The sequence below is a fragment of the Streptomyces sp. NPDC043176 genome (assembly GCF_056436715.1).
Genome location: NZ_JBWKCA010000025.1, coordinates 57,672 through 102,187, shown reverse-complemented (window position 1 = coordinate 102,187; position 44,516 = coordinate 57,672). Strand labels below are relative to the sequence as shown.

Below are 44,516 nucleotides of genomic sequence, written 5' to 3'. Positions count from 1 at the left end.
AGGGGGGACCCTGTGGGAGAGTAGGACACCGCCGAACAATCATTGTGGGAAAGCCCCGCACCTTCTGGTGCGGGGCTTTTCTGCGTTCCGGACCCAATCCCTTCGGGAGGGATCCGGGGTGGGGCGTTCAGAGGCGGCCAGCCGCTTTCAGGGCGAGGTAGGCGTCGGCCAGGGCGGGGGCGAGGCTCTCGGGCGTGGCATCGACGACCGTCACGCCGTGGCGGCGCAGGTGGTCGGCGGTGCGGGAGCGCTGGGAGTGGGTCTGGGTGGCCGCGGCGGCCTCGTAGACGCCGTCGAGAGAGCCGCGGGTCGCCGCCATGCGGGCGATGTGGGGATCGGCGACGGAGGCCACCAGGACCGTGTGGCGCTGGGTGAGCTGAGGCAGGACCGGCAGCAGGCCCTCCTCGATGGGAGCCGCGTCGAGGCTGGTCAGCAGGACGACGAGGGAGCGGCGTGGGGCGCGCGCGAGAGCGGTCGCGGCGAGGCCGCGGGCGTCCGTCTCGACCAACTCGGGTTCGAGTGGGGCGAGGGCGTTGACGACGGCCGGGAGGACGTCGCCGGCGGAGCGGCCCTGGACCTGGGCGCGGAGGCGGCGGTCGTAGGCGAGGAGGTCCACGCGGTCACCCGCGCGGGAGGCGAGCGCGGTGAGGAGCAGGGCCGCGTCCATGGAGGCGTCGAGGCGGGGGATGTCGCCGACGCGGCCGGCGGAGGTGCGGCCGGTGTCGAGGACGATCAGGACGTGGCGGTCGCGTTCGGGACGCCAGGTGCGGACGGCGACCGTCGACTGGCGGGCCGTTGCCCTCCAGTCGATCGAGCGGGTGTCGTCGCCGGGGACGTACTCGCGGAGACTGTCGAACTCCGTGCCCTCGCCGCGGATCAGGACGCTGGTGCGGCCGTCGAGTTCGCGGAGCCTGGCCAGGCGCGACGGCAGGTGCTTGCGGCTGGTGAAGGGGGGCAGGACGCGGACGGTCCAGGGGACCTCGTGGTTGCCCTGGCGGGCGGCGAGGCCGAGGGGGCCGTACGAGCGGATGGTGATCCGCGCGGCCTGGCGGTCGCCGCGGCGCGTGGGTTGGAGGCGCGTGGTGAGGCGGCGGCGCTCGCCGGCGGGGACCTTCAGTTTCCGGCGGGACGCGGTGTGCTCGGTGCCCGGGAGCCAGCTGCTGGGCGGCCAGGCGTCGCGGAGCTGGGCACGGAGAGGCCGGCCGGACGGGTTGGTGACGGCGAGGTGGACCTCCGCCGCGTCACCGAGTCGAACGGATGTATCACCACTTCGGGTGAATTGCAGCTTTCGTACTGGCGCGGCCAGGGCGTAGTCGCACAGAATTGCTAGTGAGAGAGGCGCGTTCACCGCGAGCATCCCCGTCCAGCTGGGGGCGAGGATGCCGACGGGGAGCGATCCGAGGGCCGCGAGCAGCGCGGTTCGTCCGGTGAGGGCCATGGGGCGCCGTTCTCAGCGGGGGACGGGGACGTGGGCGAGGATCGAGTTGATGACGGAGTCGGGGGTGACCCCCTCCATCTCGGCCTCGGGCCGCAGGTGGAGGCGATGACGCAGGGTGGGGAGAGCGAGGGCCTTCACGTCGTCCGGGGTGACGTAGTCCCGGCCGGTGAGCCAGGCCCAGGCGCGGGCGGTGGAGAGCAGGGCGGTGGCGCCTCGGGGGGAGACCCCGAGCGTGAGCGAGGGGGATTCGCGCGTGGCACGACAGATATCGACGACATAGCCGGCGATCTCGGCGGAGACCGAGACCTTGGCGACGGCGGCACGGGCCGCTTCGAGCTCGGCGGGGCCGGCGACGGGGCGGACGCCCGCGGCCTTCAGGTCGCGGGGGTCGAAGCCCTCGGCGTGACGGGTGAGGACCTGGATCTCGTCCGCGCGTGAGGGCAGAGGCACCGTCAGCTTGAGGAGGAACCGGTCCAGTTGGGCCTCGGGGAGGGGGTAGGTGCCCTCGTACTCGACGGGGTTCTGGGTCGCTGCGACCAGGAACGGTTCGGGGAGGAGGCGGGGGGTGCCGTCGACGGTGACCTGGCGTTCCTCCATCGCCTCCAGGAGGGAGGACTGGGTCTTCGGGGGCGTGCGGTTGATCTCGTCGGCGAGCAGCAGGTTGGTGAAGACCGGGCCGGGCTGGAAGGAGAACTCCGAGGTCCGGGTGTCGTAGACCAGGGAGCCGGTGACATCGCTGGGCATCAGGTCGGGAGTGAACTGGACGCGCTTGGTGTCGAGTTCGAGTGCACTGGCGAGTGAGCGGACCAGCAGGGTCTTGGCGACACCGGGGACTCCTTCGAGGAGGACGTGTCCCCTGCAGAGCAGGGCGACGACGAGACCGGTGACGGCGGGGTCCTGGCCGACCACGGCCTTCGCGATCTCGGTGCGCAGGGCCTCCAGTGAGGCGCGGGCGCTGTCCGAGGTCGTCACGGTCTCGGGGGTCGGGGCGCTCATGAGGTGCGTACCTCTCTTTCGAGGGCGTCGAGTTGGTCCGCCAGGCGGATGAGGGTGGCGTCGTCGGCGGGAGCCGGGCCGAAGAGGAGGTCCCGGGGGTCCGTGGTGGTGCCGGGGAGACGGGAGGAGAGTGCGGGGAGGAGGCGCTCGGGGGAGTGGGCGTCCTGGGCGGCGACGCCGAGCAGGGGTGCGAGGCGGGTGCGGGTCGCGGTGCGCAGGACGGAGGCGGCGCGGTCCCGGGCGTCGGCCTTGCGGTAGAGGCGGGCGCGGCCCTCGGTGGCCTCGGAGGCGCGGAGGGCGACCGGGAGTCGTTCGGTGACCAGGGGGCCGAGGCGGCGGCCGCGCCAGAGGGCGGCGAGCAGGGCCGCGACTGCGAGCTGGAGGGTGCCCCACAGCCAGCCGGAGGGGATCAGCGAGAGGAAGTTGTCCGTGGTGTCGCCGGCGGAGTCGTCGGTGGGGGCCGAGGCGTCGGCGAGAGAGGGGAGGTACCAGACGAGATGGGGTCGGGAGCCGAGGAGTTGCAGGGCGAGCGAGGCGTTGCCCTGCTGGTCGAGGCGGTCGTTGGAGAGGATGTCGGGCGAGCCGAGGAGGACGGTGTCGGTGGTGCCGGGGCCGGGGAGGCGGACCAGGGTCGGCAGGCCGCCGGAGGGGTAGCAGGCGTCGGCGGTGGTGCCGGGGTCGGTGAGGTAGCGCTCGCCGCCGAGGTCGACGCTTCCGGCGCGGTCGGCGGCGGGAAGGGTGCAGGAGGGGACGAGGTTCCGCACGGGGGTGCTGGACGCGCTGGTGACCTCGGGGGCCAGGGTGTCGAGCGAGGCGGTGCCGGCGCCGACGAGGACGGTGCGGCCGGTGGAGCGGGCCATCGTCGATCGGAGGGTGGCCTGCTGGGTCTCCGTCAGCAGGTCGGGGCTGGTGACCAGGAGGGTCGAGTCGGGACCGGTCGCGGAGGTGGCCTCGTCGAGGGTGGTGGCGAGGGTGATCGCCACGTCGCGGTCCTTGAGGAGTTCGGCGAGGGCCCGGCTGCCGGAGGGGTCGGCGGATCGGGGGTCGAGGGCGCCGTGGGCGTCGGTGGAGCGCACCGTCGCGAGGGCGACGCCGCCGATCAGGACGAGGGCGACGACGAGGGCCGCGCCCCGGACACGGGTCCAGACGCGGCGGGCGGAGGGGGCGGTCGACGTCGAGGCGGTCGCGGGGCGGCTCATGCGGGAGTCCCCGCCGAGGCGGTGTCGAGGGTGGGGCGGGTCCGCTCCAGGGCGGTGTCCAGCTGCTCGACACGGCGGTACGCGGCCTCGTCGGCCGTGCGGCCGCCGTATGTGACGTCGTCGAAGGCGCGGGCAGCGAGGCGCAGGTCGTCCGCGTGGGACGGCAGGGAGCGGCCGGCTTCGGCGGCGGCCTCGTCGGCGGTGCGGCCGGGGCGGGGATCGAGCAGGGTGCGCTCCTCGAGGGAGCGGACGATAGCCCGCATCCGTTCCTTGACGGCTTCGTTCCAGCGGCCGGCGGAGGCGTGGCGGGCGGCGGCGGAACGGTGGTCCCGGGCGGTGCGGGGGCCGTCGGCGAAGAGGGAGTCACCGGTGGTGCCGGGGGCCCGGTGCGGGGTGCCCAGGCGCCACCAGAGGGCGGCGACGAGGGCGCTCACGACCACGACGATGACGACAAGGCCGATGACGCCGCCCGGGGTGGCCTCCGAGGCGGCGCCGAACAGTTCGTCGAGCCACTCCCAGAAGCGGTCCAGGCCGCGCTGGAGGAGGCTCGGATCGTTCTGGTGGTACATCGGGTCGGACAGCTCCCGCTCCGCCGCCTCGCGGGCGGGGACGCGGGAGATGTCCACCGGTACGTCGCCGTCGGCGAGCAGCTGTGTGGGTGCTGCAGCGGTCGTTCCCCCCGTGACCGTCACCGCATCAGCCCCCGACGGCCCGGTCGCCGGGGGTGGTGGCGTAGCCGGGGAGCCCCGCGGCCCTGGCCAGGTCGAGGTCCAGGGCTTCACGGCGGATGCGCTGGTCGACGTAGAGCAGGACGATCACGCCGGCGGAGATCGGGTAGGTCACCGCGCTGATGATCACGCCGCCGATGCCGGTGACGATCAGGAACGGCCAGCCGAAGTCGGTGGTGGAGCCGGAGAGGAGGCCGCTGAAGCCGTCGCCGTCGATCGCGATGCCGACGATGGTGAACGGGATCGCGATGATCATCGCGAAGAGGAAGACCAGCAGCTGGGTGAGGAGCATGATCCCGAAGATCCGCCACCACGAGCCCTGCACCAGCTTGGCCGAGCGCTTCAGGGACCGGATCACACCCTGGCGCTCGAGCATCAGGGCGGGGGACGCGAGGCTGAAGCGGATCACCAGCCAGACGGCTGCCGCCAGGGCGCCGAGGCCACCGAGGGCGGCGAGGGCCACGCCGGGAGCGCCGCCGATCAGGAGCCCCGGGAGGAGGCCGACGAAGACGACGGCCGCGCCCAGCACGGCCAGGAACAGGGTCAGTCCGAGCAGCTGGAGCAGGCGGGGCCGGGCCTCCTGCCAGGCGGAGCCCAGGGAGACCGGGCGGCCGATGACGGCACGGCTGATGACGACGGTCAGCAGGGCCGCGCTGACCGTGGAGGCCATGAGCGTGACCAGCAGGGAGGGGGCCAGGCCGATCAGGGAGGACTGGAACGAGTCGAGGGCCTGCTGGATCTCCTCGGCGGGCGTGGCGTCCGGGCTGAGCTTCGGCGGCGCCGGGACGAGATACCGCTGGGCCAGGATGTCGACGGTCTGGGAGATCACCGCGACCGTGACCGTGATGGTCAGCACCGTGCGCCAGTAGGCGCGGAGGGTCTTCGCCGCGCCGTCGAGGATCTCGCCCATGCCGAGCGGGCGCAGCGGGATGACGCCGGGCTTCGCGGCCGGGGGCCTGCCCCAGTTCACGGGGGAGGGCGGAGCCCCCCGGTTCCCGCCCGGGCCGGGAGGCGGCGTCTGTCCGGTGGGCGGGGACCACTGGCCGGCGGGCGGCTGGTCCTTCGACCACTGGGGGGCGGAGCCGTTCGCGTCGGCCGGGGCGGTGGGGCGGGGAACGCCGGAGCCGTCCTGGTCGTCGGAGGGGGCGGATCCGGGCGAGGTCCAGCCCGGAGTGTCGTTCACGGTCGTCCACCTCGGAGGAATGGTCGCGGTGCCGGATCGGCGAAACCGGCTCGGTCACGGCGGCCGACACCTGACGCGGCGGCGGGCCGGGTGCCATCGTGCCACGCGGGGCCCGCGCGTGGGCCGGGGCCGCCGACTCGTTCGTACCTTCATCCGGACCTTCATTGTGGGAGCGGTAGGCGGCACACTGTGCGGATGCCCGATCAGGCCGCACGATCCGTGCGGTAGCGGGCCGAGCGGGGTGTGGTCGTCGAGATCGCGACCCGAGCTGGGGGAGGCACTGTGGGGCAGGTCACGACAGGTAACGATTGGCTAATGGGATGATGTCGATATGAAGGGACGCGTTCTTGTCGTCGACGACGACACCGCACTGGCCGAGATGCTCGGCATCGTGCTGCGGGGTGAAGGGTTCGAGCCGTCGTTCGTCGCGGACGGTGACAAGGCGCTTGCCGCATTCCGGGAGGCCAAGCCTGACCTGGTGCTGCTCGACCTGATGTTGCCCGGACGGGACGGCATCGAGGTGTGCCGGCTCATCAGGGCCGAGTCGGGTGTGCCGATCGTGATGCTCACGGCCAAGAGCGACACGGTGGACGTGGTGGTGGGCCTGGAGTCCGGGGCCGACGACTACATCGTGAAGCCGTTCAAGCCGAAGGAGCTCGTCGCCCGTATCCGGGCGCGGCTGCGGAGGTCCGAGGAGCCGGCGCCGGAGCAGCTGACCATCGGTGACCTGGTCATCGACGTGGCCGGGCACTCCGTGAAGCGGGACGGGCAGTCCATCGCGCTGACCCCGCTCGAGTTCGACCTGCTCGTCGCGCTGGCGCGCAAGCCGTGGCAGGTCTTCACCCGTGAGGTCCTGCTGGAGCAGGTCTGGGGATACCGGCACGCGGCCGACACCCGGCTGGTGAACGTGCACGTCCAGCGGCTGCGCTCGAAGGTCGAGAAGGACCCGGAGCGGCCGGAGATCGTGGTGACCGTCCGGGGCGTCGGTTACAAGGCGGGACCGAGCTGACATGACTGCAGGCAGTACTGCTCCGAAGCCCGGGGACCCGGGAGTCCGTACGGGGCGGACTGCCGGACCGGGGCGGGGGGGCTCGCGTTCCGGCCGTCTGCCACGCGGCGGACGGCTCCTCCAGGACGGGGCGCCGGGAGGAACCGTCTTCCGGCTCTTCGTCCGCTGGGTGCGCCGGCCCCTGCTGCCCGCCGTACGCCTGTGGCGGCGGAACCTCCAGCTGCGGGTCGTGGCGGGCACCCTGCTGATGTCGCTCGGCGTGGTGCTGCTGCTCGGCATCGTCGTGATCGGACAGGTCCGCAACGGCCTGTTCGACGCCAAGGAGAAGGCCGCGCAGAGCCAGGCCGCCGGCGGCTTCTCCGCCGCGCAGGACCGGGCCGCGACGACCCCCTCGGGCCCCGGCCAGCAGGAGGGTGTACGGGCGGGCGCGTCCGTGAACTGGCGCTCCACGCTCGTCGAGCAGCTCGCCAGTGGCGGTCAGAGCGCCTTCAACGTGGTCGCGCTCTCCCTCGACACCGGCGAGGCCGCCAGCCGCGGTGTCCGCGCCTCCGGCGAGGTCGACCCGACCACGAGCATTCCCGCGGAACTGCGGCACTCGGTGGCCCAGGGCACCGACACCTTCCAGCAGTCCACCCGGATCCACTACACCAACGGCAAGGCGTCCGAGCGCGGGCTCGTCATCGGCAAGCGGCTGAACGACTCCGAGGGCAAGCCGTACGAGCTGTACTACCTCTTCCCGCTCACACAGGAGGAGGACTCCCTCACCCTGGTCAAGGGCACGCTCGCGACCGCCGGCCTGTTCGTCGTCGTCCTGCTCGGCGCCATCGCCTGGCTCATGGTGCGCCAGGTCGTCACGCCCGTCCGGATGGCCGCGGGGATCGCCGAGCGGCTCTCCGCCGGCCGCCTCCAGGAGCGGATGAAGGTCACCGGCGAGGACGACATCGCGCGCCTCGGCGAGGCCTTCAACAAGATGGCCCAGAGCCTCCAGCTGAAGATCCAGCAGCTGGAGGAGCTGTCGCGGATGCAGCGGCGCTTCGTGTCGGACGTGTCGCACGAGCTGCGCACCCCGCTGACCACGGTCCGGATGGCCGCCGACGTCATTCACGAGGCCCGGGTCGACTTCGACCCGGTGACCGCGCGTTCCGCTGAGCTCCTCGGCGATCAGCTCGACCGCTTCGAGTCGCTGCTCTCCGACCTCCTGGAGATCAGCCGCTTCGACGCGGGAGCGGCGGCCCTGGAGGCCGAGCCGATAGACCTGCGCCAGGTCGTCCGCCGGGTCATCGGCGGCGCGGAACCCCTCGCCGAGCGCAAGGGCACCCGGATCGTGGTCGTCGGCGACCAGCAGCCCGTGGTGGCCGAGGCGGACGCGCGCCGGGTCGAGCGGGTGCTGCGCAACCTCGTCGTCAACGCCGTCGAGCACGGCGAGGGCCGGGACGTGGTGGTGAAGCTGGCCGCCGCGGGCGGAGCCGTCGCCGTCGCCGTCCGCGACTACGGCGTCGGACTCAAGCCGGGCGAGGCGACCCGGGTCTTCAACCGCTTCTGGCGGGCCGACCCGGCCCGCGCGCGCACCACCGGCGGTACGGGCCTGGGCCTGTCGATCGCCGTCGAGGACGCCCGGCTGCACGGCGGCTGGCTCCAGGCCTGGGGCGAGGCGGGCGGCGGTTCGCAGTTCCGGCTCACCCTGCCGCGTACCGCGGACGAGCCGCTGCGGGGCTCCCCGATCCCGCTGGAGCCCGAGGACTCGCGGCGCAACCGCGAGCAGGCGGCCGCGGGGCACGCCCAGGAAGCCGCGCGCCGGGTGGCGGTGCCCGCGCAGCCCGCCGGGGAGCGGCCCTCGCTCCCCGTGCCGCCGAGGCTGCCCGCGCCGTCGCGGGCGACCGTCGACCCGACGGCCCTGCCCGGCAGCGGCGCCCGGGTCGTGGCGCGCGCGGCGACGGAGACCGACGGCGGCGAGACGAGTACGGCGGGGGCCGGTGGGAACGGGAACGCGGAGCGGGAGGACGGGACACGTGGGCGCTGACTCCCGAGCGGAGCACGCGGGGCGGGGCAGGGCGACACGCGGAGCGGTGCTGGCCGCGTGCGGCGGTCTCCTGATGACCGCCTGCGCGACGATGCCCGACAGCGGTGACGTCCAGGCGGTCAAGGGGGCCAACCCCGGCGACTCGCAGGTGCGGGTCTACGCCGTCGCACCGCGCGACAACGCGGAGCCGGACGAGATCGTCGACGGCTTCCTGGAGGCGATGACGAGTGACGACCCAGGGTTCGCCACCGCCCGCAAGTACCTGACGAACGACGCCGCGCGGAGCTGGAAGCCGGAGCAGAGCATCACCGTGCTCACCACCGCGCCCGACCGCGAGCAGGCCGACCGCAACGCCGACCCCGAGAACCAGGGCCGTGCCTACCCGCTCTCCGGCCGCAGGATCGCGACCGTGGACGCCCGGCACGCCTACCAGCCGGTCAGTCCGGCCGAGTACGTGCAGTCGATCCACGTCGTGCAGCAGCCGACGGCGAACGGCAAGGGCAAGGAGTGGCGCATCGACAGCCTCCCGCCCGGCCTGGTGCTCGGCGAGGCCGACTTCCTGCGCAACTACCGTTCGGTCAACAAGTACTACTTCGCGTCCGGGGAGGACTGGGTCGTCGCCGACCCCGTCTACATCCGGCAGCGGCAGGACCCCGTCACCCGGATGGATCCGGTGACGCAGACGGTCAAGGCGCTCCTCGAAGGCCCGACGAACTGGCTGAAGCCCGCCGTCGACTCGTCGTTCCTCTCCGGTACGGAGCTGAAGGAGGGCGTCACCACGCTGACCCCGGACGACCAGTCCACGCTGCGGGTGCCGCTCAACGCCAAGGCGGACCGGGTGGGCGGCGACGCGTGCCGGCGGATGGCCGCGCAACTGCTGTTCACCCTCGGGGACCTGACGTCCGTGCGGGTCGAGCAGGTGGAGCTCCTCGGGTCCGGCGGCCAGTCGCTGTGCCGGCTGGGCAAGGGGCAGGCCGCAGAGTTCGCCGCGGTCCGCAACGCGGACCGGGAGGAGAACCCGTACTTCGTCGACGGGCACGGCAAGCTGATGATGCTGATGCTCGGCGCCAAGGAGGCCGCCGCGCCGGCCGAGGTGCCGGGGCCGCTCGGCAAGGCCGGCCTGCAGCTCGGCTCCGTCGCCGTCGACCGGGGCGAGACCCGGGCCGCCGGGGTCGGCGCGGGCGGCCGCGAGCTGTTCGTCTCCTCGATCACCACGGAGCAGGAGACGCCGGCCGCGATCCTCCGGAGCAAGGCCGCCAAGCCCGAGGACCGGCTGTCCGCGCCCAGCTGGGACGGCCGGGGCGATCTGTGGGTCGCCGACCGGGATCCCGCGGCGCCCCACCTGTGGATGGTGCCGGACGGCACCGGCGAGCCCGTCGAGGTCCGCACGCCCTGGCTGGACGCCGACGCCCGGATCGAGTCCCTGCGGGTCTCGGCGGACGGCGTCCGGATCGCGCTGGTGGTCACCCGGGGCGACCGCACGACCCTGCAGATCGGCCGGGTCCAGCGGCAGAACTCGGGCGACGAGCCCGTCGTCTCCGTCCTGGACCTCCAGCCCGCCACGCCCCGGATGGAGTCGGTCACGGCCGTCTCCTGGGCCGGTCCGAGCCGGCTCGTCGTGGTCGGCCGGGAAGCGGGCGGCGTCCAGCAGATCCGGTACCTCCAGACCGACGGCTCGACCTCGACGACCTCGGTGCTGCCCGGACTGGACGGGGCCATTTCCGTCGCCGCGCCGCACAACGACAAGTCGTCCGTCGTCGCCGACTCCGGCAACGACGGCATCGTCCGGCTCGCGCCCGGGACCAACTGGCAGCCGGTGCTCAAGAAGGGCACCTCACCGGTCTATCCGGGCTGATCGACGAGACCCCCCAGGGGCCTGTCCGGAAAGTCACGCCCGGCCCTCCGGGCAGACGGCGCTGTTTTCCGGACAGGCCCCGGGCCCTGTCCGGCTCCGGCGGGCTCGTGAGGTACCGGGCAGCCGCCCGTGGCAGCCGGTCCAAGGGGCGGCTCCCGCAGGGGTGGCCGGGGTGCGCCGAGAGCCGGCCGGCCGTGGCGGCCGGGTCCGGGGGCGGGTTTTCCACAGGGGTGGCCGGGGCGGGCCGAGAGGCGCACAGTGGAGCCATGCGGGGGTGGTGGCGGGAGATCGCCGGGCTGGTGCTGCCGGTCGCCTGTGGAGGCTGCGGCAGCCCCGGGACAGAGCTGTGCTCGTCGTGCGCCGGCGCGCTGAGGGGTACGGGGCCGAGCCGGGTGCGGCCGTCGCCCGAGCCGGCCGGACTGCCCGAGGTCCATGCCGCCGCGCCGTACGCGGACGCCGTACGGGAACTGCTGCTCGCCCACAAGGAGCGGGGGGCGCTCACGCTGGCCCGTCCCCTGGGCACGGCCCTGGCCGCCGCCGTGGAGGCCGCTGCCGGGGTGCCAGAGGGCCTCGGAGCGTCGCCGCTGCTCCTCGTACCGGTGCCGTCCTCCCGGCGTTCCGTACGGGCACGTGGGCACGATCCGACGCGGCGCGTCGCGCTCGCGGCGGCCGCCGCGCTGCGGCGGACGGGACGGGCGGCACGGGTCGTTCCGGTGCTGCGCCAGCGGCGGCACGTGGCCGACCAGGCGGGGCTCGGAGCGGCGGCACGGCTCGCGAACCTGGCCGGGGCGCTGGAGGTCGTGCCGGGCGGCGCGCGGCTCCTGACGGCGGGACGGGTGGTCCTCGTGGACGACCTGATGACCACCGGGGCGTCGCTCGCGGAAGGGGCGCGCGCCCTCTCCGCCGTACACCTTCCGTTCACCGTTCACGGAATACCGCACGGTTTACCGGCCGGTTCACCGCAGGACGGATTCGAACAGCGGGTGGCGGCTGTAATCGCATCCTCTCCCGCTTCGTTCGGAATAAACCGGAACTCGCCGGGAACTTGGATCGTTGCAGGTGGTGAGTGGTGAAAGCATCCGATCGGAGGTATGTCGCGGTAGCGGGTGCCGACACCCGTCCGAAGGAGCTATGTTCGGTTGTGAGGAATGGCGAACGCCATCGCCTCACCGAATACATGGTTGCGCCTACAGGACAGGAGTTCAGGGCGAATTAACCTCTGTCGATGGGGTGGGGATCTTGTCGACTGGGGAGGAGGAGGTGAAAGTCGCCAAGTCCGAACTCCGGCTAATCCAGCCGGAGTGTGGTGCAAAGGGAGATGCCCGGCGGCCAGGGAGCCGGTCCGGGCGATCCGGGAACGGAGTTCTGCGTGGACATCGTCGTCAAGGGCCGCAAGACCGAGGTGCCTGAGCGGTTCCGCAAGCACGTGGCCGAGAAGCTGAAGCTGGAGAAGATCCAGAAGCTCGACGGCAAGGTGATCAGCCTCGACGTCGAGGTGTCCAAGGAGCACAACCCGCGGCAGGCCGACAGGTCCGACCGCGTGGAGATCACCCTCCACTCCCGAGGCCCGGTGATCCGGGCGGAAGCTGCGGCAGGCGACCCGTACGCAGCGCTCGACCTCGCGAGCGACAAGCTCGAGGCACGACTGCGCAAGCAGCACGACAAGCGGTACACCCGTCGCGGCAACGGCAGGCTGTCGGCAGCGGAGGTCGGGGACGTGGTGCCCGGCGCCGCCAAGCTCAACGGTGACGGCCAACTGGCCGTCGACGAGCCCGACAAGGTGCCCACCACGATGATGGGCTCGATCGAAGTCCAGGGCGAGGGGCCCCTCGTGGTCCGCGAGAAGACCCACCGGGCCGCCCCGATGACGCTCGACCAGGCGCTCTACGAAATGGAGCTGGTCGGCCACGACTTCTACCTCTTCGTCGACTCCGACAACAAGCAGCCGAGCGTCGTCTACCGGCGACACGCGTACGACTACGGCGTCATCCACCTGGAGAGCGACCCGCTCGCCGAGGGCGGCGGCGCCGGTGGTGCACTCGGCGGCTGACCGGCCGCCGACCCCGCACCACCCCCACACCTCAGATGTCCCACCCGGTGCCCCTGGAGCGCATGGTGCCTCCCAGGGGCACCCCCTTGTGCCCGTGGAGCACCCCGCGGCCGCCGGGGCATGAAATCATGTCGTGCACGCCAACCGGTGCTCTCCGAGCAGCGGTTGGAGGACCGGAAACGAATTCAGGCCACGGCCTTCAGGGGGAGGAACGATGGCGGACAGCTTCGGGCCGGTGCTCAGCGGGCGTGAGCGCGGTGTTGGGGTCTCGGAGGGATCGGATTCGGACAGCGGTGCATTCCGCAAGGAGCCGATCCGGGTCCTTGTCGTGGACGACCATGCCCTCTTCCGCCGCGGACTCGAGATCGTCCTCGCGCAGGAGGAGGACATCCAGGTCGTCGGAGAGGCCGGCGACGGCGCGGAAGCCGTCGACAAGGCCGCCGACCTGCTGCCCGACATCGTCCTGATGGACGTACGGATGCCCCGCCGCGGCGGCATCGAGGCCTGCACTTCCATCAAGGAGGTGGCCCCCAGCGCGAAGATCATCATGCTGACGATCAGCGACGAGGAGGCCGACCTCTACGACGCCATCAAGGCGGGAGCCACCGGCTACCTCCTCAAGGAGATCTCCACCGACGAGGTCGCCACGGCGATCCGCGCCGTCGCGGACGGGCAGTCGCAGATCAGCCCGTCGATGGCGTCGAAGCTCCTCACCGAGTTCAAGTCGATGATCCAGCGCACCGACGAGCGCCGGCTGGTGCCCGCGCCCCGGCTCACCGACCGCGAGCTCGAGGTCCTCAAGCTCGTCGCGACCGGGATGAACAACCGGGACATCGCCAAGGAGCTGTTCATCTCCGAGAACACGGTGAAGAACCACGTCCGGAACATCCTGGAGAAGCTGCAGCTGCACTCGCGGATGGAGGCCGTGGTGTACGCGATGCGGGAGAAGATCCTGGAGATCCGCTAGGGGTGTCCGGCGGATCAGGCGGCTCGGCCGTGATCCGCCGGAGAGGATTCAGGAGGTGCCTCGCCGATCACGCCGGGCGCGTGGGCCCCTGACAGGGGCTGACCGGCAAGACGCCCCTAGCCGAGGGCGGTGACCAGTTCGGGCGCCAGTTCCGGGTGGTTGAGGCGCTCCACGGACACGGAGTCGCAGCCGACCCACTCGGCGGCCTCGCGCAGCGCGCGGGCGACGGCGGGCACGGCCTTCGGGCCGTCGAGGGTGATCTGGCGGGCGACGAGCGTGCGGCCCTCCCGGGCGGGGTCGACGCGGCCGACGAGACGGCCACCGGCCAGGACCGGCATCGCGAAGTAGCCGTGCACGCGCTTCGGCTTCGGCACGTACGCCTCCAGGCGGTGCGTGAAGCCGAAGATCCGCTCCGTGCGGGGCCGCTCCCAGATCAGCGAGTCGAAGGGCGACAACAGCGTCGTACGGTGGCGGCCGCGGGGCTCCGTCGCCAGGGCCGCCGGATCGGCCCAGGCGGGCTTCCCCCAGCCGGCCACCGTCACCGGCACCAGACCCGAGGCCTCCACGACCGCGTCGAACTGCTCGGCCTTGATCCGGTGGTAGTCGGCGATGTCGGCGCGGGTGCCCACGCCCAGCGCCTCGCCCGCCTGCCGCACCAGGCGCCGCACGCACTCGGTGTCGTCCAGGTCGTCGTGCAGCAGCCGGGCCGGGATCGCCCGCTCCGCCAGGTCGTACACCCGCTTCCAGCTCCGCCGCTCCGTGACGACGACCTCGCCGTACATCAGCGCCCGCTCCACGGCGATCTTGGCGTCGGACCAGTCCCACCACTCGCCCTTGTTCTTCGCGCCGCCCAGCTCCGTCGCCGTCAGCGGGCCCTGGTCGCGCAGCTGGGCGATCACCTTGTCGTACGCCCCGGGGGACAGCTCGTGGCCCCAGTGCGGGCGGTCGCGGTAGGCGCGCCTGCGGAAGGCGAAGTGCGGCCACTCCTCGACCGGCAGCACGCAGGCGGCGTGCGACCAGTACTCGAAGGCGTGCGCCCCGGTCCAGTACGCGTCCTCGACCGTCGTACGGCCGACGGCGCCCAGGCGCGCGTACGGAATGAGCTCGTGGGAGCGGGCCAGCACCGAGATGGTGTCGAGCTGCACCTGTCCGAGCGCCCGGAGGACCCCGCGCACCCCGGCCCTGCGGTCGGGCGCGCCCAGGAATCCCTGGGCGCGCAGCGCGATCCGGCGGGCGTCGTCGGCGGACAGTTCGGCAGCGGGGGGCGGCGCAGTCGTCATGGACCGCACCCTAGGCCCCGGCACTGACAACCGGCCCTGATCCGCGGGCCCCCCGCAGGCCCCGCCTGGCTCGCTGCGTCCGCCGGACACCCCCCCCCGCAAAGCCCCGTCAGGATCGAGGCGCCCGTCGGGCGTTCCCCGCAGGGCCCCGTCCGGATCGCGGTGCCGGCCGGGCGTTCCCCGCAAGGCCCGTCCGGCTCGCGGTGCCTGTCGGGCGTTCCCTAGGCGGCACCGGTCGGCAGGTCGCGGGCCGGGAGGTAGGGGAGGGGGCTGGGGAAGCCGAAGTCGGAGGGCAGCAGGGCGGCGATCCAGGCGTCCCTGAGGGTGCCCTTGTTGGCCAGGGCGGCGCGCTGCGCGCCCTCCATGACGAAGCCGACCCGTTCGGCGACCGCGCGCGAGCCGACGTTGCCGACCTCGGCGCGCCAGACCAGGCGGGTGCAGCCGAGGCCGGTGAAGGCCCAGTGGGCGAGGGCCCGGACGGTCTCCGTCATGTAGCCGGCGCCGCGATGCTCCTTGGCCAGCCAGTAGCCGACCTCCCAGACGCCCTGGCCGCGACTGCTCAGCGAGGTCGCGGCGAGCAGCGGGCCGCCGGCCACCGGTTCGACGGCGAACGCGTACTCCGTGTCGTCGCGCCAGCCGTCCGGCGCCAGCCGCCGGACGAAGAGCTCGGCGTCCTCGCGCTTGTACGGGGAGGGGACGACGGTCCAGCGCTGGATGTCGGGGTCCTGGCAGACGGCGTACACCGCTTCGGCGTCCTCGGGGACGAAGGCGCGCAGCCGGAGGCGGTCCGTGGTGAGGGTGATGGGATCCATGCCGGGATTGTGGTGACCGCGCAGACCGGAAGCGAACACTTTTCGGGTGGGGCGGCACCTTCCGCCCACCTCGGGCGTTCTCTTTCCGGGCGCACGTACGGCTCCGGCACTGCGGGCCTCCCTCTGCGCGGGCGGTCTCGCTTACGATGGCCGTTACGGTGGGGACCACCTGCCGTGCCCGCGCTCGCGTCCTTCACAAGACCCAGTGCCAGGCCCGACCGGCAAGGAGACCAGCCTCAGTGTCCGTCTTCAACAAGCTCATGCGTGCAGGCGAAGGCAAGATCCTGCGCAAACTGCACCGCATCGCGGACCAGGTCAACTCCATCGAAGAGGACTTCGTCAACCTCTCCGACGCCGACCTGCGGGCGCTCACCGAGGAGTACAAGCAGCGGTACGCCGACGGCGAGAGCCTCGACGACCTGATGCCCGAGGCGTTCGCGACGGTGCGCGAGGCCGCCAAGCGCGTCCTCGGCCAGCGCCACTACGACGTCCAGCTGATGGGCGGCGCCGCGCTCCACCTCGGCTACGTCGCCGAGATGAAGACCGGTGAGGGCAAGACCCTCGTCGGCACCCTCCCGGCGTACCTCAACGCGCTGTCCGGCAAGGGCGTGCACCTGATCACGGTCAACGACTACCTGGCCGAGCGCGACTCCGAGCTGATGGGCCGGGTGCACAAGTTCCTCGGCCTGAGCGTCGGCTGCATCCTCGCCAACATGACGCCGGCCCAGCGCCGCGAGCAGTACAACTGCGACATCACGTACGGCACGAACAACGAGTTCGGCTTCGACTACCTCCGCGACAACATGGCGTGGTCCAAGGACGAGCTCGTCCAGCGCGGCCACAACTTCGCCTGTGTCGACGAGGTCGACTCCATCCTCGTCGACGAGGCCCGTACGCCGCTGATCATCTCCGGTCCGGCCGACCAGGCGACCAAGTGGTACGGCGACTTCGCGAAGCTCGTCACCCGCCTCTCCAAGGGCGAGCCCGGCAACCCGCTCAAGGGCATCGAGGAGACCGGCGACTACGAGGTCGACGAGAAGAAGCGCACCGTCGCCATCCACGAGGCCGGTGTCGCCAAGGTCGAGGACTGGCTCGGCATCGACAACCTCTACGAGTCGGTGAACACCCCGCTCGTCGGTTACCTGAACAACGCCATCAAGGCGAAGGAACTGTTCAAGAAGGACAAGGACTACGTCGTCATGGACGGCGAAGTCATGATCGTCGACGAGCACACCGGCCGTATCCTCGCCGGTCGCCGCTACAACGAGGGCATGCACCAGGCGATCGAGGCGAAGGAGGGGGTGGCGATCAAGGACGAGAACCAGACCCTCGCCACCATCACCCTGCAGAACTTCTTCCGCCTGTACTCGAAGCTCTCCGGCATGACCGGTACGGCCATGACCGAGGCCGCCGAGTTCCACCAGATCTACAAGCTGGGCGTCGTCCCGATCCCCACGAACAGGCCGATGGTCCGCAAGGACCAGTCCGACCTGATCTACCGGACCGAGGTCGCCAAGTTCGCCGCCGTCGTCGACGACATCGCGGAGAAGCACGAGAAGGGTCAGCCGATCCTCGTCGGCACGACCTCCGTCGAGAAGTCCGAGTACCTCTCGCAGCAGCTCTCCAAGCGCGGCGTCCAGCACGAGGTCCTCAACGCCAAGCACCACGAGCGCGAGGCCAGCATCGTCGCCCAGGCCGGCCGCCGCGGCGCCGTCACGGTCGCCACGAACATGGCCGGCCGCGGTACGGACATCAAGCTCGGCGGCAACCCGGACGACCTCGCCGAGGCCGAGCTGCGCCAGGCGGGCCTGGACCCGGTCGAGCACGTCGAGGAGTGGGCCGCCGCCCTCCCCGCCGCCCTGGAGCGCGCCGAGAAGGCCGTGAAGGCGGAGTTCGAGGAGGTCAAGGAGCTCGGCGGTCTGTACGTCCTCGGCACCGAGCGCCACGAGTCCCGCCGTATCGACAACCAGCTGCGCGGTCGTTCCGGCCGTCAGGGCGACCCCGGCGAGTCCCGCTTCTACCTCTCCCTCGGCGACGACCTGATGCGGCTGTTCAAGGCGCAGATGGTCGAGCGCGTGATGGCCATGGCCAACGTGCCGGACGACGTGCCGATCGAGAACAAGATGGTCACCCGCGCCATCGCCTCCGCCCAGTCGCAGGTCGAGACCCAGAACTTCGAGACGCGCAAGAACGTCCTGAAGTACGACGAGGTCCTCAACCGGCAGCGCGAGGTCATCTACGGCGAGCGGCGCCGCGTCCTGGAGGGCGAGGACCTGCACGAGCAGATCCAGCACTTCATGGACGACACGATCGACGACTACATCCGCCAGGAGACCGCCGAGGGCTTCGCGGAGGAGTGGGACCTCGACCGCCTGTGGAACGCCTTCAAGCAGCTCTACCCGGTGAAGGTCACCGTGGAGGAGCTGGAGGACGCGGCCGGGGACCGGGCGGGCATCACCGCCGAGTTCATCGCCGAGTCGATCAAGAACGACATCCACGAGCAGTACGAGACGCGCGAGAAGCAGCTCGGCTCGGAGATCATGCGTGAGCTGGAGCGGCGCGTGGTCCTGTCCGTCCTGGACCGCAAGTGGCGCGAGCACCTCTACGAGATGGACTACCTCCAGGAGGGCATCGGCCTGCGTGCCATGGCGCAGAAGGACCCGCTGGTCGAGTACCAGCGCGAGGGCTTCGACATGTTCACCGCCATGATGGAGGGCATCAAGGAGGAGTCCGTCGGCTACCTGTTCAACCTGGAGGTCCAGGTCGAGCAGCAGGTCGAGGAGGTCCCGGTGCAGGCGAGCGCACCGTCGCTCGCCAAGGAGGACGCCGTCCCGGCGCCCGCCGGCCGTCCGGAGATCCGTGCCAAGGGGCTCGACGCCCCGCAGCGGCCGGACCGGCTGCACTTCTCCGCGCCGACGGTGGACGGCGACGGCGGCGTCATCGAGGGCGACTTCGCCTCGGACGACGACGGCGGCGACGGGATGACCCGGGCCGAGCGGCGCAAGGCGCAGAAGAACGCGGGCGGCGGTCGTCGCCGCAAGAAGTGAGGCACCACCGCCGAGGGCTCTGACACGGGCCCGCTGACGCGGTGAGCACGAGTGACAGGGGTCGGTCGCCCGCCGGGGGCCGGCCCCTTCGCCATGCCCGCGGGCCGGTGGGCGGGTCGTGGGCCGGTGGCGTCGGCTCCGCTGTCGTGCCGGTGGGCGGGTCGTGGGCCGGTGGCGTCGGCTTTGCCGTCGTGCCCGTGGGTGGGCGGGGTCATGGCCCGGTGGGTGTCGGTTCGTGTCCGCGGGCGGGCGGTTCATGGGCGGTGGCCGGCTCCTTCGAGGCCGTCGAGTTCCACGGCGGCGCAGCGCCAGCGCTGGTCGGTGCCGCGTTCCAGGCGGAAGGCCATCGCGCGGACGCGGGGGCCGGTGGCGATCGTCGCGAAGGCCTCCACGGCGGTGCCGCCGGGGCGGACCTGGACCGAGCAGCGGCGCAGCACGGGGCGGGGGCCGAGCGACCGCAGGGGCGTCCGCGGGGCGAGCAGGACGAGCTGCTCGTACGCCTCGCCGACGGTGTGGCCGAGCATCCAGTGGACCGGCCGCTCCCCGCTGAGCACGGCGAGGAGGCGCTCGGCGAAGACGGTGTGGGGCGGGAGCGCGCGGGGCGCGGTGCGGGGCGGGCCGCCCTGGGACGGCGTACGGGGGCGGGTGGCGGCACGACCGCGCGGGTGCGCTCCCGCGGAGCCGTGCGGGCGGGTGCCGGCCGGGCCGCCGGGGGCCGTGCGGGGACGTGGGGTGGGGGAGGGCGTGGTGGTGAGCGTGGCGGTCATGGCGGGCCCCTGTCATTGCGTAACCGAGTGGTACCAGTCAGTAACTTTCGTTGGGGATCTTGTACGGGGGGACCCCGAGGCCCCGCAAGGAGGCCGCCGCGGCGGGGCGGGCCGGAAAACGGATCACCTATCAGGGTGACGCGGCGGGAAACCGGTTCTCCGGCCGCCAGGGGGAGGCCCTCCGCGCCGGGCGGGCGGCGTGTCCGGCCGCCCGCCCCGAAGGGGGACTCCGCACGTATCCTGAGGGCCTCTCCGACTACGAAAGCGGCCAGCCATGCGCGTCTACGTCCCCCTGACCCTCCCCGGTCTCGCACAGGCGCACAAGGCGGGCGAGCTCGGCCCCGGCCCGCTGACCGCCTACGCCGTCACCCCCGCGCTGCGCGAGTGGTACGTCTCCGACGACATCGAGGAGCTGGAGTACGCGGCGCTCAACCGGGCCGCGGCCGCCTCCCTGCGCCTCCTCGCGGGCCGGCCCGATGCGCCCCGGCGCCGTGTCGTCGTCGCCGTCGACGTGGCCGACAAGGACGCGGCCACCGACCCCGACGGCGGGCTCGAAGCGGCCTCCATCGGCGAGGTCCGGATCGCCGGGCCCGTCCCGTTCGCCAAGGCGGCCGCGGTGCACGCCGACGCGGACGACGCCGAGGCGGACGTCACGGCCGCGGCGGACGCGCTCGGGGCGGCGGACCAGGGCGACGACGACGCCCAGTTCGTCGTGGACGGCGCCGAGGACCACGAGCTGCTGTGGTTCGGCGTGCAGGAGATCCCCGGGCTGCTGGGCTGACGGCTTCCGTCCACGCGCCCCTCCCGGGAGGTCCCCGGGCTGCTTGTGCGCGGCTCCCCTTTGAGCCGGCGGCTTCCGTCCACGCGCCAGGAGATCCACGTTCCTCGCGCTCGGATCCCTTTGAGCCGACGGCTTCCGTCCCCGCTTCCTCCGCCCGCGGGGGCAGTCTTCGCCGTCCGAGGCGCCGGGTACCGTCTTTCCATGGGGAAGCACGGAAAGCACCTGGTCTGGGACTGGAACGGCACACTGCTGGACGACATCAGCGCGGTGATCGGAGCGACGAACGCGGCCTTCGCCGAGCTCGGTCTGGCGTCGATCACCCTGGAGCGGTACCGCGAGCTGTACACGGTTCCGGTACCGAAGTTCTACGAGCGCCTGATGGGGCGGCTGCCGACCGACGAGGAGTGGACCGTCATGGACGGGACCTTCCACCGGCACTACTGGCAGCGCGCCGAGGGCTGCGGGCTGACCACCGGCGCGGCGGAGCTGCTCGCCGCGCGGCAGGCGTCCGGATCCACGCAGTCGCTGCTGTCGCTGGCGCCGCACGCCGATCTGATACCGCTGGTGCGGCGGCACGGGATCGCCGAGCGGTTCGTCCGGATGGACGGGCGGGTCGACGCGTCGACGGACGGGAAGTCCGGGCACATGGTGCGGCACCTGGCCGCGCTGGGCGTTCCGGCCGAGCGCGTGGTCGTCATCGGTGACGCGGCGGACGACGCGGTGGCGGCGGGGCACGTCGGGGCGAAGGCCGTGCTGTACACCGGCGGGTCGCACAGCCGGGCGTCGTTGTCGCGGGTGGGAGCGCCGGTGGTGGACTCCCTGGAGGAAGCGGTGGCGGTCGCGGAGTCGCTGGTCTAGGACGGGGTGCCCGGCGGCCTGCGGTCTGTGGCTTGCGGCCCGTGGGTCGGTGGGCGCGCGCCACTCTGCGGGCCCTGTCGGGCGTACGCCCTGCGGGCCTGCGACCTTTGACCTTTGCATCGGTGGGTGGCAGGGCGGGAGGGCCGGTGCGGCCCGGAGGGTGGTTGCGCCCATCCGTTCCGCCCTTGCGGAACGTGTGCCCACCACCACCCGGCGGGCGGGTCCCCGCAACCGCCCGGCGGACGTGTGCCCACCACCCGCCGGGCGGGTCCCCGCAACCGCCCGGCGGACGTATGCCTACGACCACCCGGCGGGCGTATGCCCACGACCGCCCGGGGGTGGGTCGGCTCAGGCCTTGGTGTGGAGGACCTTGAGGAACTCGCGCATCCAGGTGGGGTGGTCGGGCCAGGCGCGGGAGGAGACGAGGAGGCCGTCGACGACGGCGGCGGAGTCCTGGAAGGTGGCGCCGGCGGCCTGCATGTCGAGTTCGAGGGCCGGGTAGGCGGTGACGCGGCGCCCTTCGAGGCTGCCGACGGCGGCTGTGAGGAGCGGGCCGTGGCAGATCTGGGCGACGGGCTTGTCGGCGTCGAAGAAGGCCTTGAGGATCTTGCGGAGCTCGGGGTCGTTGCGCAGGTACTCCGGAGCGCGGCCGCCCGGGATCACCACCGCCGCGTAGGCGCCGGGGTCGACCTCGGAGAACGCCAGGTCGGCGGGCCAGGTGTAGCCGGGCTTCTCGGTGTAGGTGTCGAAACCGGGCTCGAAGTCGTGGACGACGAACCTCAGCGTCTTGCGGGCCGGGGCGGCGATGTCGACCTCGTAGCCCTCTTCGAGAAGCCGCTGGTAGGGGTACATCACCTCCAGCGACTCCGCCGCGTCACCGGTCACGATCAGGATCTTCGCCATGGCTCTCCCGGATCACAGATGGTCGGTCTGTCGTGCTCTGTCCATGCTCGCGTACACGCTGCCCGCGACGGGCCGGTTTGCCAAGAGGACACGTGTCGCTGTCCATAACGTCAAACTTCGCCCGCTCTTTTGTACGCATACGGCTCATGACGGTTCGGGGTGCGGGAGCGATAGGCTTTTGCCGTGATCAGCGCGATACGCCGTGGGGGCAGCGAAGCCCCCGGCTGCCGCCCGGCCCGCGACAGCGGCCGGGTCGACCGTGCGTTCGCCGATCCTTCCCGTCCGGACGCGCCACGCTCCGTGGCCGATAACGATCCGGGCATCTCTCATCCGGGCATACCGTCGTCTTCGACCGGAATCACCGCGTCGTGGCGTTGTGCCCTTTCTTCCACCGACGTCACGCAACGGCGCGCGACAGGAGTCAGAGGACATGCAGACCAAGCTGGACGAAGCAAAGGCCGAGCTGCTCGAGAGGGCCGCCCGGGTAGCTGAGCACAGCCCGGTCGGGGGGCGACTTCCGACGGGCCCGGCGGGTGCCGGGAAGCACCCCGACCGGGACACCGTGCTCGACTACCTCCAGCGCTACTACCTGCACACGGCGCCCGAGGACCTCGGCGACCGCGACCCGGTCGACGTGTTCGGTGCCGCGCTCTCTCACTACCGGCTCGCGGAGAACCGCCCGCAGGGCACCGCGAACGTGCGCGTCCACACCCCGACGGTGGAGGAGAACGGCTGGACGAGCAGCCACTCCGTCGTCGAGGTCGTCACCGACGACATGCCCTTCCTCGTCGACTCGGTGACCAACGAGCTGTCCCGCCAGGGCCGCGGCATCCACGTCGTGATCCACCCGCAGGTCCTCGTCCGCCGTGACGTCGCCGGCAAGCTCATCGAGGTCCTGTCGGTCCAGATCGACGGCGAGCTGCCGCACGACGCGCTCACCGAGTCCTGGATCCACGTCGAGATCGACCGCGAGACCGACCGCGCCGACCTCAAGCAGATCACCGCCGACCTGCTGCGCGTCCTGTCCGACGTCCGCGAGACGGTCGAGGACTGGGACAAGATGCGCGACGCCGCGCTGCGCATCGCCGAGGGGCTCCCCGCCGAGCCGACCGCCTCCGACCTGCGGCCGACCGAGGTGGAGGAGGCCCGCGAGCTGCTGCGCTGGCTCGCCGACGACCACTTCACCTTCCTCGGCTACCGCGAGTACGAGCTCGTCAACGGCGACGCCCTGACCGCCGTGCCCGGCACCGGCCTCGGCATCCTGCGCTCCGACCCGCAGCACCTCGGCGACGACGAGGGCCACCACGCCCACCCCGTCTCGCCCTCCTTCAGCCGGCTGCCCGCCGACGCCCGCGCCAAGGCGCGCGAGCACAAGCTGCTGATCCTGACGAAGGCCAACAGCCGGGCGACCGTGCACCGCCCCTCGTACCTCGACTACATCGGCGTGAAGAAGTTCGACGCCGACGGCAACGTGATCGGCGAGCGCCGCTTCCTCGGCCTGTTCTCGTCCGCCGCGTACACCGAGTCCGTCCGCCGGGTCCCGGTCGTCAAGCGCAAGGTCCAGGAGGTCCTCGCGGGCGCCGGCTTCTCGCCGAACAGCCACGACGGCCGCGACCTGCTCCAGATCCTGGAGACCTACCCGCGCGACGAGCTGTTCCAGACCCCGGTCGACCAGCTCCAGGCCATCGTCACCAGCGTCCTGTACCTCCAGGAACGGCGCCGGCTGCGGCTCTACCTGCGCCAGGACGAGTACGGCCGCTACTACTCGGCCCTCGTCTACCTGCCGCGCGACCGCTACACGACCCGTGTCCGGCTGCGGATCATCGACCTCCTGAAGGAGGAGCTCGACGGCACCAGCGTCGACTTCACCGCCTGGAACACCGAGTCGATCCTCTCCCGTCTCCACTTCGTCGTCCGCGTGAAGCCCGGCACCGAACTCGCCAAGCTGACCGACGCCGACGTCGACCGGATCGAGGCCCGGCTCGTCGAGGCTGCCCGCTCCTGGTCCGACGGCTTCGGCGAGGCCCTCAACGCCGAGTTCGGCGAGGAGCGCGCCGCCGAGCTGCTCCGCCGCTACGGCAGCGCCTTCTCCGAGGGCTACAAGGCCGACCACTCGCCGCGCGCGGCCGTCGCCGACCTGGTCCGCATGGAGGCCCTCGCCGCCAGCGGCAAGGACTTCGCGCTCTCCCTCTACGAGCCGGTCGCCGCCGGCCCCGGCGAGCGCCGCTTCAAGATCTACAAGACCGGCGACCAGATCTCCCTCTCCGCCGTCCTCCCGGTCCTCAACCGGCTCGGCGTCGAGGTCACCGACGAGCGTCCGTACGAGCTCCGCTGCGCCGACCGCACCCACGCCTGGATCTACGACTTCGGCCTGCGGATGCCCGCCCCGACCGGGAACGGCGGCGACTACGTCGGCGACGACGCCCGCGAGCGCTTCCAGGAGGCCTTCTCCGCCACCTGGACCGGCCAGGCCGAGAACGACAACTTCAACTCCCTCGTCCTCTCCGCCGGGCTCACCTGGCGCGAGGCGATGGTGCTGCGCGCCTACGCCAAGTACCTGCGCCAGGCCGGTGCGACGTTCAGCCAGGACTACATGGAGGACACCCTCCGCAACAACGTCCACACCACCCGGCTGCTCGTCTCCCTCTTCGAGGCCCGGATGGCCCCGGAGCGCCAGCGCGCCGGCACCGAGCTGATCGACGCTCTCATGGAGGAGCTGGACGCCGCCCTCGACCAGGTCGCGAGCCTGGACGAGGACCGGATCCTGCGGTCCTTCCTGACCGTCATCAAGGCCACGCTGCGGACGAACTTCTTCCAGCTGACGGCGGACGGTACGCCGCACTCGTACGTGTCGATGAAGTTCGACCCGCAGGCCATCCCGGACCTTCCGGCGCCCCGCCCGGCCTTCGAGATCTGGGTGTACTCCCCGCGCGTCGAGGGCGTCCACCTGCGCTTCGGCAAGGTCGCCCGAGGCGGCCTGCGCTGGTCCGACCGCCGTGAGGACTTCCGTACGGAGATCCTCGGCCTGGTCAAGGCGCAGATGGTGAAGAACACCGTCATCGTGCCGGTCGGCGCCAAGGGCGGCTTCGTCGCCAAGCAGCTCCCGGACCCGTCCGTGGACCGCGACGCCTGGCTGGCCGAGGGCATCGCCTCGTACAAGACCTTCATCTCGGCGCTGCTCGACATCACCGACAACCTGGTCGCGGGCGAGGTCGTGCCGCCGGCCGACGTGGTCCGCCACGACGAGGACGACACGTACCTGGTCGTCGCCGCCGACAAGGGCACCGCGACCTTCTCCGACATCGCCAACGGGGTGGCCGAGGACTACGGCTTCTGGCTCGGCGACGCCTTCGCCTCCGGCGGCTCGGCCGGCTACGACCACAAGGGCATGGGCATCACCGCCCGCGGCGCCTGGGAGTCCGTCAAGCGGCACTTCCGCGAACTGGGCCACGACACCCAGACCGAGGACTTCACGGTCGTCGGCGTCGGCGACATGTCCGGCGACGTCTTCGGCAACGGCATGCTGCTCAGCGAGCACATCAGGCTCGTCGCCGCGTTCGACCACCGGCACATCTTCGTCGACCCGAACCCGGACGCGGCCGTGTCGTACGCCGAGCGCCGCCGCCTCTTCGACCTGCCCCGCTCGTCCTGGGCCGACTACGACCCGTCGCTGCTCTCCGCCGGCGGTGGCGTCCACCCCCGCAGCGCCAAGTCGATCCCGATCAACGCGCAGGTCAGGGCCGCCCTCGGCATCGAGGACGGGATCACCAAGATGACCCCGGCCGAGCTGATGAAGGCCATCCTCCACGCGCCCGTCGACCTGCTGTGGAACGGCGGCATCGGCACGTACGTCAAGTCGTCGGCCGAGTCCAACGCCGACGTCGGCGACAAGGCCAACGACGCCATCCGCGTCGACGGCCAGGACGTCCGCGCCAAGGTCATCGGCGAGGGCGGCAACCTCGGCGCGACCCAGCTGGGCCGCATCGAGTTCGCCCGCACCGGCGGCCCCGAGGGCGCCGGCGGCAAGGTCAACACCGACGCCATCGACAACAGCGCCGGCGTCGACACCTCCGACCACGAGGTCAACATCAAGATCCTGCTCAACGGGCTGGTCGCCGAGGGCGACATGACCGTCAAGCAGCGCAACAAGATCCTCGCGGAGATGACCGACGAGGTCGGCGCGCTCGTCCTGCGCAACAACTACGCGCAGAACACCGCCCTCGCCAACGCGGTCGCCCAGTCGCCCTCGCTGCTCCACGCCCACCAGCGGTTCATGCGCCGCCTGGGCCGCGACGGCAGCCTCGACCGGTCCCTGGAGTTCCTGCCCAACGACCGGCAGATCCGCGAGCTGCTCAACAACGGCCGGGGCATGAGCCAGCCGGAGCTCGCCGTCCTCCTCGCGTACACCAAGATCACGGTGGCTGACGAGCTGATCGGCACGGAGCTCCCGGACGACCCGTACCTGCGCGGGCTGCTCCACGCGTACTTCCCGACGCTGCTGCGCGAGAAGTTCCCCGAGGCCGTCGACAACCACGCCCTGCGCCGCGAGATCATCACGACCGTCCTGGTCAACGACACCGTCAACACCGGCGGCTCGACCTTCCTGCACCGCCTCCGGGAGGAGACCGGCGCGTCGATCGAGGAGATCGTGCGGGCGCAGACCGCCGCCCGTGCCGTCTTCCGGCTCGGCCAGGTCTGGGACGCCGTCGAGGCCCTCGACAACCAGGTGCCGGCCGGCATCCAGACCCAGATGCGGCTGCACTCCCGCCGCCTCGTCGAGCGCGGCACGCGCTGGCTGCTCAACAACCGGCCGCAGCCGCTCCAGATCGGCGAGACCATCGACTTCTTCGGCGAGCGCGTCGAGGAGGTCTGGCAGCAGCTGCCGCAGCTGCTGCGCGGCGCGGACCTGGAGTGGTACCAGTCGATCTTCGACGAGCTGACCGGGTTCGGCGTGCCGGAGGAGCTCGCGCTGCGGGTCGCCGGCTTCTCCTCCGCCTTCCCGATCCTCGACGTCGTCGCGATCGCGGACCGGATGGGCAAGGAGCCGCTGGCGGTCGCCGAGGTCTACTACGACCTGGCCGACCGGCTGCGGATCACCGACCTGATGGACCGGATCATCGAGCTGCCGCGCAGCGACCGCTGGCAGTCGATGGCCCGCGCCTCGATCCGCGAGGACCTCTTCGCGGCGCACTCGGCGCTCACCGCCGACGTCCTGACCGTGGGCAACGGCAGCACGAGCCCCGAGGAGCGGTTCAAGGCCTGGGAGGAGAAGAACGCGGCGATCCTGGGCCGCGCCCGGACGACGCTGGAGGAGATCCAGGGTTCGGACACCTTCGACCTGGCGAACCTGTCGGTCGCCATGCGGACGATGCGCACCCTGCTCCGTTCGCACAGCTAGTCGCCCGGCGGCCCGATCGCGTGGCCGCCCGACAGGGAAGGGCCCCGCCGGTTCTCCGGCGGGGCCCTTCCTCGCGCGCCCATGTCGTCAGGAGGCCCGCTCGGCCGGCGGGGCGACCGTCGAGGTCCACAGGCGGCGGGCGGCGAGGAGGGCGGCGGCGAGGAGGAGGGCGTTGCGGAGGACCATGACGGTGAGGCCGGTGGGGGTGCCGGCGACGACGTCGAGGTAGAGGACGGGGTAGGCGAGGGAGCTCAGCGCGGCGGCCGGGAGGAGGAGCAGGGCGACCGGGCGCATCACCGTCCGGCGGGAGGTCAGGCAGACGGCGGCGAGCCCGATCAGCCAGATCATGTACTGGGGGCTGATCACGCGGCTGGTGACGGTGAAGAGCAGGACGGCGGCGAAGGCCGCGTCGAGGGGGGTGGCCGGGGTCCAGCGCCGGGCTTGGACGCGCCAGAGGAGCAGCCAGCCGAAGGCGGCGACGGTGAGCAGCAGGGCGAGGTGGCCGAGGCTGGAGACGTACGGGCCGACGTACTCGAAGGCGCCGTAGCGGAACTCGACCCCGCCGGACCAGGCGCCGGAGGCCTGGGCCAGCGCGAGGGCGGTGCCGCCGAGGGACTCGATCTGGATGCCCCGGTCGCCCTGCTGGCGCAGGAAGCCCAGGGACTCGGAGAAGAAGAGCGCGAGGGTGGCGAGGAGCGCGAGGGCGGTGACGGCGGCCGCGGTCCAGGCCTCGCGGGTGGTACGGCCCCGGGGCGTGCCGATGAGGGCGAGGGCGGGCCAGACCTTGACCATCGCGCCGATGCCGGCGAGTGCCCCGCCGAGCCGGTGGGCGGCGGTGGAGCGGGCGCCGAGGGCGAGGAGCGCGAGGACGGCGAGGGCGGTGGTCTGGACGTCGTACCGGGCCAGCGGCAGGTGCAGGAGGAGCGGGAGGCCGCAGACCCAGATCCAGGCGCCGTGGGTGAGGTGGGCGCTGTCCGCGCGGGCGAGGGCGAGGGCGACGACCGCGTCGGCGAGCAGGGTGAGGGCGACGAACGCCTGGAAGTACGTGAGCCACGGGAGGACGCCCGGCGACATGATCACGAGCCCCGCGCCGGGCGGGTACTGCCAGGTGACGTCGCCGGCCGGGAAGGTGCCCTGGGCGAACTGCCCGTACCAGTGCCGGTAGAGGGCGACCTCGCGCCCCACCCCGCCGATGCCCAGGTCGTCGCGGTACAGCAGCAGGAGCATCCAGGCCCGGGTGAGGAGCCAGCCGGCGGCGAGGGCGAGGTGGGGGCCGCGGCCGACGGTGACGAAGGTGGCCGAGGTGAAGGTGTCCGACTCGAAGGGCGAGCCGGTCAGGGCGGGCGGTTCGCTGCCGGTCCGGGGCGGGGCGGGGGATTCGCCTCCGCTGTGGGGCGGTCCCGGGGGCTCGCTTCCGGTCAGGGGCGGTGGCTGCGGGTGATGGTTCGTCACCCCACAGCACTTTAGACCGTAATGTCCTGATTGTTCGTCGTCTTCGGGCCCGGCCCGGCCGTGTACTCCTCGTACGCCGCCACCACCTCCTCCGCCGGGCCGTCCCTCCGCAGCGTCCCCGCCTCCAGCCACAGCGCCCGCTCGCAGGTCTCGGTGATAGTCGAGTTCGAGTGGCTGACCAGGAAGACCGTGCCCGCCTCCGCCCGCAGCTCGTCGATCCTCCGTCGGCTGCGGCGCCGGAAGCGCGCGTCACCCGTCGACAGGGCCTCGTCGATCAGCAGCACGTCGTGGCTCCTGGCGGCGGCGATGGAGAAGCGGAGCCGGGCGCCCATGCCGGAGGAGTACGTCCGCATGGGCCGGGAGATCGCGTCGTCCTTCTCGTTGATCCCGGAGAAGTCCACGATGCCGTCGTAGCGTTCGCGCACCTCGGAGCGGCTCATGCCCATCGCGAGGCCGCCCAGGACCACGTTCCGCTCGCCCGTCAGATCGCCCATCAGGGCCGCGTTCACGCCGAGGAGGGAAGGGCGGCCGTGGGTGTAGATCCGGCCCTCGTCGACGGGCTGGAGGCCCGCGATGGCCTTCAGGAGGGTGGACTTCCCACTCCCGTTCGAACCGATCAGGCCAATCGCCTCGCCCCGGTGCGCGACGAAGCTGACGCCGCGGACGGCGTGCACCCTGCGGCTCGTCGGAGTCGTACGGCCGCGGCGCAGGATCCGGCCGAGGGTGGCGGTGGCGCTGCCGCGGCCGCCGCCCGGCCCACCGCCGGTTCCGCCGTTGACGGTGTACGTGATGTGGACGCCGTCGACCACGACGGTGGGGGTCGCCTCGATGTCAGCCACGGCCGTACGTCTCCTCCGCTTTCCAGAACCAGACGAAACCGCCGCCGAAGGCGAGCAGGGCCCAGCCGGCGGCGAGCGCCCAGGCGTGCGGCGGCAGCTGCGCCGCGGTGTGGCTCCTGATCAGGGCGAAGCGCACGAGGTCGATGTAGACCGCCGCCGGGTTGCACTGGAGGGCCGCCACCACGCCGTCGGGGAGGCGTTCGCCGCTCGCCAGGTTCCGGATCGACCACATCGCGCCCGACGCGTACATCCAGGTGCGGAGCACGAACGGCATCAGCTGCGCGATGTCCGGGGTGCGGGCCGCCGACCGGGCCAGGACGAGCGCCACGCCCGTGTTGAACAGGGCCTGGCAGGTGAGCGCGGGGACGGCGAGCAGCCAGCTCCAGGTCGGGAGCTCGCCGCACGCGAACAGGATCGCCACCAGCGCCGCGAGCGAGAGCAGGAGCTGCTGGAGCTGCTGGAGCGCGAGCGAGATCGGCAGGCTCGCGCGCGGGAAGTGCAGGGCGCGGACCAGGCCCGAATTGCCGCTGATCGCCCGGGTGCCGGCCATCACCGTGTCGGAGGTGAAGGTCCACACGAAGATGCCGGTGATCAGGAAGGGCACGTAGTCCGGGACGCCGTGCTTGGCGTTCATCAGCACGCCGAAGATCGCGTAGTACACGGCCGCGTTCAGGAGCGGGGTCATCACCTGCCAGACCTGGCCGAGGCGCGCCTGGCTGTACTGGGCGGTCAGGCGGGCCGTCGCGAACGCGGCGATGAAGTCGCGCCGGGACCAGAGCTGCCGGACGTACTCCGGGAGCGGGGGGCGGGCGCCGCTGACGGTGAGGCCGTGGCGGAGGGCGAGCGCGCGCAGGTCCTCCTCGGGGGCGGCCTGCGGCGGGGGTGGGGCGAGGGCGGTGGTCACGGGCGGACGCTTTCGGCGAGGGGGGCGGGCCTTCCGGTGCGGCGCTTCCGGCGGGGGCCGGGCTTTCCGGTGGGGCGGTCACGGTGAGAGAGGTCGGGCCTTCCGGTGGGGCTTTCGGTCGGGGGCGGCCTTCCGGGGGCTTTGGGTCGGGGGCCGGCCTTCTGGTGGGGGCCGTGGCGATGGGACGGTACCGTATCGTCGCCACGGGGAGAGTAGGCCGGGTGTACGTCGGAACGCAACCGTATCGTCGTGACATGGGTGTTGGTTAGGATGCCGTCATGACCGCTCCGACCCCACGCCGCGCCCCCGCAGGGGCCGCCGTGCTCCGCGAGGACGTGACCGAGGCCATCCGCGCCGCCGTCTTCGAGGAGCTGGCGACCGTGGGCTTCGCCCGCATGTCCATCGAGGGCATCGCGCGCCGCGCGGGAGTCGGCAAGACCGCCGTCTACCGGCGCTGGAAGTCGAAGCTCGCCCTCGTCCTCGACCTCGTCGGCGCCTTCGCCGCCCAGGGACTGCCCGCGCCCGACACCGGCTCCCTCCACGGCGACGTGCGCGCCCTCCTCGAAGTGGCCTCCCACGCCCTGCGCCACCCGGTCGCCTCGAAGGTCATCCCCGACCTGCTCGTCGAGGCCGCCCGGCACCCCGAGATCGCCGAGACCGTGACGTCCACGCTGCTCGACGGCCAGCAGGGCGTGGTGACCCGGATCGTCCGCGAGGCCGTCGCCCGCGGCGAGCTGCCCGAGGGCGCGGACCCCGCCCGCGCCCTCGACCTGGTCGTCGGACCGCTCTACTGGCGGCTCGTCGTCGTCCGCGGCCCCCTGCCGCCGGGATACGCCGACGACCTCGCCCGCTCGGCCGTGGCGGCGCTCCGGGCCTGACCGGCCGCTACTTCACCGCGCCCGCCATCACCCCGGACGCGAACTGGCGCTGGAAGGCGAAGAAGACCACCAGCGGCACCACCATGGACACGAACGCGCCCGGCGCGAGCACGTCCACGTTGTTGCCGAACTGCCGGACCTGCTGCTGGAGCGCCACCGTGATCGGCGGCGACTGCGAGTCCGCGAAGATCAGCGCGATCAGCATGTCGTTCCACACCCACAGGAACTGGAAGATCCCCAGCGACGCGATCGCCGGGCCCCCGAGCGGCAGCACCACCCGGGTGAACAGGCGGACCTCGCCCGCCCCGTCGAGCCGCGCCGCCTCCAGGAGTTCGCGCGGGATCTCCGCGAAGAAGTTCCGCAGCAGGAAGATCGCGAACGGCAGGCCGAAGGCCGTGTGGAAGAGGACGACCCCGAGCGTCGTCTCGAAGAGCCCGACCGCCCCGAACAGCTTCGACACCGGGACCAGGGCGACCTGCACCGGCACCACGAGCAGGGCGACGACCCCCAGGAACCACCAGTCACGGCCCGGGAATTCCAGCCACGCGAACGCGTACCCGGCGAACGAGCCGAGGACGAGGACGAGGAGCGTCGCCGGAACGGTGATCAGGACGGTGGAGACGAGGGAGCCGGTGATCGTCTCGTTCGCCAGCAGGTGCGCGTAGTTCTCGGTGGTCAGCCGGGCGGGCGCGGTGAACACCTGCCACCAGCCGTCCGCCGCGATGTCCGAGGGCGAGCGGAGCGACGAGACCAGCAGCCCGATCGTGGGCAGCAGCCAGAACAGGCCGGCCAGGACGAGGAAGACGCGGACCGCACCGGAGGCGGCCCCGGCGGCCGCCCGGGAGACGAGCGACGTGCGCCGGGAGGCGGGCGAAGCGGTCCGGGAGGCGGCCGGCGCGGGCCGGCGGGCGAGCGACGTCATCGGCGGGTCTCCCTTCGTATGCGGCGGATGTTGACCGCCATCACCGGCAGGACGAGCAGGAGCAGGACGACCGCGATCGCCGAGCCCACCCCGAGGTCCGCGTCCGTGCCGAAGGACGAGCGGTACAGCTGGAGCGCCAGCACGTTGGCGTCGTCCTGGGCCGAACCCGGCGCGATGACGAAGACCAGGTCGAACACCTTGAGCACGTTGATCATCAGCGTGACGAGGACGACCACCAGGACCGGGGCGAGCAGCGGCACCGTGATCCGGCGGAACACCTGCCACTCGTTCGCCCCGTCCACCCGCGCCGCCTCGAGCAGTTCGCGCGGTACGGCCGCGAGCCCGGCCCCGATCAGCACCATCGCGAAGCCGGCCCACATCCACACGTACGCGCCGATGACGGCCGGGGTCACGAGCGACGGCCCCAGCCACTCCACGCCGTCGTACTGCTCACGGAAGTTGCTCGCGGGCAGCCGCAGTACGGCCCCGTCGGCCCGGTCGGCGGGCAGTGCGAAGGTGCCGTCGGCGGCCGCCGTGGCCGTGGCGACCACCTTCCCGTCCCTCACCGCCTCGATCCGCAGTCCCGCCAGGCCCAGTTCGGCCGGGTCGACGACGTTCGGCCGCCCGCCGCCGCCCCGGGTGAAGTCCAGCCACGCCGTTCCGGTGACCGTGTCCGACCCGCCGGACCCGGCGGCCGGCTCGCGGGCCGGGCGGGCCTCCTCCGGCATCCGCCCGGGAGCCACCCCGATCAGCGGCAGCCGTACGGGCTCCCCGGCGCGGACCGGCTCCTCGGTGACGAACGCGCCGCCGCCGGCCGCCTCCAGCGGATGCACCGGCAGCGGCCGGGCGCGCGGGAAGCCGGACGCCTCGGCGAACGTGTCGTGGACCCCGACCCAGACGGCGTTGGCGACCCCTCGGTCGGGGTCCTGCTCGTAGACGAGCCGGAAGATGATCCCGGCGGCGAGCATCGAGATCGCCATCGGCATGAAGACGACCAGCTTGAACGCCGTGCCCCAGCGGACGCGTTCGGTGAGCACCGCGAAGACCAGACCGAGCGCGGTCGCCACCGCGGGTGCGACGACCAGCCAGATCAGGTTGTTGCGGACGGCGGTGCGCAGCGAGTCGTCGGTGAGGAGCGCGACGTAGTTGTCCAGGCCGACGAACGAGGTGCCGGGACGGTCGAAGAACGAGCGCTGGACGGAGTACCCGATCGGGTAGACGACCAGCGCGCCGAGCAGGATCAGGGCGGGGAGCAGGAACCCCGCCGCCACGACCCTGCTCCGCGCACCGGTCCGCGCGCCGACGCCGCCGGGCGCGCGCGGACCGCGGAAGCGGGAGCCGGGGGCGCCGGGCGGGGCTTCCGGCCCGGCGCCGCGGGCGGCTTCCGGCCCGGCGCCGCGGGCGGCTTCCGGCCCGGCGTGGCGGGTGGCCTTCGGCATGGCGGGCCTCAGCTCTTCGCCGCGGTCCGGTACGCCTTGGCCGCGTCCGCCTCCAGTCGCGCCTGGGCCCCGGCGACGTCCTTCGGGTTCTTCAGGAAGTCCTGGAGCGCCTTCCACTCGCCCTTGCCGGGAGTGCCGCCGAAGGACTGCGGCATCTGGTCCGACATGTCGAAGCGGAAGTCGTCACCGGCGTCGATGAGCGCCTTCGCGATCTCGCGCTGGACGTCGTTCGGATACGCGGCCGGGTCCAGGTTCTTGTTGGGGGAGAGGAAGCCGCCCTCCGCCGCCCAGATCCTCGCCGCGTCCGGGGAGGCGAGGAAGGCGAGCAGCGCCTGCGCGCCCTTGGTGTCCTTGAGGGCCACGGCGGCGTCGCCCGCCGTCACCACCGGCGCGGTGCCGGAACCGACGGTGGGGAACGGGAAGACCTTCGCGTCCGTACCGATCTTCGCCTGCGTCTGGGCGATGTTGACGGCGGCGAAGTCGCCCTCGAAGACCATCGCCCCCTTGGGCTGGTCGCCGCCCGTGAACGTCTGCGTGACCGAGGCCGGGTACTCCGTCTGCAGCGCGCCGTCCGTCCCGCCCGCGATCAGCGCCGGCTTGCCGAACAGCTCGCCGAGCGTGGTCAGGGCCGCGGCGACGGACGGGTCCGTCCACTTGATCGTGTGCTTGGCCAGCTGGTCGTACTTGGCCGGGCCCGCCTGGGAGAGGTAGATGTTCTCGAACCAGTCGGTGAGGGTCCAGCCGTCCGCGCCGCCGACCGAGACCGGGGTGACGCCGGAGGCGGAGATCGTCTCGGCCGTCGCGAGGAAGTCCTTCCAGGTCTTCGGCTCGGACGCGCCGGCGTTCTCGAAGACGGCCGTGTTGTACCAGACCAGGGACTTGTTGGCGGCCTTGAAGTACACCCCGTACTGGGTGCCGCCCACCGCGCCGAGCTCCTGCCAGCCGCGCGAGTAGTTCGCGGCCAGCGCGGCCTCGGTCTCGGGGCCGACCGGCTTGAGCCACTTCTGCGCGGCGGCCTGCTGGATCGCGCCCACCTGCGGGAGCATCGCCACGTCCGGCGGCGAGCCGCCGGCGATCTTCGTGCCGAGGAAGTTCACGATCGGGTCCTGGGCGGGCACGAACGTCACCGTCGCCCCGGTGCGCTTCTCGAACTCCCGTAAGACCTTGGTGAAGTTCTCCTGCTCCGGACCCGTCCAGACCGCCGCGACCTCGATCTTCTCTCCCTTGAGCGGCAGTTCGCCCGTGGGCCCCGGCTTCTTCCCGACCTCGCCGCCCCCGCCGCAGGCCGCGAGGGCCAGTGCGGAGAGCGCCGTGAGCGCGGTCATGGTCACCGCGGCCTTGCGTGGACGAAGAGTTGTACGCATCGCTGCCCCGTCTCTCCCGTGCGTGTCGCTGTCCCGTGCCGACAGGTCTACGCCGGGCGAAGGAGCCCCGCAATACCGCCTTCCGTGTCAAGCGGGCGATCGTTGCGTCCTCGTGACGTGCCGTCAGCCACGCGTCGCGGGGCTCAGCGGCGCTATGGGAGCCGCCTCCACCGAGCGGGCCGCCCGGTCGAGCGCGCTCGCCAGCAGCGCCAGGTCCGTCGGCCCGTTGCCCAGCTCACGGACCGGGCGACGGGTGGGCGGGTCGCCCATCCGCTCCCACTCCAGCGGCACGACCGTCGGGCGCAGTGTCGCCGTCCGCGGGATCCGCCCGGTGACACGACCCGCCTGGAACGGGGTCACCCGGCCGTCCGGATGCCCGAGGCGGCCCCGCCCGGCCGCCGGGACGTCCGGCCCCGCGGTCACCGGCGGCGCGTCGAGCACGATCCTCAGCCGGGCCCCGTGGGCCAGCTCCGTGTCGGCCGTACGGTCCGGGCGCGCCGAGGTCGCGACCAGGTGCACCCCCAGCCGCTCGCCGCTGCGCGCGACCGCCTCCAGAGCCCGTACGACGGACCCCGCCGCCGGTCGGCCCGGAGCGCCGAGCGCCGGGGCCACCAGCGCGTCGAAGTCGTCGACGAGCACCACGAGCCGCGGCAGGTACCCGCCGCCCGCCGCCCTCGCCGCGGCCTGCTCACCCGACGCCGGCCGCGGAATCCGCCCCACGGCCTCCTCGCCCCTCGCCCCGGGATACCCGGTCCGGCCACTCGCCCGGCCACCGACGTCGTCGGCGCCGGGGTAGGGGGTGCGGCTGCTGGTCCGGCCGGTGACGTCGTCGGCGCCCGGGTAGGGGATGCGGCCACTCGCCCGGCCGGTGACGTCGTTCGCGCCGGTGCGGGGGGTGCGGCCGCTGGGGTGGTCGGTGAGGTCGGCGTCGCTCGTGCGGAGGGTGCGGCTGCTGGGGCGGTCGTCGAGGGGGCCGCCGTCCCGCCGGGGCAGGCGTCCGCTGGGCGTGTCGGGGAGGAAGGCGTCGCCGTCGTCGGTGCGGAGCGTACGGCCGTCGGCGCGGCCGCCGAGGTCGTCCCCGCCCGGGTAGGGGGGCCGGCCGCTCGGGCGGTCGGACAGCGTGCCGTCGTGCGCGCGGCCGCCGCGAGCGCTGGGGAGGGCGCCGACCGTGCCGTCGCCGGTGCGCAGGGTGCGGCCGCTCGGGCGGTCCGTGAGGTCGCCGGTGTCCGGGACGCGGACGGTCGCGCGGGCGCCCTGGGGCAGCGACTCCGCGGCGCTGGGGGAGCGCGGGCCGATCAGACGCTCCGCGGGGGACGCGGGGCGACCGCCGCGGCGGTCGGCGAAGTGGGCGTCGCCGAGGAGCTCCGCCCGGCGCTTCAGCTCGGCGCCGAGCGCCTGCGCGAACTCCCGCATCCGGACCGGGTCCGAGGCGACCAGGTGCTCGGTCACGTGCGGCAGCTCCGTACAGGCCGCGAGGCCCTCGCCGCGCTCGCCGCCCGCCCCGTCCACGAGGAGCAGGCCGAGCCGGTCGGGGCGGCCGCCGGCCGCGAGGGAGGCGGCGATCGAGCGGAGCAGCTCCGTGCGCCCGCTGCCCGCGGGGCCCTCGATCAGCAGGTGCGGGCCCTCCTGGGTGAGGTCCACCGCCAGCGGGCCGCGCGGCCCGGCGCCCAGGACGGCCGTCCCGTCGCCGGCGGAGGCCCAGCGGGCCATCAGGGAGGCGGGCGTGGCACGGGCGAGCCCGAGCTCGTCGAGGAGGCGTGCCGACGGGGGCAGCGCCGCGGCCCGGCCGTACGGCGCCGCGGCCGTCTCCGTACGCAGCGGGGCGAGGGCGCGGCCGAACCGCTCGGCCCAGGCGACGGACACCGCGTCGACCACGCCGACCGTGCCGTGGCCCGCGACCCGGCCGCCGGCGGTGCGCAGCAGCCGCAGCGCCGTCGCCACGTCGCCGCTCAGGAGCGCGGCGGCCCCGCACTCGCGGAAGGCGAGGGACGCGGCGCACGCGGCCTCGTAGGTGGCGGCCACCGGCGACTCCGGGGTGGCCGACGGCGCCTCGGCGAGGCACAGGAGGTGGATGCCGGCCGCCGCGCCCGCGCCCGCGAGGCGCGCCACGGTCTCGCGCAGTGCCGCCGAACCGGGGTCGCCGTCCACGATCACGACCGTCGTCGGCCCGTCGTGGCGGGCCGCGGCGTCGGCGACCGACGCCCGGTCGGCGCTCGGCCAGCCGGGGCCGAGCGGGCCGTCGTCGAGGCGCCGGGTCAGCTCCGCCGTGCGGGCCTGGGCCTGCTCGCGGTCGTACGCCAGGAGCAGCCGGCAGTCCTGGCCGTGGGCCGGCCGGACGTGCGGGAGCCAGCCGAGCCAGCCCCAGGTCCGGCGCCGCTCGTCGAGGGAGCGGTTCCGGTCGGCGCTGATCAGCACGATCTCCAGGTCGGAGGGCGAGTGCAGGGCGGCGAGCTGGGCGACGACCGAACGGGCGAGTCCGGCGAGCCGGTCGGCGGGCCCGGCCAGGCCGAGCGAACCGGCCTCGCGCAGCCCGACGGTGACGGGCACGCCGGAGAGCTCGGCGCGGTCCGCCGTGCCGAGCCGGACCACCAGGGCCTCGGGGTGGCCGCTCTCCCGCTCCCAGAGCCGGGGGCCGGGGCCGAGCGCGGTGAGCAGGACGGTCGCGGGGTCGGGCCAGCTGTCGGCCACCGGCAGGGGGCCGGGGACGCCCTCGTGGGCGCCCGCGGCGGTCCGGGCGCCGGCGTGCGTGTCGGGGACGGGGCCCGGGGCGGCCGCGGCGGCCGGGAGCTCCTCGCGCCCGCCCGTCAGGCGCCGGGCCCACGCACCGAGCCCGCGCTTGGCGCCGGGCCGGCCGGAACCGGCCGGAGGGGCTTCGCGCCGGGTCTGGCGGGTCCTGCTGTGCGCCTCGCCGCCGTCGTCGTGACCGTCGGCGGGTTCTCCCGCGCGCGCGTGGCCCGGGGAGGGGTCGGTGTGCCCGGTGCCGTAGGGGGCGGGACGGCGGTCGTCGGCGTACCGCTCCTCGTACGGGTGCGTGTCGTCCGTCGCGGCGCCGAACGCGATCCCGCGCGCGCCGCCGTGGGTCGTGTCGCGCGAGGTGGCGTCCGCGGCGCGCCCGGGAACCGCGCCGGGTCCGGCCGCCGGTGCCGTGCGCCGGCCGGAAGCGGGCCCGTCCGCGTCGTCGCGGCCGTCCGTGCCGTGCGCCACCCGCAGGTGACCCTCGCCGTCCGGTGCCGTCGCCACCGTGTCCGTACCGCCCGGGGCTCCGCCGGGGCCGGTCAGGCGGAGGGCGGACTCGCCGAGCCGCAGCAGCGCGCCCGGGCGGAGCCGGACGGGACGGTCGCCGACGGGGACGCCGTCGAGGGTCGTGCCGTTGGTCGAGCCCAGGTCGGCGACGGTCACCCGGCCGTTCTCCCCGACCGTCACCGTGCAGTGGGCGCGGGAGACGTCCGGGTCGTCGAGCGGCACGTCGGCGTCGACGGAGCGGCCGATCCTGATCGCTCCGCCGTGCAGCAGGTGGACCCCGCCCGCGTCCGGTCCCGCGACCACGTGGAGCCGCGCGGAGGCGGCCTCGCCGAGCCGGTCGTCGGGGCCGGGCAGCTGGAGGGAGAGGACCGCGCCGTCGACGAGCGGCGGCTCGCCGAGCACGCAGCGCCGGGTGTCCAGACGCTCCGCGCCCGCGTAGAGCACGGTGGTGCCCGAGGCCGAGGTGTCGGGGCCGGTGACGGCGGCGGCCAGGCCGGAGGCGACGGCGGCGAGCGCCGTCCCCGCGGGGGCCGTGACGAGCACGTCGCACGTGCGCCCGGCGCCGTGGCCGGCGTACGGCGCGAGGACGGTCAGCCGGATCTGCATCGCCGTCAGCGGTCCCTTCTGCGCGACATGCCCGGCAGGGGAACCGCCCTGTGAGTCCCCCCACCCGGCACGGACGCGTAGCCCGGTACAGGTCGGCACGGCGCGGGGCTCCCGACCCCGATGCGACGTGCTGTAGGCATCCTCGCACCTGCCACCGACAACCGACCCCCGGGTCGGCCATAAGTGATCTTGAATGGTCGGCTGTGGACGTGAAATCGCCTGGTTGGGCACGCCTTCGGAGCATGCGCGGCAACCGTCCCGCCGCGTGGAGCGTCTTCTTCCGGACAAGTTCCGCTCGTGACGGGAGCCGTCGCGGCCCCCGGTGACGCGCGGACGAGGCGCCGGACACGGCCTCGGAATCCGGCTGTGGACGACCGGCCTGTGACCCGTTCGGCGGCACTAAAGTGGGTCGGACACCCGGACGGGTCACAACAAAGGACAAGGACCCCGGGGACATCACAGGAAACCCCAGGACCACGATCAGCAGGGAGCGCGTGACGTGCGGCCTATCGGCAGCAAGTACCTGCTCGAGGAGCCGCTCGGTCGCGGCGCCACGGGCACCGTCTGGCGAGCCCGCCAGCGGGAGACGGCGGGCGCCGAGGCGGCCGTGGCCGGCCAGCCCGGCGAGACCGTGGCGATCAAGGTCCTCAAGGAGGAGCTGGCCAACGACGCGGACATCGTGATGCGCTTCCTGCGCGAGCGGTCCGTCCTGCTCCGGCTCACCCACCCGAACATCGTGCGCACCCGCGACCTGGTCGTCGAAGGCGATGTCCTCGCCCTCGTCATGGACCTCGTCGAGGGCCCCGACCTGCACCGGTACATCCGGGAGAGCGGCCCGCTGACCCCGGTCGCCGCCTCCCTGCTGACCGCCCAGATCGCCGACGCGCTCGCCGCCAGCCACGCCGACGGCGTCGTCCACCGCGACCTCAAGCCGGCCAACGTCCTGCTCGCCGAGCAGGGCGGCCAGATGCACCCGATGCTCACGGACTTCGGCATCGCACGCCTCGCGGACTCCCCGGGCCTCACCCGCACCCACGAGTTCGTCGGCACGCCCGCGTACGTGGCGCCCGAGTCCGCCGAGGGCCGCCCGCAGACCTCCGCCGTCGACATCTACGGCGCGGGCATCCTGCTCTACGAGCTCGTCACCGGTCGGCCCCCCTTCGCGGGCGGCACCGCCCTCGAGGTCCTGCACCGGCACCTCAGCGAGGAGCCGCGCCGCCCCTCGACCGTCCCGGGCCCCCTGTGGACGGTCATAGAGCGCTGCCTCAGCAAGGACCCGGACCGGCGGCCCAGCGCCGAGAACCTGGCCCGCGGCCTGCGCGCGGTCGCCGCCGGCATCGGCGTGCACGCCACACCCGCCCAGATCGAGGCGGCGGAGGGCGTCGGCGCGCTCCTCGCCCCCGACCCGGCCCCCGCGCCGGTCCCGGAGACCCCGGGCGCCGCGGACCCCACCCAGGTGCTGCCCGCCGGCGCCGGGACGCCGCCGCAGTACGACCCCGCCGGCGCGACCAGCGTGCTGCCGACCGGCGGCCCGGCGGGCGCCGCCGACCCGACGGCCGTCATGCCCCCCGTACCGCCGCAGCCGCCGCAGGGCGCGCCGTCCGAGGAGCCGCACCCCTGGCAGAGCCAGCTGCGCGCCGCCCGCGACCGCAACGAGCAGACCCAGGTGCAGTACCTGGATCCGAGCGAGGACCCGATGCGGCGGCGCCCGCAGCGCCAGCAGCCGCAGCAGCCCCCGCAGGACCGACGGCCCGGCCCGTACGGCCAGCAGCCGCAGCAGTACGGCCAGCAGCCGCCGCAGTACGGCCGGCAGCGCCCCGCCCCGCAGCAGCCGGCGCCCCAGTCGTACCCGCCGCAGCACCAGCAGCAGCCGCAGCAGTACGCGCCGCCGCCGCCCCCGCAGCAGCAGTACGCCCCGCCGCAGCAGCAGTACCAGCCCCCGCAGCCGCCGCCCCAGGCCCCGGCGCCGCGCGAACCGCGGCCGCCGCGTCAGCGCAGCGCCAACCCGGTCCGGATCCCCGGCCTCGGCTGCCTCAAGGGCTGCCTGGTCATGATCGTCCTGTTCTTCGTGGCCGGCTGGCTCGTCTGGGAGCTCACCCCCCTCCAGGGCTGGATCGCCGAGGGCAAGGGCTACTGGGAGGCCATCGGCGACGGGATCAGTTCCTTCACCGACTGGGTCTCCACCCTCCTCGACAGCGGGAGCGGCTCGGGTACTACCGGCGGTACGGGACAGTAATACTGCCGATTTATCGACTTCCGAGGGGTGATTTCCCCTCGGAGGTGACGACCGGCGGCTGCGGACGCGTAGCTTTGGCGTAACCGCAGCCGCTGAGGGAGCAGTCTTGGCACGGAACATCGGCAGCCGCTACACCACCCACCAGATCCTCGGGCGGGGCAGCGCCGGAACGGTGTGGCTCGGCGAGGGGCCCGAAGGGCCCGTCGCCGTCAAACTGCTGCGCGAGGACCTGGCATCCGACCAGGAGCTCGTCGGCCGCTTCGTCCAGGAGCGGACCGCGCTCCTCGGCCTCGACCACCCCCGGGTGGTCAAGGTCCGCGACCTCGTCGTCGACGGCAACGACCTCGCCCTCGTCATGGACCTGGTCCGCGGCACCGACCTGCGCACCCGCCTCGACCGCGAGCGCCGCCTCGCCCCCGAGGCGGCCGTCGCGATCGTCGCCGACGTCGCCGACGCCCTCGCCGCCGCGCACAAGGCCGGGGTCGTCCACCGGGACGTCAAGCCCGAGAACATCCTGCTCGACATGGAGGGCCCGCTCGGCCCCGGCGGCGCCCACCCCGCCCTCCTCACCGACTTCGGCGTCGCCAAACTCATCGACACCCCCGGCCGCACCAAGGCCACCCGCATCATCGGCACCCCCGACTACCTCGCCCCCGAGATCGTCGAGGGCCTCCCGCCCCGCGCCGCCGTCGACATCTACGCCCTCGCGACCGTCCTGTACGAGCTGCTCGCCGGCTTCACCCCGTTCGGCGGCGGCCACCCCGGCGCCGTACTGCGCCGCCACGTCACCGAGACCGTCGTCCCGCTCCCCGGCATCCCCGAGGAGCTGTGGCAGCTGATCGTGCAGTGCCTCGCCAAGGCACCGGCCTCCCGGCTGCGCGCCTCCGAGCTCGCCGCCCGCCTCAGGGACGTCCTGCCGCTGCTCAAGGGCATCCCGCCGCTCGACGTGGACGAGCCGGACGCGGAACCGGCCCCGGAGCCGTACGAGGAGGACGCGTACCCCACCGCCGCCGGCGCCGGCGAACCCGGCCCGCGCCGGGCCGCCGTCCCGCTCGTCCCCGGCGCCTCCGCCGACTCCAACCGCGACACCCACACCTCCATGCGGGTCCCCGCCCCCGACGAGCTCTCCGGCGGCCCCCTCGGCACCGCACGCGCCCCCCGCCCGGCGGGCGCCCCCCGCCCCGGCTCCGCCCGGCACAAGGCGGGCGCCGTCCGCAAGAGACGCATCACCCTCGCCGTCGCGGCGGTCGTGGTCGTGGGCGCGCTCGGCGCCGGCGGCTACCTCGCGGCCTCCGGGGAGGACGCTCCGCCGCAGGACTCCCAGCAGTCCTCCCAGCCATAGGTTCGGCTCCAGGCCCGGAGCCGTTACGCTGGACGCGTGGCAGTCGTCGATGTATCCGAAGAGCTGAAGTCCCTCTCCTCGACCATGGGGTCGATCGAGGCCGTCCTGGACCTCGAGAAGCTGAGGGCCGACATCGCCGTGCTCGAAGAGCAGGCCGCGGCCCCGTCCCTGTGGGACGACCCGGAGGCGGCGCAGAAGATCACGAGCAAGCTTTCGCACCTCCAGGCCGAGGTCCGCAAGGCCGAGACCCTGCGCGGGCGGATCGACGACCTCGCGGTGCTCTTCGAGCTCGCGGAGGAGATGGACGACCCGGACACCCTCGCCGAGGCCGAGGCGGAGCTCGTCTCCGTCCGCAAGGCCCTCGACGAGATGGAGGTCCGCACCCTCCTCTCCGGCGAGTACGACGAGCGCGAGGCCCTGGTCAACATCCGGGCCGAGGCCGGCGGCGTCGACGCCTCCGACTTCGCCGAGCGCCTCCAGCGCATGTACCTGCGCTGGGCGGAGCGCCACGGCTACGCCACGGAGATCTACGAGACCTCGTACGCGGAAGAGGCCGGCATCAAGTCGACCACCTTCGTCGTGAAGGCCCCGTACGCCTACGGCACGCTCTCCGTCGAGCAGGGCACCCACCGCCTGGTCCGCATCTCGCCCTTCGACAACCAGGGCCGCCGCCAGACGTCCTTCGCGGGCGTCGAGATCCTTCCCGTCGTGGAGTCCTCCGACCACGTCGAGATCGACGAGTCCGAGCTGCGCGTGGACGTCTACCGCGCCTCCGGCCCCGGCGGCCAGGGCGTCAACACGACCGACTCGGCCGTGCGCATCACGCACCTCCCGACCGGCATCGTCGTCTCCTGCCAGAACGAGCGCTCCCAGATCCAGAACAAGGCGAGCGCCATGAACGTCCTCCAGGCCAAGCTGCTGGAGCGCCAGCGCCAGGAGGAGCGCGCCAGGATGGACGCGCTCAAGGACAGCGGCAGCTCGTGGGGCAACCAGATGCGCTCGTACGTCCTCCACCCGTACCAGATGGTCAAGGACCTCCGGACGGAGTTCGAGGTCGGCAACCCGCAGTCCGTCCTCGACGGCGAGATCGACGGCTTCCTCGAGGCCGGCATCCGCTGGCGCAAGCAGCAGGACAAGTAACCTCCCGTTCCTCCCCGTTCGGCCCCGCACCTTCCGGTGCGGGGCCGAACGCGTTCCGTGGCGGAGGGCGTGTTCGCTGACGCAAGCGCGATCGCGTACGCCGGGACGCTTTGTCGACAAGGGAACTGGGGTGTCGGGGCCCGTAGTTCAGGGTTTACGTCACAGTTGCATCGTCGCATGTCGGTCACCTGGTGATCTTTCGGGCATCGCACGCGCAACGACCTTGACGCCTCATCGGAAACTCGGAAGGGTGACGTACTGGCATGCGCTTTTCTGGGACGCGTGTGAACGGGGGCCGGTCCAGTCGTGACACCGCCCCTGTCGCGCGAGCCCTGAGCGCTGCCCCATGACGAGATGAGCTACTGGGGGTAGCAGCCAGATGACGAACAAGACGCGGATCCGCCTGGTGCGGGTCGCGGCCAGCGCCGTGATCATCGCCGGTGCGTCCCTGACGGCGGCCGGTGCCGCGCAGGCCGTCGGCGGATTCGGGACGGAGCCGGCCCAGTCCCAGGACGCGGGCCTCGGCGTGCAGGAGGCCCTGGACACCGAGGGCAACACGATCGTCGGCGACACGACGTCGTCCTCGACGTCCACGACGTCGGGCGACCCGTCGTCCTCGACGACCACCACCACGACGTCGGGCGACCCGTCCTCGTCGACCTCGACGACGTCGGGCGACCCGTCGTCCTCGACGACCACGACCTCGGGCGACCCGTCGTCCTCGACCTCGACGACCTCGGGCGACCCGTCCTCCTCGTCCTCGACGTCCACGACCTCGGGCGACCCGTCGTCCTCGACCTCGACGACGTCGGGCGACCCGTCGTCCTCGACGACCACGACCTCGGGCGACCCGTCGTCCT

31 protein-coding genes (1 of these 31 only partly in view) are annotated in these 44,516 nt (G+C 73.0%); 14 read left to right on the top strand and 17 right to left on the bottom strand.

Annotation, left to right across the window (positions count from 1 at the left end; all coding sequences use genetic code 11):
• Positions 1 to 127 precede the first annotated feature (127 nt).
• The 5 genes from AC067A_RS31475 to AC067A_RS31455 are packed head-to-tail and all read right to left on the bottom strand — an operon-like array spanning position 128 to position 5,544.
• Positions 128 to 1,438 (bottom strand): DUF58 domain-containing protein, encoded by a 1,311-nt coding sequence (locus tag AC067A_RS31475; RefSeq protein WP_479246218.1) that lies wholly within the window; start codon positions 1,436 to 1,438, stop codon positions 128 to 130.
• A gap of 12 nt (positions 1,439 to 1,450) precedes the next feature.
• Positions 1,451 to 2,434: an AAA family ATPase gene (locus tag AC067A_RS31470; RefSeq protein ID WP_479246217.1), complete on the bottom strand. Its 984-nt coding sequence runs from the start codon at positions 2,432 to 2,434 to the stop codon at positions 1,451 to 1,453.
• Positions 2,431 to 3,633, bottom strand: a complete 1,203-nt coding sequence (locus AC067A_RS31465) for a DUF4350 domain-containing protein (protein WP_479246216.1) — start codon at positions 3,631 to 3,633, stop codon at positions 2,431 to 2,433. Before AC067A_RS31465 ends, AC067A_RS31470 begins: the two co-directional genes overlap by 4 nt.
• Positions 3,630 to 4,325: a DUF4129 domain-containing protein gene (locus AC067A_RS31460; RefSeq protein WP_479246214.1), complete on the bottom strand. Its 696-nt coding sequence runs from the start codon at positions 4,323 to 4,325 to the stop codon at positions 3,630 to 3,632. The genes AC067A_RS31465 and AC067A_RS31460 overlap by 4 nt, the downstream gene beginning before the upstream one ends.
• 4 nt (positions 4,326 to 4,329) lie before the next feature.
• Positions 4,330 to 5,544, bottom strand: coding sequence for a DUF7847 domain-containing protein (locus tag AC067A_RS31455; RefSeq protein ID WP_479246212.1), 1,215 nt, complete (start codon positions 5,542 to 5,544; stop codon positions 4,330 to 4,332).
• Positions 5,545 to 5,875: 331 nt separating this feature from the next.
• On the opposite strand from AC067A_RS31455, the gene mtrA reads away from it, so the two are divergent.
• From mtrA to AC067A_RS31425, 6 genes are all read left to right on the top strand, one after another.
• Positions 5,876 to 6,553, top strand: a complete 678-nt coding sequence (gene mtrA / locus AC067A_RS31450) for a two-component system response regulator MtrA (RefSeq protein ID WP_010356958.1) — start codon at positions 5,876 to 5,878, stop codon at positions 6,551 to 6,553.
• 1 nt (position 6,554) lies between these two features.
• Positions 6,555 to 8,573, top strand: a complete 2,019-nt coding sequence (mtrB, locus tag AC067A_RS31445) for an MtrAB system histidine kinase MtrB (RefSeq protein WP_479246210.1) — start codon at positions 6,555 to 6,557, stop codon at positions 8,571 to 8,573.
• Positions 8,563 to 10,428 carry an LpqB family beta-propeller domain-containing protein gene (locus AC067A_RS31440; protein WP_479246208.1) on the top strand — a complete coding sequence of 622 codons (1,866 nt, stop codon included), beginning with the start codon at positions 8,563 to 8,565 and terminating at the stop codon, positions 10,426 to 10,428. Before mtrB ends, AC067A_RS31440 begins: the two co-directional genes overlap by 11 nt.
• A gap of 266 nt (positions 10,429 to 10,694) precedes the next feature.
• Positions 10,695 to 11,501, top strand: coding sequence for a ComF family protein (locus tag AC067A_RS31435; protein WP_479246206.1), 807 nt, complete (start codon positions 10,695 to 10,697; stop codon positions 11,499 to 11,501).
• Positions 11,502 to 11,797: 296 nt separating this feature from the next.
• Positions 11,798 to 12,478 carry a ribosome hibernation-promoting factor, HPF/YfiA family gene (gene hpf / locus AC067A_RS31430; RefSeq protein WP_479246204.1) on the top strand — a complete coding sequence of 227 codons (681 nt, stop codon included), beginning with the start codon at positions 11,798 to 11,800 and terminating at the stop codon, positions 12,476 to 12,478.
• Positions 12,479 to 12,692: 214 nt separating this feature from the next.
• Positions 12,693 to 13,445 carry a response regulator gene (locus tag AC067A_RS31425; RefSeq protein ID WP_479246202.1) on the top strand — a complete coding sequence of 251 codons (753 nt, stop codon included), beginning with the start codon at positions 12,693 to 12,695 and terminating at the stop codon, positions 13,443 to 13,445.
• Positions 13,446 to 13,561: 116 nt separating this feature from the next.
• On the opposite strand, the gene AC067A_RS31420 is transcribed toward AC067A_RS31425, so the two are convergent.
• On the bottom strand, positions 13,562 to 14,725 hold the full coding sequence (locus AC067A_RS31420) for a winged helix-turn-helix domain-containing protein (RefSeq protein WP_479246200.1): 1,164 nt from the start codon (positions 14,723 to 14,725) through the stop codon (positions 13,562 to 13,564).
• A gap of 221 nt (positions 14,726 to 14,946) precedes the next feature.
• The gene (locus AC067A_RS31415) at positions 14,947 to 15,537 is read right to left on the bottom strand and encodes a GNAT family N-acetyltransferase (RefSeq protein WP_479246198.1); all 591 of its coding nucleotides are present in this window, start codon (positions 15,535 to 15,537) and stop codon (positions 14,947 to 14,949) included.
• 239 nt (positions 15,538 to 15,776) lie between these two features.
• On the opposite strand from AC067A_RS31415, the gene secA reads away from it, so the two are divergent.
• Entirely contained in the window at positions 15,777 to 18,584 is a 2,808-nt protein-coding gene (secA, locus tag AC067A_RS31410) for a preprotein translocase subunit SecA (protein ID WP_479246196.1), read from the top strand.
• A gap of 254 nt (positions 18,585 to 18,838) precedes the next feature.
• Here secA and AC067A_RS31405 read toward each other — a convergent pair whose 3' ends face one another.
• Complete coding sequence (locus AC067A_RS31405) at positions 18,839 to 19,351, bottom strand: Rv3235 family protein (protein WP_479246194.1); 513 nt, start codon at positions 19,349 to 19,351, stop codon at positions 18,839 to 18,841.
• 274 nt (positions 19,352 to 19,625) lie between these two features.
• Here AC067A_RS31405 and AC067A_RS31400 point away from each other — a divergent pair, with 274 nt between their 5' ends.
• Positions 19,626 to 20,132 carry a DUF6912 family protein gene (locus AC067A_RS31400; protein ID WP_479246192.1) on the top strand — a complete coding sequence of 169 codons (507 nt, stop codon included), beginning with the start codon at positions 19,626 to 19,628 and terminating at the stop codon, positions 20,130 to 20,132.
• Between the two features lie 201 nt (positions 20,133 to 20,333).
• Positions 20,334 to 20,990, top strand: coding sequence for an HAD family hydrolase (locus AC067A_RS31395; protein WP_479246190.1), 657 nt, complete (start codon positions 20,334 to 20,336; stop codon positions 20,988 to 20,990).
• 348 nt (positions 20,991 to 21,338) lie between these two features.
• Here AC067A_RS31395 and AC067A_RS31390 read toward each other — a convergent pair whose 3' ends face one another.
• Positions 21,339 to 21,893 carry a DJ-1/PfpI family protein gene (locus AC067A_RS31390; RefSeq protein ID WP_479246189.1) on the bottom strand — a complete coding sequence of 185 codons (555 nt, stop codon included), beginning with the start codon at positions 21,891 to 21,893 and terminating at the stop codon, positions 21,339 to 21,341.
• A gap of 430 nt (positions 21,894 to 22,323) precedes the next feature.
• Between AC067A_RS31390 and AC067A_RS31385 the strand changes: the two genes are divergently transcribed.
• Positions 22,324 to 27,291: an NAD-glutamate dehydrogenase gene (locus AC067A_RS31385; protein ID WP_479246188.1), complete on the top strand. Its 4,968-nt coding sequence runs from the start codon at positions 22,324 to 22,326 to the stop codon at positions 27,289 to 27,291.
• 87 nt (positions 27,292 to 27,378) lie between these two features.
• On the opposite strand, the gene AC067A_RS31380 is transcribed toward AC067A_RS31385, so the two are convergent.
• Genes AC067A_RS31380 through AC067A_RS31370 form a run of 3 tightly spaced genes read right to left on the bottom strand, consistent with a single transcriptional unit; the run spans position 27,379 to position 30,486 of the window.
• Positions 27,379 to 28,743, bottom strand: a complete 1,365-nt coding sequence (locus tag AC067A_RS31380) for a glycosyltransferase 87 family protein (protein ID WP_479246186.1) — start codon at positions 28,741 to 28,743, stop codon at positions 27,379 to 27,381.
• A gap of 11 nt (positions 28,744 to 28,754) precedes the next feature.
• On the bottom strand, positions 28,755 to 29,582 hold the full coding sequence (locus tag AC067A_RS31375; RefSeq protein WP_479246184.1) for an ABC transporter ATP-binding protein: 828 nt from the start codon (positions 29,580 to 29,582) through the stop codon (positions 28,755 to 28,757).
• Entirely contained in the window at positions 29,575 to 30,486 is a 912-nt protein-coding gene (locus AC067A_RS31370; protein WP_479246182.1) for an ABC transporter permease, read from the bottom strand. Before AC067A_RS31370 ends, AC067A_RS31375 begins: the two co-directional genes overlap by 8 nt.
• 278 nt (positions 30,487 to 30,764) lie before the next feature.
• Here AC067A_RS31370 and AC067A_RS31365 point away from each other — a divergent pair, with 278 nt between their 5' ends.
• Positions 30,765 to 31,364 carry a TetR/AcrR family transcriptional regulator gene (locus tag AC067A_RS31365; RefSeq protein WP_479246180.1) on the top strand — a complete coding sequence of 200 codons (600 nt, stop codon included), beginning with the start codon at positions 30,765 to 30,767 and terminating at the stop codon, positions 31,362 to 31,364.
• Positions 31,365 to 31,371: 7 nt separating this feature from the next.
• Here AC067A_RS31365 and AC067A_RS31360 read toward each other — a convergent pair whose 3' ends face one another.
• The 4 genes from AC067A_RS31360 to AC067A_RS31345 all read right to left on the bottom strand — a co-directional run bounded on the left by AC067A_RS31360 (position 31,372) and on the right by AC067A_RS31345 (position 38,938).
• Complete coding sequence (locus tag AC067A_RS31360; protein WP_479246179.1) at positions 31,372 to 32,286, bottom strand: carbohydrate ABC transporter permease; 915 nt, start codon at positions 32,284 to 32,286, stop codon at positions 31,372 to 31,374.
• A complete protein-coding gene (locus AC067A_RS31355; RefSeq protein ID WP_479246177.1) occupies positions 32,283 to 33,725 on the bottom strand; it encodes a carbohydrate ABC transporter permease in 1,443 nt (480 codons plus the stop codon). The genes AC067A_RS31360 and AC067A_RS31355 overlap by 4 nt, the downstream gene beginning before the upstream one ends.
• 8 nt (positions 33,726 to 33,733) lie before the next feature.
• Positions 33,734 to 35,089: an ABC transporter substrate-binding protein gene (locus AC067A_RS31350; RefSeq protein ID WP_479246175.1), complete on the bottom strand. Its 1,356-nt coding sequence runs from the start codon at positions 35,087 to 35,089 to the stop codon at positions 33,734 to 33,736.
• Between the two features lie 123 nt (positions 35,090 to 35,212).
• Complete coding sequence (locus AC067A_RS31345) at positions 35,213 to 38,938, bottom strand: FHA domain-containing protein (protein ID WP_479246174.1); 3,726 nt, start codon at positions 38,936 to 38,938, stop codon at positions 35,213 to 35,215.
• 499 nt (positions 38,939 to 39,437) lie between these two features.
• Between AC067A_RS31345 and AC067A_RS31340 the strand changes: the two genes are divergently transcribed.
• From AC067A_RS31340 to prfB, 3 genes are all read left to right on the top strand, one after another.
• Complete coding sequence (locus tag AC067A_RS31340) at positions 39,438 to 41,174, top strand: serine/threonine-protein kinase (RefSeq protein WP_479246172.1); 1,737 nt, start codon at positions 39,438 to 39,440, stop codon at positions 41,172 to 41,174.
• A gap of 106 nt (positions 41,175 to 41,280) precedes the next feature.
• Positions 41,281 to 42,516, top strand: coding sequence for a serine/threonine-protein kinase (locus tag AC067A_RS31335; RefSeq protein ID WP_479246171.1), 1,236 nt, complete (start codon positions 41,281 to 41,283; stop codon positions 42,514 to 42,516).
• Between the two features lie 36 nt (positions 42,517 to 42,552).
• Complete coding sequence (gene prfB / locus AC067A_RS31330; protein ID WP_479246169.1) at positions 42,553 to 43,656, top strand: peptide chain release factor 2; 1,104 nt, start codon at positions 42,553 to 42,555, stop codon at positions 43,654 to 43,656.
• Positions 43,657 to 43,887: 231 nt separating this feature from the next.
• On the opposite strand, the gene AC067A_RS31325 is transcribed toward prfB, so the two are convergent.
• Positions 43,888 to 44,516, bottom strand: the 3' portion of a protein-coding gene (locus tag AC067A_RS31325; RefSeq protein ID WP_479246167.1) for a hypothetical protein. 259 nt of this gene lie beyond the right edge of the window; 629 of the gene's 888 nt are visible here — the last part of the coding sequence; its start codon lies beyond the right edge, outside the window; its stop codon occupies positions 43,888 to 43,890.

Bases quoted from the DNA above. Each gene is read 5' to 3' on its own strand.
- AC067A_RS31405 (WP_479246194.1), bottom strand. From the start codon at position 19,351: ATGACCGCCACGCTCACCACCACGCCCTCCCCCACCCCACGTCCCCGC.
- AC067A_RS31465 (WP_479246216.1), bottom strand. From the start codon at position 3,633: ATGAGCCGCCCCGCGACCGCCTCGACGTCGACCGCCCCCTCCGCCCGC.
- AC067A_RS31390 (WP_479246189.1), bottom strand. From the start codon at position 21,893: ATGGCGAAGATCCTGATCGTGACCGGTGACGCGGCGGAGTCGCTGGAG.
- AC067A_RS31435 (WP_479246206.1), top strand. From the start codon at position 10,695: ATGCGGGGGTGGTGGCGGGAGATCGCCGGGCTGGTGCTGCCGGTCGCC.
- AC067A_RS31420 (WP_479246200.1), bottom strand. From the start codon at position 14,725: ATGACGACTGCGCCGCCCCCCGCTGCCGAACTGTCCGCCGACGACGCC.
- AC067A_RS31355 (WP_479246177.1), bottom strand. From the start codon at position 33,725: ATGCCGAAGGCCACCCGCCACGCCGGGCCGGAAGCCGCCCGCGGCGCC.
- AC067A_RS31385 (WP_479246188.1), top strand. From the start codon at position 22,324: ATGCAGACCAAGCTGGACGAAGCAAAGGCCGAGCTGCTCGAGAGGGCC.
- AC067A_RS31400 (WP_479246192.1), top strand. From the start codon at position 19,626: ATGCGCGTCTACGTCCCCCTGACCCTCCCCGGTCTCGCACAGGCGCAC.
- AC067A_RS31365 (WP_479246180.1), top strand. From the start codon at position 30,765: ATGACCGCTCCGACCCCACGCCGCGCCCCCGCAGGGGCCGCCGTGCTC.
- AC067A_RS31360 (WP_479246179.1), bottom strand. From the start codon at position 32,286: ATGACGTCGCTCGCCCGCCGGCCCGCGCCGGCCGCCTCCCGGACCGCT.
- AC067A_RS31350 (WP_479246175.1), bottom strand. From the start codon at position 35,089: ATGCGTACAACTCTTCGTCCACGCAAGGCCGCGGTGACCATGACCGCG.
- AC067A_RS31395 (WP_479246190.1), top strand. From the start codon at position 20,334: ATGGGGAAGCACGGAAAGCACCTGGTCTGGGACTGGAACGGCACACTG.
- mtrA (WP_010356958.1), top strand. From the start codon at position 5,876: ATGAAGGGACGCGTTCTTGTCGTCGACGACGACACCGCACTGGCCGAG.
- AC067A_RS31425 (WP_479246202.1), top strand. From the start codon at position 12,693: ATGGCGGACAGCTTCGGGCCGGTGCTCAGCGGGCGTGAGCGCGGTGTT.
- AC067A_RS31475 (WP_479246218.1), bottom strand. From the start codon at position 1,438: ATGGCCCTCACCGGACGAACCGCGCTGCTCGCGGCCCTCGGATCGCTC.
- AC067A_RS31345 (WP_479246174.1), bottom strand. From the start codon at position 38,938: ATGCAGATCCGGCTGACCGTCCTCGCGCCGTACGCCGGCCACGGCGCC.
- AC067A_RS31470 (WP_479246217.1), bottom strand. From the start codon at position 2,434: ATGAGCGCCCCGACCCCCGAGACCGTGACGACCTCGGACAGCGCCCGC.
- mtrB (WP_479246210.1), top strand. From the start codon at position 6,555: ATGACTGCAGGCAGTACTGCTCCGAAGCCCGGGGACCCGGGAGTCCGT.
- AC067A_RS31415 (WP_479246198.1), bottom strand. From the start codon at position 15,537: ATGGATCCCATCACCCTCACCACGGACCGCCTCCGGCTGCGCGCCTTC.